We start from the raw sequence: 49,212 nt of genomic DNA on the forward strand, positions 1-49,212 counted from the left end.
GCGCCTGCTGATGCGCACCGAATGGGGCTTTGTGCAGCAGAATCCGCGCGACGGGCTGCGCAGCGGCGTCTCCGCCGGCGCTAACATCGGCGAACCGCTGATGGCCGTCGGCGCGCGTCATTACGGGCAGATCCGCGCGCTCGCCACGCAATGGATGGAGCGCGTCGAACTCGACGCCACGCGTATCGACGAATTTCCAGCCGCGTTTTCGGGCGGCATGCAGCAGCGTCTGCAAATCGCGCGGAACCTCGTCACGGGTCCGCGTCTCGTGTTCATGGACGAGCCCACCGCGGGCCTCGACGTCTCGGTGCAGGCACGGCTGCTCGACCTGCTGCGCACGCTGACCGCGACGCTGCATCTGTCGGTGCTGATCGTCACGCACGATATCGGCGTCGCGCGGCTGCTCGCGCATCGGCTTATGGTGATGCAAGGCGGCGAAGTCGTCGAATCGGGCCTGACCGATCAGGTGCTCGACGATCCGCAGCATCCGTACACGCAAACGCTGGTTTCCTCGGTTCTGCCGGTTTGAGGTCTGCGATGTCATTGATCGAATCCAATGCTCCACGCGCAATCGGGCGTGCCTTCGTCGACAACCCCGCGCTGATGCTGCGCGCGGTCGGTGTCGCGAAAACGTTCACGCTGCACGGCCAGGGCGGCGTGCGGATCGACGCGCTCGATGGCGTGTCGCTCGATGTCGAACGGGGTGAATGCGTCGTGCTCGTCGGCCCGTCGGGAGCTGGCAAGAGCACACTGTTGCGTTGCCTGTACGGCAACTATCTCGCGAGTGCCGGCACGATCGCGTTGCGCGACGACGCGCGCGCCCGCGATCGCGCTGTCGCTCCCGCGCATCCCATGCTTGATCCCGCGCTTGATCCCGCGCTTGATCCCGCAGTCGATCCCGACAGGCAGCACATCGCAATCACCGGCGCGCAGGCGTACGACGTGCTGTATTTGCGTCGCAACGTAGTAGGCTACGTGAGCCAGTTTCTGCGCGTGATTCCGCGCGTGACGACCCTGGCGCTCGTGGCGGAGCCGCTCGTCTCGCGTGGCGTGGCCGAAGCCGAAGCGCGCGAGCGCGCGGCCGCGCTGCTTGCACGGTTGAATGTGCCGGAACGGCTATGGTCGCTCGCACCGGCCACGTTCTCGGGCGGCGAACAGCAGCGCGTGAATATCGCGCGCGGCCTGATCGCCGAGCATCCGGTGCTGCTGCTCGACGAACCGACCGCTTCGCTCGATGCGGAAAACCGCGACGTGGTCGCCGATCTCGTCATCGAAGCGCGCGAGCGCGGCGCGGCGATCGTCGGCATTTTCCACGACGAAGACACGCGCGCGAAAGTCGCGACGCGCCGGCTCGAGTTGCGGCCACCACTACGTCACACGACTGCAATACACTGACATCCAACACCCATACGGAGCTTTCCGATGTTGATCAGGAACGCCCGCGTCGTCACGCGGGATGAAGAATTCACTGGCGTCGTGTGGATCGAGAACGACGTGATCCGCGATATTTCGCGCGGCACGACTTCCGCGCGCGAGTCGGAGGACTGGGAAGGCGATTACCTGCTGCCCGGCCTGATCGAACTGCATACCGACAATCTCGAGAAGCATCTGGCGCCGCGTCCCGGCGTCTACTGGAACACCGACGCCGCATTCGTGATTCACGATGCGCAGGTCGCCGCCGCCGGCATCACGACCGTATTCGACGCGCTCGCGATCGGCTCGCGCGCGCACAACGGGCCACGCGAGCGCGGCATCCAGACGCGCTGCGCGCAAGCGCTGCAGCGCTTCACCGAGCGCAAACTGCTGCGCGCCGACCACTTCCTGCATTTGCGCTGCGAAGTCGCGACCGGCGACGTCGTCGAAGTGTTCGACGAGTTGTGCGGGCACCCGATGCTGCGGCTCGCGTCGGTGATGGATCACACGCCGGGGCAGCGCCAGTGGCACGACCGCGCCGCGTGGCGCAAATTCCAGGAGCGCCACGGCAAGCTGACCGACGAGGAAGCGGAGCGCACGCTGATGGAACTCGCCGAGGAACAGCAGCGCTTTGCCGATGCGCACCGTCTTGCGATCATCGACCGCTGCAAGAAGCTGCAGGTGCCGGTCGCGAGCCACGACGACACGCTCGTCGAGCACGTCGAACAGGCTGCCGCCGAAGGCATCGTCCTCGCCGAATTCCCGACCACGCGCATCGCGGCCGAAGCCTCGCACCGTCACGGCATCGCGACCATCATGGGCGCGCCGAACGTCGTGCGCGGCGGCTCGCACTCGGGCAACGTGTCGGCGCTCGAACTCGCGAAAGCCGGTCTGCTCGATATCCTGTCGTCGGACTACGTGCCGTCGAGCCTTTTGACGGCCGCATTCGAACTCGTCGACAAGGCCGGCTGGACGCTGCCGCGCGCGATGTCCACCGTGTCGGCCGAACCGGCGCGCACGGCCGGCCTGCACGATCGCGGCTCGATCGCACCGGGTCTGCGCGCCGACTTCGTGCGCGTCACGATGATGGACGCATTGCCGGTGCCGCGCGCCACCTGGCGCGCAGGCGTGCGCGTCGTCTAAACGGCTCGCGTCCGCCCGCAAGCGGGCCCTACAGCACCGGCCATCCGGCACTGCCGCCGGCAACCGTCGTGCGGCAGTGCAGCGAACGCGCCGGCCGCGCGCCGCTATCACAACATGCGGCTTACGGGACCAACCGGCGTTACCGCATAACTGTCGATTTCCTTTCGCCGGCGCCCGCCTGCAAATGCGCGTCAGAGCTTGATCTGCCGCGCCATCCGGGGTTCTACCAGGTCCCCAATATTTTTGGACTGGTAAGCTTGGCGCGCGCTGCTGGCGGCCCGCCGGCGGCCGAAACCACCAGGCCCGGCCGCCTATCCGCGGCGGGTCATGTCGCATAGCACAATCCGCATAGCGACTTATCAGAACCACTCGGGAGTAAATCAGTGAAAAAACTGCTCGCGGCCTTGACGGTTGCCCTGCTTGCCACCGTTTCGATCGGCGCACACGCCAAAGACTGGACGACGATCCGTTTCGGCGTCGACGCCAGCTACCCCCCGTTCGAATCGAAGGGCTCCGACGGTAAGCTGGTCGGTTTCGACATCGACCTCGGCAACGAAATCTGCGCGCGCCTCAAGGCGAAGTGCGTATGGGTCGAGAACGACTTCGACGGCATGATCCCGGCACTGAAGGCGAAGAAGTTCGACGGCGTGCTGTCGTCGATGTCGATGACGCCGCAACGCGCCGAACAGATCGCGTTCTCGTCGAAGCTGTTCAACACGCCGACGCGCCTCGTCGCGAAGAAAGGCTCGAACATCCAGCCGACTCCCGAATCGCTCGCCGGCAAATCGGTCGGCGTCGAGCAGGGCACGATCCAGGAAACGTACGCGAAGACCTACTGGGAGCCGAAGGGCGCGAAGGTCGTCGCTTACCAGAATCAGGACCAAGTCTACGCCGATCTGATCTCGGGCCGCCTCGACGCAGCGCTGCAAGACGCCGTGCAAGCGGACATCGGCTTCCTGAAAACGCCGCGCGGCGCGGGCTTCCAGTTCGTCGGCAAGGACCTCGAAGACAAGAAGATCCTCGGTGAAGGCGCCGGCATCGGCATGCGCAAGGAAGACACCGATCTGAAGGCGAAGGTCGACAAGGCAATCGCCGAAATCATCAAGGACGGCACCTACAAGAAGCTCGAGAAGAAGTATTTCGACTTCGACGTCTACGGCGGTTAAAACACGCCGGCGGCGCGGTTCGCCGCGCCGCACTCGCAAGGCTCCGCCGTACAAACGGGCTCCGCATGGAGCCCGTTTTCGTTCGAGACGGGCATAATAGCCCGCAATCAACCGATAACGCGGCCTCTACGCTTTGCCGCCTCTCTCTCATGCAAACGCAAATTCATCCGCTGTTGTCCCCGTCGCTTGGCACCGCTCGCAACGTGACGAGCTTCCACTACGGCCCCGGCGGCGGAAAGAAGGTGTATATCCAGTCGTCGCTGCATGCCGACGAACTGCCCGGCATGCTCGTTTCGTGGGCCTTGCGCCGCAAGCTCGAGGCGCTCGAAGCGGCCGGCAAGCTGCGCGGCGAAGTGATCGTCGTGCCGGTCGCCAATCCGATCGGTTTGAACCAGCATATGCTCGGGCTGCTCGCGGGCCGCTTCGAATCGAATTCCGCGCAGAACTTCAACCGCAATTTCTATAACCTCGCGGCACTCGTCGAACCGGTTATCGAAGGACGTCTGACCGGCGATATCGAACACAATCGCTCGGCGATCCGCGCGGCCATGCACGAAGCCTTGCAGGCGCAAAAGCCGCGCACCGAGCTCGAATCGCATCGCCTCGCACTGCAACTGATGTCGTTCGACGCCGATATCGTGCTCGATCTGCATTGCGATTGGGAAGCGGCGCTGCATCTGTACACGAACCCGGACCTGTGGCCCGACGTCGAACCGCTGTCGCGCTATCTCGACGCCAAGGCATCGCTGCTCGCGCTCGATTCGGTCGGCAATCCGTTCGACGAGATTCACAGCTTCTGCTGGTCCGATTTGCGCGCGCGCTTCGGCGACCGCTTCCCGATTCCGAACGGCTCGATCTCCGTTACGGTCGAACTGCGCAGCCAGCGCGACGTGTCGTACGAGTTCGCGGAGAAAGACGCACAAGCGATCATCGAGTACCTCACGCATCGCGGCGTGATCGACGGTACCGCTGCGCCGATGCCCGCGCTCGAATTCGCGGCCACGCCGCTCGCGGGCACCGAGCCGGTCGTGTCTCCGGTCAGCGGCGTCGTCGTGTTTCGCGCGGAGGTCGGCAAGTGGGTCGACGCGGGCAAGGAGATTGCCGATATCGTCGATCCGCTGACCGATAAAGTCGTCACGCTGAAGTGCACGGTCGCGGGCGTCCTGTACGCGCGGCACGTATCGCGATTTGCGACCGCCGGCATGGAAGTCGCGCGCGTGGCGGGGGCGAAAGCGATCCGCTCGGGATCGTTGTTATCCGCCTAGCCTCGTCTCGTCTCGCTTCACGGCCGGTTATTCACGGCCGCATGCTTCGCCTGGGCGCATTCGTGCCATCCGCGGTACGTGCCAGCAAAATCGCCCGCTTTCGAGCGGGCGATCTGTCTTGTGCGGCACCGATTTACACGCGAAGCAGCATTGCTTTCATTTAACCGACGTTCATAAACAGCTTGTATGCATAACTATAAGAAACGAGCAAAAATTCCCGCGATCCCGTCCCGAAAATGTAGTTTTTGCACTACATCCCGTGCGTTTTTCGCAATTGTCATATTCAGTTGTATGTAATCCGTTTAAATTTCCGGTCGACGAAAGACCTGCCGAAGAGCATGGCGACAGTCGCTGGCAATTTTCTAAAAACGGAGAAATCTTTGAACAAGAAAGTACTGACCACGGCGCTCCTCGCAACTTTTGCGGGCGCTGCGCACGCGCAAAGCAGCGTGACGCTCTACGGGATTATCGATGCAGGTATCAGCTACGTGAATCACAGCGGCGCGAATTCGCAGAAGCTGTTCAAGTATGACGACGGCGTCGCACAAGGCAGCCGTTGGGGCATGCGCGGTGCGGAAGACCTCGGCGGCGGCCTGAAGGCGATCTTCGTGCTCGAAGGCGGTTTCAATAGCGGCAACGGCACGTCCAGCCAGGGCGGCGCACTGTTCGGCCGTCAGGCATTCGTCGGTCTGTCGAAGGACGGCATCGGCTCGTTGACGTTCGGTCGTCAATACTCGTTGTCGACCGACGTTCTCGGCGGCGCGTACTCGAATGGCGGCAACACCGTCAGCGGCAACTACGCGTACCACATGAACGACGTCGACCAGTTGACGTCGAGCCGTATCAACAACTCGGTGAAGTTCAGCAGCGCGAACTTCTACGGCCTCACGTTCGGCGCGTTGTACGGCTTCTCGAACCAGGCTGGCGCATTCGGCGGCGCACCGACGGTCGGCACGACGACTGGCTCGTCGCGCACGTACAGCTTCGGCGCGAACTACGCATACGGTCCGTTCAGCGTCGGCGCTGCCTACACGGACATCAAGTTCCCGGCTCTGTCCACGCCGGCATTCAACGTTGCCCTCGCGAACTTCAACCCGGGTACGGGTGCGTCGGGTGGCGCGGCGATCCGCGATCTGCGCACGTTCGGCGTCGGCGGCCGCTACACGCTCGGCCCGGTCACGGCATGGGCGTTGTACACGAACACGCTGTTCCAGCCGATCACGCTCGGCTCGTCGCTGTACCAGGCTTACGACGTGGGCGGCAAGTACAACTTCACGCAAGCGCTGTCGGTTGCTGCCGGCTACACGTACTCGAAGGTGGACGGCGCCACGGCAAGCGGCCACTGGAACCAGATCTCGGGTGCCGTCGACTACGCGCTCAGCAAGCGTACCGACGTGTACTTCCTGACGGTGTTCGAGGACGCAAGCGGCCGCGCCGGCAACTCGGAACTGCAATCGCAGATCGGCGACACGAGCTCGTTCTTCGGCAACTCGGGCAACAACTCGCAAAGCCAGCTGGCGTTCCGCGTCGGTCTGCGCCACAAGTTCTAAGCAGCTTGAGCGGTTGGCCTTGCGGCGAGACGCTCGGCCAACCTGCTTCGAGAACAGGCAAGGACGCCCTTCGGGGCGTCTTTTTTTTCGACCGGCGCTATGAACGCGCATGTTGCGTCGACATGCGTCGCCGCACGCGTTCGAACGATGCTCGACGAGGCGCGGCCGGCGCCGCGCGACGCGGTTGTGTCGATGCTGTCGTTACGCGCGTTCCGGGCGTGGTCGCTGCGATCGCGACGCGGGAGCATCGTCGAAAGCGGTACGTTCCTCGCACGCTTCGCGCAGCAGCGAGATAAACGCTTCCTGCACAGCCGTGGAAAGCCAGTCGGCACGCACCGTATAGCCGACGGCCCGGCGTGCCTCGGGCGTATCCAGTTCGAGCGCGACCAGTTCGCTGCCCGGATAGGCTTCGCCGATCTGCGAGCGCGCGAGCAACGTGATGCAGTCGCTTTCGACGAGCATTGCCATCATCATCGCGAGCGAACTCGTTTCGACGACGATCGACGGCTTCGACTGCAGCCGTGCAAAGATCGAGTCGATCGTCGTGCGGCGCGGCACGTTGCGCTGCGGCACGACCCAGTCGTAACCGGTCAGATCCTGCGTTTTTATGGTTTTCTTGCTCGCGAGACGATGCCCTTTGCGCACCGCGATAATGAACGGATCGGCAAACAGTTCGGTTTCCTGCACAGCGCCCGTGAGCCGCGGCTCGCGCAGCGCGCCGATGATGATGTCGAGCGTGCCGTTGCGCAGTTCGCGTAGCAGCCGCGCGTGCGAACCCTCGTCGACGGTCAGGCGCGCGGCCGGATAGCGCTCGCGCAACCGTTGAATCGCGCGCGCCACGAGGCGCGGCGGCAGCATCGGCAAGACGCCGATCGCGACCTTGCCGCTCAGCTGACCGCGCGCATACGCAAGATCTTCGCGCGCCTGCGCGATCTCGTACAAAGCCAGGCTCAGGCAACGCGCGAACTCGACCCCCGCCGCGTTCGCCGACACGCTATGCACGCGCCGGCGATACAGCGCTACGCCGACCGTCTGCTCGATCTGCCGTGCCGCGCGATGCACGGCCGGTTGTGAAATGCGCAACTGCTGCGCGGCCTCCGCGGCCGACCCTGCATTGGCAATCGCGATATGGCAGCGCACCTGCGAATCGGTCAGGTGGCGGCAAATGGTTCTTGCGTCGTTTTTGCCATTCGCCGCCGACGCCGGCTGGCCAGTCAGACTCGCCACCGCGCGCTCGATCTGATCGAGCATGCGCCGCACGCGCCGTTGCACGATCGCGCCTTCCGCCGTCAGTTCGCTGCCGCCGAAACCGCGCTCGAACAGGCGGCCGCCGAAACTCGCTTCGAGCTTGCTGATCGCCAGACTGACCGCCGGCTGCGTGCGGCCCGACTGCAGCGCCGCCTGGCCGATTCCGCCTGCCTCGCACACGGCGTCGAACAGGAACAGACGCCGCAGGCGCGCGAGGTCGTCGTCGACCTCCGTGCCTTGATCGAATCCGCTCGAAAGCCCGTTCATCGACGTTCGCTCAATTGAAGTCCCGCTGCTTGAAATCTGCCCATTTCAACGCGCTCGTCTGCTTTGCAACACGTTCGTGAAAACCCCTAGCTTAACTGAAATTTATGCCTCGCGGCGCAGTTCATATTGAGGGATACGGCCGCTTCCCGCTTACAGTAACGACCATTCGATCAACGAATTCCTTGTCAGGAGCCCTTCCATGTCTGTCGTCATCGACACGCACACGCATGCAATTTCCCCGGATAAACAGCGTTATCCTGTTGCGCCGGTCGGCGGCCATCAGTCGGAATGGTCGGTGAAGCGCCCGGTCAGTTTCGAAGCGTTGCTAGCGTCGATGGATGAAGCCGGCATCGACCGCGCGGTCGTCGTGCAAGCGTCGACGGTGTATGGCAACGACAATAGTTATGTCGTCGAAGCGGTGCGCAGCCACCGTGACCGCTTCGCAGGCGTGTTTTCGGTCGACGTGCTCGCGAGCGACGCCGTCACGCAGATGCAGCGCTGGCTCGATGCCGGCCTCTGCGGTCTGCGCCTTTTCACGACCGGCAGCACGATGCCGGGCCAGGCAGGCTGGCTCGACGACGAGCGCTCGTTTCCCGTGTGGGAGTACGCGCAGCAACACGAGGTATCGATCTGCCTGCAGATGACGGCACAAGGCATACCCGCGCTGCTGAACATGCTGACGCGCTTCCCCGGAATTCGCGTGCTGCTCGATCACCTCGCGCGTCCCGAACTGGCCGGTGGGCCGCCCTACGAAGCCGCCGCGCCGCTGTTCAGCCTCGCGCCGCACCGCGGCGTCTATCTGAAGCTGACCAACCGCACGATTGCCGAAGCAGCGCGCGGCGCATCGACACCGGCCGCGTTCTTTCCGCGCGTGCTCGAGGCGTTCGGCGCAGATCGCATTGCATGGGGCTCGAATTTCCCGGCCGCCGAAGGCGCGCTGCCGCAACTGCTTGCCGATGCGCGCGAAAGCCTGGCGATGCTGCCGGCCGATGCGCGCGCGGCAATCTTCGGCGGCACCGCGCTCGCGATCTATCCGGCGCTTTCCGCGTGATTGTTTTCATAGCAGGTCTTCCTTCCAGGAAACGCGACCCCGAACGCATCAGGAATACTGAACTGTGAACACCGCTACGCAACCGCTTCGCCTGAAGACGGCTCTCAAGACGTACGCCCATACGCGCGCGCTGAAGGCACATGAACTGACGGACCCCGCGGTCGAACTCGCATTCGACGATGTCGAACCGATTCATCGCGCGTTTGCGCCGATGGCGCGCCGCCAGGCGTATGACGTCAGCGAACTCGCGATCGCGACCTACCTGCAGGCCAAAGCTTATGGAAAGCCGGTGGTGCTGTTGCCTGTGGTGGTCGCCGCGCGCTTCCAGCAGGGCTGCATTATCTATAATGCACGGCGCGGCAGAATCGATACCGGCAACCTCGCGGGCAAAAAGGTCGGCGTGCGCGCATGGACGCAAACCACGGGCATGTGGGTGCGCGCGATCCTTGCGCAGACGTACGGCGTGCCGCTCGAACAGATCGAGTGGGTCACGATCGAAGGCTCGCATCTCGAGGAGTACCGGGACCCGTCTTTCGTGCGCCGTGCCGAACCGGGCAAGCAACTGCTGCCGATGCTGCGCGACGGCGAACTCGATGCCGCGATTCTCGGCAACGATCTGCCCGATGAACCGGGGTTCGAGCCCGTGATTGCAAACGCGCCCGCCGCCGATCGCGCGTGGTACGCGCTCCATCGTTATGTCCCGATCAATCACGTCGTTGTCGTGACGAAGGCACTGGCCGATGCCCATCCGCAAGCGGTGCGCGCGGTGTACGACCTGCTGTGTCGCGGCAAGGCATCGGCCGCAGCGGAAAACGCGGGCAAACCGGACCGGCTGCTGCTCGGCTACGACGCGCTGCGCGCGCCGCTTGCCGAAACGATCGCGTTTTGCGAAGCGCAACAACTGTTGCCGCGAAAGCTCACCGTCGATGAGATTTTCGCCGACAGCATCGGCATTCTGGGCGACGCCGCGCGCTGATGCGACAGTCACCGGCCAACGAGCGGCCATTAGCGCCATTAGCGGCCATTAACAGCCATTTTCGAGCGATCCGAAGTCGCCGCCGATCTACGAAGGAGACGTCATGAGCCTGCCCGGCAAGGCCAACGCCACGAAACCGCGAAAGCGTGTGCCGTTCTATCGCGACCTGTCCCTGCAGGTGCTGGCCGGCATGGCACTCGGCATCGGCACGGGCTACTTCTTCCCGAAGTTCGGCATTAATCTGCAGCCCGTCGGCGACGCGTTCATTCGCGTCATCCAGATGCTGATCGGGCCGATCATCTTCTGCACCGTCTGCAGCGGCATCGCCGGCGTGAACGACTTCAAGAAGGTGGGCCGCGTCGCGATCAAGGCGCTCTTCTATTTCGAAGTGGTGACGTCGATCGCGCTTGTATTAGGGCTCGTCGTCGTCAATGTGCTGAAGCCCGGCGTCGGCATGAACGTCGACATGCATAGCGTGCATTCGGCCGCTGTCGATGCCTACATCGCGAAGGCGCATCACGTCGTGACGACGAGCGAATTCCTGCTGAACGTGATTCCGCATACGGCCATCAGCGCGTTCGCGGGCGGCGACGTACTGCAGGTGCTGTTTTTCTCGGTGCTGTTTGCGTTCGGCCTCGCTGCGATCGGCGAGCGCGCGAAGCCGGCAATGAATCTGATCGACGCGGTGTCCGGCTCGTTGTTCTGGATTATCGGCCTCACGATGAAAGTCGCGCCGCTTGCCGCGTTCGGCGCGATCGCGTTCACAGTCAGCAAATTCGGCTTTGGAACGCTGCTGTCGCTCGGCAAGCTCGTGCTCGAGTTCTATCTGACCTGCGCGCTGTTCATTGCGCTCGTGCTGTGGCCCATCGCGAAGGCAAACGGATTCAGCCTGCCGCGCCTGATGCGCTATATCGGCGCCGAACTGCTGCTCGTGATCGGCACGAGTTCTTCCGAAACAGTCTTTCCTCAACTGATCGACAAGCTCGAACGGCTCGGCTGCGAAAAATCGGTCGTCGGACTCGTGTTGCCGACGGCCTATACGTTCAATCACGATGGCACCTGCCTGTACTTCGCCGCGGCCGCCGTGTTCCTCGCTCAGGCGACCAACACGCCGATGGGCTGGCACGAACAACTGGTGCTGCTCGCCGTGCTGCTGCTCACGTCGAAAGGCGCGGCCGGTGTGTCGGGCGCAGCGATCGCGGTGCTCGCGGCGACGCTTGCGGCATCGAACACGATTCCCGTTGAGTCGATCGCGCTGCTGCTCGGCATTCACAAGGCACTGTCGAGCGCCTTCGTATTCACGAATATCGTCGGCAATAGCGTAGCGACGATCGTCGTGGCGAACTGGGAGAAGGCCCTGAACCGCACGGCACTGCACAATGAACTGAAAACCGGCTACAAGCCGGCGGACACCCCGCCTCGCCACATCGAGCGCACGGGCAACAGGAGCGCCGCGAACTAGCGGCACACCGCAGCAAGTCATCTTCGACGGCCGGACGCGTTACCCGTCAACTCGCGATTCGCCGTCGACACACCCCGGAACGCCAGTCAGCCGGAGTGAAACTACGAAGTTTATTTAGTCATACGAATAGTGTGGCTGCGCGTTGCGCGCGCATAGAACACAAACGAAATGGGACCGGAGACACGCTGTGAAGAGAAGATTTTTGCAATCCATGGGATTCGGGCTGTCGGCAACAGCCGCCGTCATCGCCGCGCATCCTGCGTGCGCGCAGTCGAGCGTGCAGCTGTACGGCACCGTGGACGGCGGCATCCGTCACGAAACGAACGCGGCGAAAGGCGGCGGTTCCGTGACGACGATGGATTCGAACGGCTACTACAGCTCGAACAAGCTCGATTTCCGCGCAAAGGAAGATCTGGGCGACGGCTGGAATGCACACTTCCTGCTCGAAAGCGGCTTCAACCTCGGCAACGGCAAGTTCGACAACACCACCGGCACGGAATTCAACCGGCAGGCTTTTGTCGGCGTCGGCAACCTGAAATACGGCACGCTCGATCTCGGCCGCCAGTACACGATCGCGCACGACATCATCAGCATCTTCGATCCGTACCACTTTCACTTCACGCCGATCATTCCGTTGACGAAGGCGTCGGACGGCACGCGCAACAATAACGACGTGAAATACAAGAACACGTTCGGCCCGCTGCTATTCGAAGCCGACAATTCGTTCGGCGGCGTGGCGGGCGACTTCAGCAGCGGTGCGACACGGGCGGTCGGACTCAGCTATGCGCTGGGGCCGTTGGCCGTCGGCGGCGTGTATGGACACCGCAACGTGGCGTCCGGCACGAATTTCGTGGGCGACAGTTACTACATGCTCGGCGCCGGTTATGCGATCGGGCCCGTGCGCGTGTCGGGGGGCTTTATGTCCGAAGACCTGCAGAATCCGGCCGCGCGGCACCAGACAACCAACAACGGCTTCGGCGGCCTCTCGTGGAATGTCACGCCCTATCTGGTCTTCCGCGGCGCCTATTACCAGACCACCGTGTCCAACGACAAGGCGGGCCGCGCCGGACTGTCGGTGCTGACGCTCGCTTATCTGCTATCGAAGCGCACAACGCTGTACGGCGAATTCGACCACACGTCGTACCGCAACGCGGTGGTCAGCACGCTGAATCCGGCCGGCACATCGAGCCAGACGGCTTTCACCGTCGGTATCGATCATCTGTTCTAGCACGCCGCCTTCGCGCACGGGCAATGTGTCGCATTGCAGGTGCAACCAAAGACGGGCGACACACCACGCGCCGCGCACATGGATTCAGTCGCCTCTGCACGTTTTAAAGCAATCGTTCTAAAATGACGCGTGCGGCCCCGGCGACGGGTCGCGGGCGGGGCCGAACGTTGCAGCCTTTGCTGTTCGGCAGTACGGTTGCGCCATGTGCAAGCATGGTCCGTTACTCCTCCCGAATCACGTCGCCGTGTGCATGGCGCCCGACCCGCTCGTCGGCGCGCCGGCCTCATCCATTACAGGAAACCGGCATGAAGATTGTGGTTTTTGGCACGGGCGGCGTCGGCGGCTACTTCGGCGCGCGGCTCGCCCAGTCAGGTTGCGACGTCACGTTCGTTGCGCGAGGACGCCACTACGCAGCGATCAAGGCGCATGGTTTGCGCATCGAGAGCCCGCTCGGCAATTTCGCACTCGAGGCGCCCCGAATCGTCGAAGACATCAGTACGGTCCAACAGGCCGACCTTGTCGTCGTCGCGGTGAAACTGTGGGATACCGACGAGGCCGCCCGATCGCTTGCCCCGCTCGTCTCGCGCGGCGCGGCCGTGGTGTCGTTCCAGAACGGCGTGCAGAAGGACGAAACGCTCGGCAAACATCTGCCGCGCGAGTCGATCATCGGCGGCGTCTGCTACATCGCATCGGTGATCTCGTCGCCGGGCGTCATCACGCACAGCGGCACGATGCAGAAACTCGTATTCGGCGAATATGACGGCAGCCGCTCGGCACGCGTGCAGGCGTTTCATGCGGCATGCGAGAAAGCGGGCATCACCGCCGAGATAGCCGACGATATCGAGCGGCTGATCTGGGAGAAGTATGTGTTTCTCGTCGGACTGTCGGGCGCGACCGCCACGATCCGGCGGCCCATCGGCGCCATTCGCACTCACGCCCGAACGCGCGCATTCCTGTTCGACGTGATGCACGAGGTGGTCGCGGTAGGCCGTGCGAAAGGGGTGCGGCTGCCCGCCGACTTTGCCGGAAACCGGCTCGCGTTCTGTGACACGCTGCCCGAAGGCATGACGTCGTCGATGCATCACGACCTCGAGAACGGTAATCGCCTCGAATTGCCGTGGCTGAGCGGCGGCGTGGCGTCGATGGGCGAAGCGCTCAATGTGCCGACGCCGAGAAACCGGACCATCGCCGACATTCTCGAACTGAGCGCCGACGGCCGCGTGTCCGGCTGAGGCCGGCCCGCGCCCCACCCATTCGTGCAGGAGACTTCGCGATGACGACATCCCCGCTGACCATCCGTTCGCTTGCCGCCACTGCGGTATCGGTGCCGATGCGACGTGCGTTCGGAACAAGCGCGCAGACTTTCAACGCCGCTCCGCTGTTGCTGGTCACGCTCGAAACCAGCGAAGGCATCGCGGGCCACGGCTATGCATTCTGCTATCTGGATTCAGTGGCACGAGCGATGTCGGCGATGGTCGCGGACCTGAGCGCGTTCCTCGCCGGGCAGCCGGTCAGTCCGCTCGACATCGGCAAGGCCCTTTCGCGCTACTTCAAGCTGACGGGCCTGTACGGACCGCTGTGTATGCTCGCCTCGGCAATCGATACGGCCGCGTGGGACGCGCTCGCGCTCGCCGCGAACATGCCGCTCGCGACGCTGCTCGGCGGGTCGCCGCGGGCCGTGCGTGCGTACAACAGCAACGGCCTCGGACTCGTCGAGCCGCCGCGCGCGGCCGACGAAGCAGAATCCTTGCTCGCCGGTGGTTTCCGCGCGGTCAAGATGCGGCTTGGACGCGCTTCTTTCGCAGACGACCTGGCCGCGGTTCGCGCCGTGCGCAAGCGTCTGCCCGACGACGTCGCGTTGATGACCGATTTCAACCAGGCCTTGAGCATCGCACAAGCGCTCGAATACTGTCCGATGCTCGATGGCGAAGGCGTCTACTGGATCGAAGAGCCGATCCGGCACGACAGCTATGAGCATCTCGCGCAAATTGCCGCGCGCATCGATACGCCCGTCCAGTTCGGCGAGAATTTCGTGTCGGTGCAACCGGTGTTCGAGGCAGCGAAGGCAGAGGCGAGCGACTATCTGATGTTCGATCTCGACCGCATTGGCGGCGTGTCGGGATGGCGCCTCGCGTCGGGCATCGCGGCGTCGGCCGGGCGCGAAGTCTCTTCGCACCTGTTTCCCGAAGTCAGCGCGCATCTGCTTGCCGCGACACCGACCGCACACTGGCTCGAATACGTCGATTGGGCCGACGCCGTGCTGGAAGAGCCGCTGCGTATCGAAGACGGATTCGCGATGTTGACGGACAGGCCAGGCAACGGTCTGTCATGGAACGATGCGGCTGTCGAAGCCTATCGAATTGCCTGACGCGTCCGATGCGTTCAATCCGTGTAACGAGTTCGAGCAATGCCACGTCCACGCGAATTTGATGAAGACACCGTACTCGACGCCGCGATCGCGCAATTCTGGTCGCGTGGCTACGAATCGACCTCGGTACGCGAACTCGCGGACACGATGGGCATCACAGGCGCGAGTCTGTACAACGCGTTCGGCGACAAACGTGCGTTATACGATCGGGCTCTCGAACGCTATGTCGAGCGCGGATTCCGCGATCGCGTGCAACGGTTCGAAACAACGCTTTCCCCTCGCGACGCGATCGTTGCTTTTTTCCGGGAGATCGTCGATCTCTCGGTCAACGACAAGCAGCGCCGCGGCTGTCTGATCGTCAATTCCGTGCTGGAACTGGCGCCGCACGACACGGCTTTTCAGGACGCACTCGAATGCGTTCTGAAAGAGATGGAGCGCTTCTTTCTGCGCTGCGTGAGCGCCGGTCAGGCCGACGGCACGATTCCGGATCACACGGCTCCAGCGGATCTTGCGAGAACGCTGCTCGCGGTGCTGATGGGGCTGCGCGTGCTCGCGCGCGTGCGCCCACAGCGCAGTTTGCTGGAAGGCGCCGCGCGTCCGGCATTGGAACTGATCGGCGCAACGCCGAAGACGCGGGCGTCGTCGGCGTTGCGCCGTCCGGCCCGAAAAACGTCGCGCCTTCCATAGCGGGGCCGCGGCTCTTCTTCAAGCCGGATAGCGTCGCCCCTCGAACCCGCCTGCCACATCCTTCTTTGGGCCGCCGCGATCGTGCGCGGCCGGATTCGCTCGCCGCCGCATTGTTTTTTTGCCGCTGCGCTGTCATTTCGGCCCGCGCACGCCGACCTAACGTCAGCACCGTGGCGTTTGCACGCGATCACGCGGCAGTACGAGCGGCGCCGCTCTGCCCTATTCGTGACTGGAGATTTCGATAATGAAACTGCTTTCTCATATCGCCGTGGCGGCGACCTTCGCACTCGCGGTTGCAGCGCCGGCCCACGCGGCCGATTTCCGCGACTTCGACAGCAACGCGTTCGCCGCTGCCCAGGCGGCTGGCGAACCGGTGCTGGTCGACGTGCACGCGTGGTGGTGTCCCGTGTGCGCATCGCAAAGCCACACGATCAAAAAGCTGACCGCCTCGCCGCGCTATGACAAGCTGGTGGTGTTCCGCCTCAATTACGACAAGCAGAAGGACGACTGGAGGCGTCTCGGTGTGACCACCCAGGGCACGCTGATCGCCTATCGCGGACAAACCGAAACCGGCCGGCTCGCATATCAGACCAACGCGGCGAAGATCGAAGCGGTGCTCGACAGCGCGGTGCGTTGACCATGAGCGCTTCGTTCAACCTGCTTCTGCTCGGCTACGCAGCCGGCGCACTGACGATTCTATCGCCGTGCGTGCTGCCGCTCGTGCCGATCGTGCTCGGCAGCGCCGCGCAGCGCGGCCGCTGGGGGCCGCTCGCGCTGGCCGCGGGACTCGTCGCGTCGTTCACGCTGGTGGCGCTGGTGGTCGCGCTGGCCGGCCTGTCGAGCGGCAGTGACATGCTGCGCATCGGTGGCGCCGCGGTGCTCGTGCTCGCCGGCGTGGCAATGCTGTTCAAGCGCGCCAGTGCGGGCCTTGGCCGGTTGCTCGCGCCGCTCACCGCGTGGGCCAGCGACACGCAGCTGCGCGCCGAGCGCTTCGGCACGCTCGGCCAGGCCGCGATCGGCGTGCTGCTCGGCGTCGTCTGGAGTCCGTGCATCGGCCCGACGCTCGGCGCAGCGACCGCGCTCGCCAGCCAGGGTCGCGACGTCGGCTCCGCCACGCTGACGATTTTCTCGTTCGGCGCAGGCATCGCGACGATGCTGCTGGTCGTCGCGCTCGCCGCGCGCACGCTGCTGCCGCGTTGGCGGCAACGGCTCGTGAGCGTCGGGGGCATCGGCAACCGCGTATTCGGTGCGCTGCTGGTCGTGGTCGGGCTGCTGATCGTCACGGGCCTCGATCGTCAATTCGAAGCGCTCGCGGTGGCGGCGTCACCTGACTGGCTGACCGATCTGACCACCCGCTTCTAGCCTCCCACATGCACCGTGCGCATCGCGTCGCCGCACGCACGACGCACGCGAAGCGCCACATACCCGACCTGGACGCACGCATGGCGACCCGAACCGCAGACCGCGCAACCGATCCCGGCATCGCGCGCACCGCAGTACCTGCCTCGACGCGGTGCTTTTCTGCGCGAATCCGGCGCTTGCCGGCCGCGCAAGCCGTGTTGCCAATGGCGCCGCATCTCGACGACGACACCGCTCAAGCGCTGGCCGACGTGCTGCCGCTGCTCGGCTGCGCGGAGGAAGCGGCGACGCTCGCGTTCGGCCGGCTGGCCGATCGCGCGCCGTCGAGCGACGAGCACGGCATCGAAGCCGCCGCGTTGCGCGCGATCGAAGCCGAAGAGCGCGTACACGACGAACTGCTGCAGCGGCTCGGCGCGGCGTTGCCGGCAGCGCCCGGCGGCGCGGCGCAGCGGGCTGCGGCGCGCCGCTTTCATCTGGGACTGGAAACGCGCGAGCGCACCACGCATCTCGCGCGGATCTGCGCGGTCGATGCGGCGGTCTGCACGATCCTGTCGCGCTTGACGGCGCCGCGCGGGGCACTTGCGCAAGACCCGCAGCTGGTGCGGCTGTTGCAAGGCATTCGCCGCGACGAAGCACGCCACGTCGCGGTGACGCGCAAACTGGTCGCCGCGCGCGGTGCCGCGGCGCTCGGGCGCATGCAAGGCGCGGCTGCGCGCCACGCGCTGGCCGGCCTGCTCGTCCCAAGCGGGGCCGCCTTCGAGCGCCTGTGCGTAGACCCGGATGCGTTGCTGCGCGACGTCGCGCATTTGCCGAACGGGTTGTTCTGATGGATGCGCCGTTGCACACCGCCTACTCGGAAGGCAGTATCGCCGTGCTCGGCACCGGCGCCGCGCTGCCGGGCGAAGCGCTCGACAACGCAAGCCTGATCGCGCGCGTCGCCGCGCTCGCGCCGGCACTGGACACGCGTGCGCTGCACGCGCTGATGCGGCGGCTCGCGATCGGCCGCCGGCACGTCAGCCGCCCGTTTCGCGAGCGGGCGGAGGCGCCGTCGGCCGGCGCGCGCAATCCGCAACTGGCCGCGCAGGCGTTGCGCCGCGCGCTCGCGCAGGCACAGCTCGAGCCGCAGCAACTGGGCTATCTGATCGGCCACACCGCCACACCCGCGCAGCCGCTGCCGTCGAACATCGCGCTGGTCGCGGACCTGCTCGGTTATCCGGGCCCGCACGTCGAATTGCGGCAAGCATGCACGGGCTTTGCGAACGCGCTGCTGATCGCGTTCGGCATGCTCGCGCAGCGCGACGCGCGGCCGCTCGCGATCGTCGGCTCGGAAACCGGTTCGCTGTTCTTCGATCCAGTGGCCGCCGTTCACGACCGCGATCAGCGCGTCAATCTCGCGCAGATGGGCGACGGCGCGGCGGCCATCGTGCTTGCGCCGGCGCGAGCGGGCATGCCGCAACTGCGCGCCGCGTGGTTCGGCGCGCTCGGCCTGAACCGTGCACCGGGGCTCGAAATGCGCGCCGGCGGTTCGGACGACGCAGCCGCGCGCTCCTCGCCGCTGACGTTTGCGCACGATTACCGGCGCATCGCCGAGTCCGGCGCATTGCTGTTCGACGCCGGCGCAGCGGCGGCGCGGCTGCGCGGGGTCGCGCTGAAAGACGTCGACTGGATCATTCCGCATCAGGTGAGCGGCAATATCGGCACGCAGCTGGCCGCCCACTTCGAAGTGCCGGCCGAGCGCTTCTTCGTCAACGCCGGCGAGGTCGGCAACACGGGCTCCGCGGCCATCTGGCTGGCGCTTGCCCAGCTTCGCGAACAGGGTCTCGCGGCAGGGTCGCGCGTACTGGCGCTGGGCGCGGAAGCCACCAAGTACATGCATGGCGGCTTTCTGTACGAGCAGGGGTCCTGCGAACATCGCGCTGCGTGATGCGCTTCGCCGGCAGGCGAACGGCGCTACCCAATAAAGAATGCCGGGCTGACCACGCGCGCGCTAGGTCGTGCTCGCCGTGACGCCGGCCGCTTGCCGTGGCCGCGTCGCGCCATCGAGACTAAGCACCGACTGCGCGATCGCCTCTGTCGTAGCGAGCGTGTTGATCGCGCCGGTGCGCAGCGCGCCGAGCACGGCGGTGGTTTTCGTCATCTCGCTGGCGACCGCGATAACGTTGGGGATGCGCACGAGATCCTCGAACGACAGCCCGATCACCCGATCCGCGAACGGCGTGCGGGACGGTTGCCCGGCCAGATCGATAAAGTCGTAGCCCATCATGTCGCCGACCGCGCCCAGTTGCCGCACGGCGACAATCTCTTCGGGCGTGAACCAGCCCATGCGCACCATGTTGCTGTCTTCATTGATGTCGCCGATACCGATCAGCGCGAGTTGAGCGCGCCGCGCGTGATCGAGCGTCTGCTTGACCGTATCGTTTTGCAGCAGCGCCTCGCGCGCGTCCGGATCGACCACCAGCGCCGGTGCGTACAGCGTTTCGCTTTCGCCGCCGAAGCGCGCCGCAAGCCGCCGGCAAATATGGTCGGCATTCATGGTTTCGCCGCCGCGATACGCACCGCCGATCGCGCAAACGAACTGGCAGGACCGACGCGTCGACGAAATCGCATGCTGCGAAATCGAGCTGATGTTGCGCCCCATGCCGACCGCGACGATCATGCCGTCCGACAGGATGCGATCGAGATGGCTCGCAACGAGCCCGGCCAGCAATTCGCGCTGTTTGTCCTGGTCCTTGTGGTTCACCGAGACGATCGCGCGTTCGAGCTTGAAGCGCGTGACGAGCTGCTGCTCGAGTTCGCTCGTATCGCGCGGATGATGCCGTACGCGAATCTCGACAATGCCCTCTTCCTGCGCACGCCGAAGCAAACGCCCGACCTTGGCCCGCGAAATGGAAAATGTCTTGGACAGATCTTCCTGAGTGAGCCCGTCGACGTAGTAGAGGGTGGCGAGGCGTGTCAGTTCGTCGGTTTCCATCAGGCAATCCTCAGAAGTGGAATCGGGCTGCGACGTTGGCAACGATACCGACCGGAACACTCCGCGATTGGCGTTGCCGCTGCATCAGCCCGGGATCCGGTCCCCGCCCGCGGTGCGCTCGTCCTCTTTCGCATGGAGCTCGGTCTCGTATTGCTGGATGCGTTGCACCTTCGGTGCCGAGCGGCCGCCGTCGAATTGCGCGGCGAGAAAAGTATCGACAATGGTTTTCGCCAGTTCCGGACCCACGACGCGTGCGCCGATCGTTACGATCTGCGCGTCGTTGCTGCGGCTCGCGCGCTCGGCCGAATACGTATCGTGACACTGCGCGGCACGGATGCCCGGTACCTTGTTCGCCGAAATGGCCATGCCGATGCCGGTTCCGCACAGCAATACGGCACGCCCGTATTCGCCGGTGACGACGCGCTCGGCCACGGCAAACGCAATGTCGGGATAGATAACAGGCTGCGCATTATAGGTGCCGAAATCCGTCACGTCGACACCTCGCCCGCGCAGGTGCGCCAACAGGATCTCCTTCAGGTCGTAGGCCGCCTCGTCACAGCCGATCGCAATTTTCATTCAGTCACTCCCGGCGCAATTCCGCGCAGACGTGCGCGTTCGTTCGCGGTTTTCAGCATTGTGAAATTGAACATTTGATTAGTCAAGAGCAATTTCTCGACCAGTTTCCGGGTAAAACACACCCATTCTTCTTGAATCTTCAAAGCAAGCGCCGCTGATTCGGCGATTGCGAGTGAATACAAGTGCTCGCATATGAGCAAATGTCACGTTGATTGCGCGCCCGAACACGAGATCGACAAGATCTATTTGATGATCCCGATCTTCTTGCGGTCGATCGTGATGAACACCGCGGCAATCAGCACGACGCCTTTTACGATGTTCTGCAGGTACGGATCGACGCCTGCCATGTTCATGCCGTTCGACAGGATCGTGATGATCAGGACTCCGAGTATCGTGCCCTGAACGCTGCCTAGTCCGCCGGTCAGTGGCGTGCCGCCGACCACCACCGCGGCGATCACATCGAGCTCGAGCCCTTCGCCGAGCTGCGAGGTGGCGGCCATGGCGCGTGCGCTTTGCAGCAGGCCGGCAATGCCGCACAGCAGACCGAGCAGTGTGAACATCGCGATCTTGACCCGGTCGATGCGGATCCCGGTCAGTCGCGCCACGCGCTCGCCGCCGCCCGTCGCCTTGAGCTCTCGCGCGAACACCGTGAAGCGCAACGTCACCCACCCGAGCAGCACCACGGCAACGGCAATCCACACGGCGTTCGGCACGGCCAGGGAGCGGCCCGAATAGAAGTCGAGAAAGCTTTCGCTCTCGATCGAGACCGGGGCGCCGCGCGTGAAATACAGCACGATGCCGCGAAACACCACCATCGTGCCGAGCGTGACGATGAAGGACGGCACCTTCCCTTTGGCGACCACGACTCCATTGACAAAGCCGCACGCGAGCCCGACGAGCAGGGCGGGCACGATGGCGAACACGCCGAGAGCATTCGAACTGGCCGCAGCGGCCAGCGCGGCCAGTGCGACGATCGAGCCGACCGACAGATCGATTGAACCGGCGATCACGACGAAGGTCATGCCAAGCGCAGCGACCGCCAGCACCACGGCCTGCTGCAGCACGATCAGCGCGTTGCCGGGCGTGAGAAAGCGCCGCGAACTGATCGAGAAGGCGATGCACAGCGCGGCCAGCAACAGCACCGGGAACATTCGCCGCAGCACGTCCGGCCGCTCGCGCGAAGCAGAGGTTTCGACACGGGTGCCGGCGTGCTCATGCCGGCCGGGAAGCGGAGATGTAGACGGACGGTCCATGGTCTTCTCAAGTCATGAAGCGGACGATAGTCGTCTCGTCCGCGGTATCGCCGGCGGCGAACGTATGTTCGATGCGGCCGCCGCGCATCACGGCGAGCCGGTCGGAGAGGCCGATCAGTTCGGGCAGGTCGTCGCTGACGAGCAGCACCGCGACGCCCTCGTCCGCCAACGTGCGGATGACCCGGTAGATTTCGATACGCGCGCCGATGTCGACGCCACGCGTCGGGTTGTTGAGCAACAGAAGCCGCGGCGCGACATGCAGGCACTTGGCCAGCACGACCTTCTGCAGATTGCCGCCGCTCAGCGCGCGGCACGCGATGCCCGGATGCGCGGCCTTGATCTTCAGGCGCGCGCCGAGTTCGGACACGTCGCGATGCGCCTGCCGCGTGTCGAACACCCCAAGGCGGCGCGGCGGCCGGGCCATGACGATGTTGTCCAGCACGCTGAAGTCGGCAATCAGGCCTTCGCCGGTGCGATCGCCCGGCAGATACGCGACGCCGGCACGCCACGCCGCATCCGGATGTCTGGGCGCGTAGCGGTTCGCGCCGAGCGCGAGCGTCCCGCGTTGCGGCGCGAGCACGCCCATCGCGAGTTCGAGCACCGCCTCGCCGCCGCCTCCTTTCAGGCCGGCAATGCCGACGATCTCGCCGCTGTGCACGTCGAGGCGCACATCGTCGAGACGGCCGGCCACGCTCACGTCTTGCACGGCCAGCACGATTTCGGCCGGCGGCCGTTGCGCCTTGGGCGGAAACACGTGGCCCGAGATATCGCGGCCGACCATGCGCGCATGGATCTCCGCCGGCGCGATGTCGGCGACGTGCGCGCTGCCGGCGAGGTTGCCGTCCTTCAGGATGGTCAGTCGATCCGCGACTTCCGTTACCTCGCTCAGGTGATGCGACACGAACGCGACCGACAACCCGCGCGTCTTGAGCGCGCGAATCGCCTTGAGCAGCGCGTCGACTTCCCGGTGACCGAGAAATGCGGTCGCTTCGTCGAGAAACAGGATCTGCGGATCGTGCGACAACGCGCGCGCAATCTCGATGCATTTCCATTGCCCGAGATCGAGCCGCTCGATACCGGTCGACACCTGAATTCCCGCGTCGAAGCTGTCGAGCACCTGTTGCGCGGCACGCTCGAGCGCCCTGCGCTGCATGAAGCCGTAACGCGAGAAGCGCGAAAGCCGATCGATGAAGATGTTTTCCGCCACTGTCAAAGACGGATTGATCGTGATTTCCTGGTGCACGAGCGCCACGCCGTGGCGCTCGGCTTCGCGCGTGTCACGAGTGACACGCGGCCCAAGCAAAACGATCACGATGGTAACGGCGAACAGTACGTAAACCGCAGCCGGCTTGTCGATCACATGCGGCACTTGCGCGCAGAAAATGAGGATGCCTAGCGCGTTGACGAAGCCGAGCATGACTGAGCGCGGAATGAAGCGCACGATGCGCGCGAGACCGAGTACGCCGAACGCGACCTGGATCAGTCCACCGAGCAACACTGCGGGGAAAATGTAGCCAGTGCCGTGCGCCTGCACCATCGGACCGACGACGAGCGCGACGGAGCCCGCCGCGGCGGTCACCATCGCAGGACGTCCGCCGAGCAGGGACGTGACAAGCAGCAGCACAACGGATGCGAACAGGGCCGCACGCGGTTCGACTCCTGAAATCAACGCGAAAGAGATGACCTCCGGAATCAGCGCGAGGCTGGTGACGACGCCCGCAAGCACCTCGCGTAGCAGTTCTGCGCGTGATGCGGGTAAGGCGACGCGCCACGATGCGCGCACTGCTTCTATCCTGCTGACAGGAAGTGTCATGACAATACTCTGTTTGTTTGAAACGTAACACGCGCCGTATGTCGACGACGCGTGCGCCGAGCGTGCGCAGCGATCACACGCGTACAACGCATCGAAATCCGATATGGCTCGTCGACGTATCGAGCGTCTGGCCCTGACGTGCGGCAGGCCGATAACGCAGGCAATAACTCGGCGCACACAAATGCGAGCCGCCCTTGACGACATGGCGTACGCTGGGATCGCCAAGCCCCGACGACGGCACGCAGCATGATTTCGTTTCCTCGACGCCCGGCGCGCTGCCGTAACGCGTGGTAGTCCATTCCCACACATTGCCCGCGACATCGTAAAGACCGTAGCCGTTGGCCGGAAACGCCTTTACTGGCGAGGTGCGTTCGTAGCCGTCGAGCGCCGTGTTTTGCCACGGAAACTCGCCTTGCCATGTGTTCGCCATTTGCCGTCCCTCAGGAGCGGGGTCATCGCCCCACGGATACGCGGCACCATCGAGGCCACCGCGCGCAGCGTATTCCCACTCGATTTCACTGGGCAGCGACTTGCCCGCCCACGCTGCATACGCGCTCGCATCCGCATAGGTGACATGCACCACCGGATGATCTGCGAGGCCTTCGAGATCGCTCTGCGGCCCTTGCGGATGACGCCAGTTCGCGCCTGGCACGTACGCCCACCAGTTCCGGTAGTCGCGCAGACCGACCCGGGATGGCGGCTGCGTGAAGACGAGCGAGCCCGGACAAAGCAACGCGGGATCGGCATCGGGATACAACGCCGGATCGGGTTGCCGCTCGGATACGGTGAGATAGCCGGTGGCATCGACGAACGCCTTGAACTGAGCGTTCGTCACAGGATGCGCGTCGATCCGGAAGTCGGGCGCCGTGGCGCGCCGCGACGGACGTTCCTCGCGATAGAAAACATCGGAACCCATCGTGAAGTCCCCGCCGGTAATCAACACCATGCCTTCGATATGACCGGCGTCGATCGATGGCGCGTGCGCCGCCGCCTTCGCCTGAGCGCAGCAGCATACACGTTTTGCGGGTTTCGTGTCCCTCATCGGCGCGCTCATGGCATCAGGAGTTGAAGACCGACTTCGGCACGAATTCCAGTGCGGAGCCCGGCGGGATCAGCTCTTCCTGCTTCACACTCTCGTCGAATTCACGCACGACGCGATGCGCGTGCTGCATGACCCACCACCGCACGTAACGTTGATTCACGGCCTCGCGTTCCTTCGGGTCTTCCTGCAAATGCGTAATGCGCGCGAAGCCGAGCGGCAGCTCGGGATCGTGGAAATGCTGCTGACGCTTGAAGTTGATCTTGAAGTCTTTCCACTTGACCGCATGCAATTCGTCCTTGAGCCACACCATGCACGAGTCCCGGTTCGAGGTCGTCTGCTCGCCAAGGAAGAATCGCGTCTGGTCCTTGCCGTCGATAAGCCGGTCTTTCGGCGGCTCTTCGCCCGCGAAGTTCAGCAGCGTGGTGAACATGTCGGTAACGTGCACCATTTCGTTGCTCTCGACGCCAGCCGGGATGCGACCGGGCCAGCGTGCCAGCATCGGCGTGCGGATGCCGCCTTCCGCGGAGCTGAAGTACGAGCCATCGAAGAAACCGCCCGTGCCGCGGCCCGCGAGGTGATCTTCCGCGCCGTTGTCGCCGCACAGAATGACGATGGTGTCGTTGGCGATGCCGAGACGGTCGAGTTCGTCGAGCAGCACGCCGAAGTCGTGATCGAGCATGAGGAGACAATCGCCCCAGTCCCCGTTGGTGCTCTTGCCGACGAACTCGTCGCGCGGCGACATCGGGAAGTGCATCAGCGAATGATTGAAGTAGAGGAAGAACGGCTCGTCACTCTTCACGCAGCGCTGCATGAAATCGATGCCGCGCTTCTGATACTCGAGATCGCAGGTCTTCTTGGTTTCCATCGTGAGCTGCTCGTCGAGCAGCGGCTTCGTGCCTTTGTCCTTGAAGCCCTCATGCATGTGCGAGTATCCATCGCGCTCGGGAACATAGTGAGGGTCTTCGAGCCACATGCATTCATCGTAGGTGCGCAGCGGGCCATACCATTCGTCGAAGCCGTGATCGGTGGGAAAGCGGCCGTCTTCCGCGCCGATATGCCATTTGCCGAGACACGACGACTTGTAGCCGCCTTTGGCCAGCAGCTCGGCGATGGTGATTTCCCACGTCACGAGGCCGCCGCCGTTGCCGCCTAGCGCGATCGTGTGGTTGCCGGAGCGAATCGGGTAACGCCCCGTCATCAAGGCGGAGCGCGTCGGCGTGCATTGCGGCTCGACCACGTAGTGCGTGAGCTTCATGCCTTCCTTGCAAAAGGTGTCGATGCGCTTCGTATCTGCACCGCGCAGCTTGCCGCCGCCGTAGCAGCCGAGCTCGCCCATGCCAAGATTGTCGACATGGAAGAACAGGATGTTCGGTTTTTTGCTCATTTAATACTCCATTGGATCGAGAGCGTTAATCCCCGCCCTCCTTTAGGGATGCTAACTGGAAATGTCATGTGCTCTTCTGTTTTCCTTCAACGGGCTCAGAGCATCTCTTCTACGCCGTTCGGGCCCATATCGATGCTGAATCCCTCGACACCGCCGCTTTGCAGTTCCGATCCCATCGCCGCCAGCGACTCCTCCCGAATCAGGTTCTTCAGGCGATGAACGAGCTCGGTGAACTCCATCGTGTCAAACATCGCAGCGGTGCGCGGGCGCGGCAGAGGCACACGAATTTCGGCCTTGATCCGGCCGGGACGCGCCGTCATGACGTAGATGCGGTCGGACAGAAAGACCGCTTCTTCGATATCGTGCGTGATGAACAGCACCGACAGACGGAAGCGCTGCCACATGTTCGTCAGAATCTCCTGCATCACGGAGCGCGTTTGCGTATCGAGTGCGCCGAACGGCTCGTCCATTAACAGCACTTGCGGATTCGCCGCGAGAGCCCGCACGATGCCTATGCGTTGCTTCATGCCTCCCGAAAGCTGGTCGGGATAATGGTTTTCGAAAGCCAGTAGGCCCGCAAGCCCGAGCAGCGTGCGCGCGGTGCCTTCGCGCTTGACGCGTGAGACGCCCGCCATCTTGAGGCCGAATTCCACGTTCTCTCGCACACGCAGCCACGGGAATAGTGAATACTGCTGGAACACCACGCCGCGCTCCGCACCCGGTTTTCTGATCGGCACGCCATCCAGCGCGGCGACGCCGCGTGTCGGGTGTGTAAAGCCCGCGACGATGCTCAATAGCGATGACTTGCCGCAACCGGAAGGACCGATCAGCGAGACGAATTCGTGGGGCTCGACGGTAATCGACACATCCTTGAGCGCTTCGGTCTGCTCGTCGCCCGAGCCGAATACGACGCCGATATTGCGGCAGTCGAGGCGTCCTTTATTGGTATTCGTCATTTGCGCGCTCCGTTGACGTAGGCGAGCCATGGCATCGACAACTGGCCAACCAGTCGAATGGCGCCACTGCACAGGAGGCCAAGTGCGCCGATGGTAATCATGCCGAGCACGATCGCGGGATAGTTGACGAGCGAATACGCTTCCCAGGTGTAATAGCCGACGCCGTACTGCCCGGAGATCATTTCGGCTGCGATCAGCGACACCCACGCGACCCCCATGCCCACCGCGAGGCCGGTAAATATGTTCGGTAACACGCCTGGCAGGATCACATGCCAGAAAAGCTGGACCTCGCTCGCGCCAAGGCATCGGCCCGCGCGCATCAACACGCCGTCGAGCGACTCGACACCGTCGACCGTATTGAGCAGGATCGGATAAAACGCCCCGATGAACGTGATGAAGACGATGGAAGACTCGGTGGTCGGCCATAGCATGATCGACATCGGGACCCACGCTATCGCGGGAATGGGGCGCAGCACTTCGATCGCCGGCATCAGCAACTGGTTGACGATGCGATAGCGGCCGATCATCAGGCCCACACCCACGCCCGCAACGACCGCGATGGCGAAGCCCACGAAGATGCGCCGCAAGCTGTTGCCGATGTTCTTTCCAAACGCGTTGGATCCGACGACATGCACGGCTTCACGAAAAACATCGTACGGGGTAGGCACGTTCTGAAAACGGATATAGAACTGCACGTGATAACGCGTGCCGAGATACCAGAGCATGATCAACACGCCGATCGATAGCGCAGCAAATGCTGCCTTGACGCCGAGCGCCTGCGCACTGTCCAGCGTGGGTGCCTTGAAGCGGCGGCTCTTGCGAGATCTGTTTCCAGACGGCGCAGGCTGTCCCGATACGCGATTCTTGAGTTCAAGATCGAGCGAGCGTTCCATCTCATTTCCCTCCGTTACCGATTGCATTCAACGCCTGTGTGAAGCTCACCACCTTGGCGCCCGACTTCTTCGCGCTTGCTTCGGCGTCGCGCTTGAGCAGAAACGGCTCGAGGTCGGGGTTCGTGGCGCCCCCGCCACCGAGTGTGTAGAACGCCTTGTCTGCGAAGACCTTTATGCCAAGCGTCTTGTCCGTCAGATATATGGCGTTGAGCTTCTTGCCTTGTGCGTGGTACTGGTTTACACCTTCAAGCGTGCAGGCCGGGGAACTGAACGGCACGACATCTCCGCCCTCGATCCATATCTGCCCGGCCTGCGACGGGTTGCTGACCGGCGCGTTGCAGACGGCGTCCTTGCCTTGGACCTGATAGTTCGTGAAGCTCGCCAGCTGTGCGGCGTAGTCGCGGCCCGATTCCTTGAACGCTTCTCGTACGAACGAGTCGTCGACCCACTGGTCAATGTCGAGATCCTTGATCATGTTGAGCTGTTTGAGCACCGCATAGTCTTTCTTCAGCGCGGCAATCCAGCGCGGCTTGATGGTCGGATCGAGCGTATCGATGCCACCCGGACCGAGAAAAATGTAGGCCACTTCCTTGTCCACCTTGGTCCATGTCTGAATCTTCTGCGCCGCTTGCTCGGGGTTTTTGCGCACCCAATCGTTCGCATCCATCAAAGCCCTGATGTAAGCGGTGACGATCTCGGGATACTTCTGTCCAAAGTCCTTTCTGACGACAACGCCATGGAACGTCGGCTGGCCCGTTTCCGCGCCTTCGAAAATCTTGCGCGCATAACCGCGATAAGGGAGCAGTTCGGCGAACGGCACGAAGTCAGCGTGCGCATCGACGCGCTTTTCCTGAATGCTCGTACTGCCGACTTCAGGCGACTGGTTCGCGAGCGTGAAATAGTCACCAGGCAAGTTCCGGCTCCGCAACGCAGCGAGCAGCATGCCGTGAGCGGCGGAGCCAAACGGCACGGATACCCGCTTGCCTTTCAGGTCGCTCAGGTCGTAGTAGGGCGAATCCTTGGGCACGACAACGCCGTTCCCGCCGCCTTGCGCGTTATATGCGATCACGGCGACGAGCTCCGTGTCATTCCCCGTCGCGTGTCCGGTCGCACCGTTCACGAGCAGTGGATAGTCGCCCATCATGCCGATCTGCAGGTTGCCGGCGATCATGCCGTTGGTAATCGGCGGCCCCGAGGTCGCGTTCTGCCACGTCACGTTGTAGGTGACGCCCTTGTATTTGCCCGTATGCGGAAGATATTTGTCCAGCAAACCGAGTTGTTTGATGATGATTCCGCCGGTGACGGTATTGGTCGTTGTGTCCTGCGTGCCGATGCCGATGTCAATTGTTTCCGCGTGCGCGGATGTTCCAGACGCCAGCACCGAGCCCATCGCGACGAGTGAAGCACTGCATAGCGCGCGACCTGCCAAGTCTCTGATTCGCATGATGTAATCCTAAAGATTGAACGACATGAAACGGTTCGGTGCAGCTTGTGCCGGAAAGTGACGACCGGGATGCCGGTCGTGCACCCGAACGTGATCCACCCGCAAACTCAAATCTCGGCACGAGGCGTCTGCCTTTCGACGTGCACCTTGAACTGGAAGGCGTCTCCCCGGTAATACAGTTCTTCGTATTCGAGCGGCAATCCTGCGCTCGTATGAATGACGCGCTCGATAAACAGGATCGGCGAGCCTTCTTCCCCGCCGAGCAGGCCGAGCAGCTCCGCCGTGGCAAGCACCGAGCACATCCGCAAATCGGCATGGCCGAGCGCGATCTGACAGTCGTTTTCGAGCACCGAAAACACGTCGCGATTCGCGAGATCGGCGCGTGCGACGCGCATGCCGATCTCGGAGGGCAGATATGACACGTCGAGCGAGATCGGCGCCCGGTTCAGGAACCGCAGACGCTTCAGCTCCGTGACACGCTCGGCGCTCTGGAGACGTTCACGCACATGTTTGGGCGGTACGATGGTTCTTAGCGACAGCACTTTAGAATGCGTTTCGTAGCCCATTTCGCGCATTGCGCTTCCGAAGCCTCGCAGGCTACCGAGATCCTGGAATGCCCGTGGTCGTGACACGAAAGTCCCCTTGCCATGAATGCGAAAGATCAGACCTTCGCTTTGCAAGTTCCCCAATGCCTGCCGAACCGTTATGCGACTCACGTCAAAGGCATGCATCAGTTCGCTCTCGGACGGCATCTGCTGATGCGGACGATATACGCCTTGCAAGATGCGGTTGCGCAGAATATCGGCAATCTGCGCATACATCGGGCTTGGTCCACCGAGATGCTCGGGCGATCCGGCCGCCGGCGTAACACTCGTCCCAGTAAAAGTCGGATCAGCTGTAGGCATGGACGTCGATATAACTCGTCATTACAAGTTGATCCGGATAAGGCAAGAGATATGCCAAGCTTTTTCGCTGCCAAAACCTCGGGATTCACCCGCTTTTCGCGCCACCGCGCGCCCCACTTCCGAACTTGGCTGCGGCACACGGTGCATTCTGCGTGTCGGCATGGTGCACGGCGACGGGCGCTGATTGCCGGCTCAAGCCAGTGAATAAATCCATCCCAACGTATCGAAGCGGATCAGCAAAGAGAGGCCTATCGCCGTTGTCGCGAATGGAGCGATACGCGATGCGACGCGGCGCAGCGCGGCAATCGAGCGGTGCGAGCGCGCAGTCAGGAAGGCGCTTGCGCATAAAATCGCCGTTAGCAGGACGAAGATAAGCGTGGCCAACGAAATCTCCGCCAAGGGCCAGCCGATCAGCAAACTCGAGTAAACCAGCACGTTGTCGACGGCACCGCATGTTGCGACGATCGCGACTGTGAGCGCGCGACCCGCGCCGCCCGCTCGCGGCGTCGTTTCGGGCTCGCTGGCGCGTTTGTCAGGCTTACGGTGTTGCCCGAGCCGGGCAATGCGCGACAAACCGGCGACTAGCGGCACGATGCCCGCCAGGCCGATGCACGGCGCGTCCGGCAACCACGCGGATTGCGCGATCGCAACGGAAAAAGCCATCTGCGCAGCGACGCTGACGAACTGACCCGCCACGATCTCATAGGCGCGATAACGCGCGTCGCCAAAGAAGTTAAGCAGAAGCACGTAACCATCGACATTGGTCGACACATACGCGGCTGCGACAGCAGCGAGCAAGACAGGCAAGGTATTCAATCTTTTCTCCGCTCCGTCGCATCATGGAAGGGACGCCGAAGACGAAGCCGAAGCCGAAGCCGAAGCATACGTCAACACGTTATGACACGATATGATTTCTCGGAAAATGCAAATACGATGCCAAATGGAAAGGAAAGCGGAAAGGAAAGCGGAAAGGTAAGCCGCGATCGCGATTTGCGATAATTGGCGGGCTCCGGGAAAGTGCGTTGCGCAATGCAATGATGCGCCGGCGGCGTCCGGCAAGGCGCGTAACCGGGCGACGCAATGTCGACGCCCGGCGAAGCCTGCATTCAGGCGGTTCGCATCGCGCTGAGACTTGCCTGACGGTATAATCAACGAACCTCACCGCTGCACGGTTGAGATTTCCGTGTCCGCCACTCATCGACCATGCACACCCGCCGCCCCGTATTCGAGTCAAACTCGCCGATTCCTCTCTACCAGCAAATCAAGGACGCGCTACGCGCTGGCATTCTCGACGGCAAATATGCGCCTCACAGCCGCATGCCCTCGGAGAGCGAGTTGCAGGACATGTTCGAAGTCAGCCGCATCACGATCCGGCAGGCGTTGGGCGATCTGCAGAAGGAGGGGCTAATCTTCAAGGTGCACGGCAAAGGTTCCTTCGTTTCTCAACCGAAGACAGTTCAGAACATCACGTCGTTGCAGGGATTTGCCGAATCGATGTCGGGCGACGGTCACGAAATCGTCAACCGTGTGGTGTCGTTCGACTTCGTCGCGGCCAGTGAGGAAGTGGCGTCGCGGCTGGCGCTTGAACCGGGCGCCTTGGTTGCCGAGATTCGTCGGGTGCGGCTCGTCAATCGCGAGCCTACGTCCTACGAAATTACCTTCCTTCCGGAAGCACTGGGAAAAAAGGTCAAGCGCGCCGACCTGGCCACGCGCGACATTTTTCTCATCCTCGAAAACGACTGCGGCATTGCGCTGGGCAGTGCCGATCTGAACATCGACGCCATTCCGGCTTACTCTCCTGTCACGCGCGCGCTCGAGTTGAAGAAGGATGCACCGGTGCTGCGTGTCGAACGGCTCACCTATGACAGCGAGCGGCAGCCGATCGATTTCGAGTATCTGTATTTCAAGGGCGGAACGTTTCAGTACAGATTGCGGGTGGACCGGAAGCGGTCGAAGGCGCCGCGCAAACAGGCGCGCAAAGCTTGTCGCGCATAGCGTCAGGTTCGTCGGCGAGGCTCTTGAACGGTTGTCCCGCGATCGCCGGAGTGCCGTCGGCGCCGGCACTCCGGAGTACCTCGCACCTTAGCGACTTTGCAGCCTGATGTCGCGTGACGACGCGCCGACATATACCGCGCTGCCCGGCACGTACTTCCAGTCGTTATGCGCCGTGTCCCAGACGCTCTGCCCCCGCTCCGTGACTGTCACTTGCATCTGCTTCGCTTCGCCGGGCTTCAGGTACGTCTTTTCCCAGCCCACGAGGCGCCGCGGCGGTTCGCCGTTGTAGTTCACGCCGAGATAGACCTGAGCCGTTTCCGCCCCCGCCACACGGCCGTCGTTACGTACCTTGAACGACGCCGTCAGCGTATGATCCGGACCGCGCTTGACCGACAGATCCGAATAACTGAAGTGCGTGTACGACAGGCCGTAGCCGAACTCGAACATCGGCTGGATGTTCTTCGCGTCATACCAGCGATAGCCCATGTCGAGTTCTTCCGAGTAGATCGGATCGGTAGGAATCGCACCGTTCGAGCCCCACGTCGGCGTGTCCTGGTCGCGAACCGGGAATGTAACAGGCAGCTTGCCCGACGGATTGACCTTGCCGAACAGCACGTTGGCGATCGCCTGTCCGCCGCCCTCGCCCGGGTACCAGGCCTCTACGATCGCGGCCACGTCGTCCTTCCACGGCATCAGCACCGGATTGCCGCTTTCGACGACGACCACTGTATGCGGGTTCGCCTTCGCGACCGCCTCGACCAACTGATCCTGATTGCCCGGGTTCGCAAGACTCAGGCTTTCCAGTTCGCCGAAATCCTCCCCTCCTTCCTGCGTGACGACAACGAGCGCCACATCGGACTGGCGAGCCAGCGCGACGGCCTGATCGATTTCCTGTTGCGTGTAGTTGCGGTATGGCTGCGTCTGATCGGTGTTGCCCGCAAAGCTCACTTTCGCGGCGGGCGCGTGTTGCTGGATCGCCTGGACGATCGGCACGGGAATCGTCAGCCACGGATTGGGCCACCAGCCGCAGCCGGTCTGACGCGGGAACACGAGACCGCCGCATCCGGAAAAGTGACCGGTGACCGGATCTCGCGTATTGCCGGAACCGCCGCCAGTAAGCACGGCCGTATCGGCATGGCCTCCGATGACGGCGATCCGGTTCAGTGCAGGCGCGGCGAGCGGCAACTGGTTGCTGTCGTTCTTCAGTAACACGATCGATTGCTCTTCGGCCGACTGCGCAAACGAACGATACTTCGCGAAATCGATCGTCGCGCCACCCTTGGCCGGATGATCGAACACGCCGACGCGGATCATCACGTACAGCTTGCGCCTGACCATATCGTCGAGACGCTGTTGCGTAATCTGATGCGTCGCGAGCGCTTGCTTGACGAGTTCAGGTGTCAGATACACGGTAGGACCGACGTCCTCTTCCTCATCGAGGCCAGCGTTGATCGACGGCGCCGTGCTTTGCGGCGCACCCCAATCGGACTGAACCTGCCCCTCGAAGCCCCAGTCGTTCTTGAGCACGTCGTTCAGGATATGCGGGTTCTCGCACGCGTAAATTCCGTTCACCCGGTTATAGCTGCACATCACGCTACCCGGACGCCCTTCTTTCGCAGCGATCTCGAACGGCAGCAGATACAGTTCACGCATGGTTCGCTCGTCGGCCTGGCTGTTGCCGCCGTTGCGGCCCGTTTCCTGATCATTGAGCACATAGTGCTTGATGGTCGCGATAACATGACGTTTCTGCGTGCCAACCGTGCGTGCGGCGAGCATGACACCCGCGAGCACGGGGTCTTCGCCGAGGTATTCGAACGCACGGCCGCCGCGCGGGTCACGCGCGAGATCGGTACCGCCGCCCAAACCCATACCGAAACCCTGCTCGCGCAACTGATCGGCAATCACAGCCCCGAACTCGTGCGAGAGATACGGATCCCAGCTCGCAGCCAGGCCGATCGTGGCAGGGAACGTCGTACTAGGCTGAGTCGTGCTTCCCGAACCGGTCGATGAGTCGATCATGTTCAGATCGGGAATACCCAGACGCGGCACTCCCTGAATGTAGCCGGCGCCGCCGCCGGGCACATCGGACATCTGATACTCGGAATGGATGAGCTGGAGCTTTTCATCCAGCGTCATTTTCTTGACGAGCATGTCGGCGCGCGCGTGCGCGCCAAAGTCAACGGCAGCGGCCGTCAACGGCTGCGGCAACGGATAGGGTGAATCCTTGCCTGTAACGGTTGCATGCGCAGATGCGGCGAGCGCAACCATCAGCGCGGCGGCCGGCCAGCGAACGATCCTCATATCTTCCTCCATCAATATATATGGACTGCTTAATAGACGAGCGCGATCACCACCGGTTTGTCGAACGGTGTTGTGGCATCAGGCAGGTGCGAGCATCGCGGCACCGGGTCGCCGCAGACGATCGTGCCGCGGCTCGAAAGGGTCGCGTCACGGATGTCGCCAGTCGTGGCGATGTAGCAAAACTCCAAACATCTTACAAAAACTCTCGCGGGTGCGTACGTGTTTCCACGTCAGTGCTTTCCCCTGTAGCGGCCTCACTGGTGTTACGGCGGCGCATAACGGACAGCACTTTGAAATTTCATTGTTTAGATAACGAAAGAATATTGACGCACAATGCGGTTCGATTGCGCACTATGCTTAGCTGATCACGGCTAGGTATTCCGGCGAATGCCTTACGCGAGAAACTTGCATCGCATGACCGATATCGATTTTTTTGTAGTCAAACTACGGAGTTCAGGCGACGCAAAGGGCCGTCGCACGGGCAGATGCAAATGCAAATGCAACGGCTACAATGCCACGCTCGCTGACGCCATAAAGCGTGAACCCGGCTTACGCCGGGTTCGGTTCCACTGCTGCAGCAGACCTGGTGCGCGCATACGCATACCGACTTAACCGAAGATGGGCAGCGCGCCGAGCAGCGCAAACCCGAGCACCGCACCGGCCACTGCACCGAGTGCCCGCGCCGGATAGGCCCCTACTCTTGGCAACGTGCGAAACACCGCGCCGATGCCGAACATGCCTGTCACCGCGAACACCGCAAACAACACGAACAGGCTGACCCAATACGCGAAAGCAAAAGATTCGACCATGATCGATGTCCTCAAGGAATGAAGTCCTGGATTTGTAAACATTTAAGGATGGTTGTACAACTGATCGAACTGCGACCGATCGTCGACACCTGCGTCGGCACTCGCGCGCTTGCCCGATGCACTGCGGCCCGTCGTCGATGCGCCATATGACGTGTCACCACCGGTTGCCTCCGCATGGCGTGCCGCATACGCGATAGCCTGGTCCGGCGCGGCATCCGGATAGTGCGCATAGCTTTGCGGATACTGACCGGTGCGCGCAGCGGCGAACAGTTCGGCGCGCACATGCGCCCGCGAGACGTGTTCTGCGTCAGCTGCGTGGCCAAAAAGCGGAACTGCGGCAAACGATGCAATGGCGAGAATCCGGCCTAAGCGCTTCATGATGTTCTTGCTCCTGTTGGGTTACCGTTGTCGACGGCATGGGTGAAGATTACGGCCCAACATGCGCCGCGTGAATCGCATCGCGGCTCAGGAAACTGCTCTATCGAATCACGGCGGTTGCCGCCCCGCATACGATGTTCGTGGCGCCTCGCCCCGCGCGCGGTAGTCGATGCAATTGCCGATACGGCGGCTGCTCGCCGCGGCGATCGAGGCGCTGCGCCAGCCAGTCGTACAACATCGTGGTCGGCACCAATGGCTCCTTTATTTTTACAAAGATGGCTCTCTAACCAGGAGCCAAACCTGACTATAGTCGGCGACATCGGTCGCTCGTGCATGCAAGTCGCGCAGCGCACCCAACCGCGTCACGAGGAGTCTTGATGAGTACCGCCAATTCCGAACTGCAACAGCGTAAAGACGCTGCGACGCCACGCGGCGTCGGTGTGATGTGCGACTTTTACGCGGAGCGCGCGCTCAATGCGGAGTTGTGGGATGTAGAGGGCCGCCGCTTCATCGACTTCGCGGCCGGCATCGCGGTGACCAACACGGGCCATCGTCATCCGAAGATCGTCGCGGCGATTCGCGAGCAGCTCGATCGCTTCACGCACACGGCGTATCAGGTCGTGCCGTACCGCTCGTATGTCGAACTCGCCGAAAAGATCAACGCGCGCACGCCTGGGAAGCACGCGAAAAAGACCGCGTTTTTCACGACCGGCGCCGAAGCGGTCGAGAACGCGGTGAAGATCGCCCGCGCCGCCACCGGCCGCCCGGGTGTGATCGCGTTCACGGGCGCTTTTCACGGCCGCACGATGATGGGCATGGCGCTGACCGGCAAGGTCGCACCGTACAAGCTCGGCTTCGGGCCGTTTCCGCCCGATGTCTTTCACGCGCCCTTCCCGACCCCGCTGCACGGCGTCACGACGGCCGATTCGCTGAAGGCGCTCGAGCATCTGTTCAAGGCCGACATCGATCCGCAGCGCGTCGCAGCGATCATTTTCGAGCCCGTGCAGGGCGAAGGCGGCTTCTACCAGGCGCCGGCGGAATTCGTGCGCGGCCTGCGCGCGCTGTGCGATACGCACGGCATGCTGCTGATCGCCGACGAAGTGCAAACCGGCTTTGCGCGCACGGGCAAGCTGTTCGCGATGGAACACTACGACGTCGTGCCCGACCTCATGACGATCGCCAAGAGCCTCGCCGGCGGTGTGCCGCTATCGGGCGTGACGGGCCGCGCCGAAATCATGGACGCGGCGGCGCCGGGCGGGCTCGGCGGCACCTACGCAGGCAACCCGCTCGCCGTCGCGGCCGCGCATGCGGTGCTCGACATCATCGATAGCGAGGCGCTGTGCGACCGCGCGGCTGTGCTCGGCGAACGCCTGAAGACGACACTGAAAGGACTTCGCGCAGCGGTGCCGCAAATCGCCGATGTGCGCGGCCCGGGCGCGATGATCGCGGTCGAGTTCGGCAAGCAAGGCGCCGCCCACGAGCCCGATGCGGCGTTCACGAAGCGCGTGCAGTCGCGCGCGCTCGAGCGCGGCCTGCTGCTGCTCGTATGCGGCGTCCATTCGAACGTGATTCGCTTCCTGTTTCCGCTCACCATCGAGGATCACGTGTTCGACGAAGCCATCGCCATTCTCGAAGACGTCCTGAAGGAAACCGCAAGCGACGTCAAGTGAACCTGCGTATCGCGATGCAATGCAACGCAATGCGCCGCATCGCTTCGCCCCGATCATCCCGAAGAACACCCGCACATCGTGACGACAATTCAGCTCAAAGATGTTCGCTGCCGCAAGCGAAGCGCTACCTCGCAGGCGAATGGCAGGACGCCGACTCGGGTCCGGGTGTCGGTCGGAGGATGTCGGTCAACATCCGCCCTGCGCGCCGCTAACGCACCAGAAGTTCAAACGGCGCCGGGTCTTCCCAGATGAAATTGCCGTCGGGCTGCCGGATCAGTTCGGGAAAATGGCCCGGCACGATACGATCGGCGCGCTCGAGAATGCGCTGGATCGTGCGCGTACCGACGTCGACTTCGTCGAACGCCATGTCGCAGCGTTTGAGAATCGCTTCTTTCGCGTATTTGATCGCGTCGCCGGCAACGATCACGCGGCCGCGGTCCGCGGTTTCGAGTTCGAGGCCGTAGCAGCCCGGCGTATGGCCCGGCGCCGGGAAGAAGTTGACCCCGGCGTCGAGTTGCCCTTCCCCGCTCAGAAACTCGACCTTCGACTTCGACAGTTGCTCGCGGATCCCCCACGGCAAAAGCTGGTCGTGCGGATGCGGGTGGGCCGCATATTCCCATTCGCGTTCGCTGACCACGAAGCGCGCGTGCGCGAACAGGTCGACGTTGTGCGCATGGTCGAAATGCAGATGCGACAGAAACACCGTGCCGATATCGGCCGGCGCGAGACCGCGATCGGAAAGCGCCTTCAGCAGCCCGAGCCGCGATATGTAGCCGCCCGTATCGAACAGGATCAGGCCGTCTTTGCCTCGAATCAGCGTGACATTAGCGATGCCGAGGAAGTCGTTTTTCAGACGCAGGTTGTTTCCCTGCACGAGAATCTCGTAGGTCGGTTTCATCCGGTCTCCGTTCCGGCTGGGCGGGCGCCATGAACGACGCACTCGTGCGATGCGCGCGCCTGAACGCATCGAGCGGCGGCACGATATGGTCGACGGCGAGTGCGACGAAACCTTCGCGGTCACCGCTGCGCAACTGCTCGATCATCGTCGCGTGATGCTCGCGCGAATGCGTGAGCAGTTGCGGGTCGCCGACGCCGTACCAGCGGATGCCGGTTGTCTCGACCCACAGTTTTTCGATCGTTTCGGCGAGGTACTGATTCGGGCAGGTCGCCCAGATGCGCCGGTGAAATGCGTCGTTGAGCACGTTCACCTGCAGCAGATTGCCCGCGTCGAGTTCGCGGCAATATTGGGCGTGGATCGCCTCGATTTCCGCAAGCGCCTCGGGTTGCGCCGGCATGGGAATACGCAAGGCCGCCTCGCGCTGCAGAATCATCCGGACCTCGTAGATCTGCTCGACCTGGGCAAGCGAGAAATCACGCACGATCACGCCGCGATTGGGCCGCCGCGTGACGAGGCCCATTCCCTCGAGTTGCATCAGCGCTGCGCGCAGCACGTGGCGCGACACCCCGAACTGCGCGCTGATCTCCTCTTCGACGAGCCGCTGATGCGGCCGCAGACGGCCAATGATGATGTCCGTCTTGATGCCCTCGACCAGTTGCGCCGCCTGTGTGTCCGTCCGTGTAACCAAGCCCTCTCCCTCGATCCGTTGTCGTCTGGGCGCTGCCGCAGCACGGCGGGCCCGCTTGCAGACATATGCCGCGCATTCTACCGGGCTCCATGGTTGACAGTATTGGCGTTTACCTTGATCACAATTAAATTGACAAAATTGTCGACAAAATCGAGACTCGGTCTCCGTCGCCTTCCGGCACTGCCGGATTGCAAGCCGAACAAACGCAATAAAAAGGACGCGGAGACATGCTTCGAACGGCCGAAACAAACGGCATCCAGACGCGCTATTCGCTGACCGGCCCGGCCGGCGCGCCGGTCGTCGTGCTGAGCCACGGACTGGCGGCGGATCTGTCGATGTGGCAGCCGCAGCTCGACGTGCTGTCGCACTCGTTCCGCGTGCTCGCCTACGACATCCGCGGCCACGGCGGATCGGGTGCGACGCCCGGCGAATACACGCTCGCGCTGCTCGCGCAAGACGTGCTCGCGCTGCTCGATACGCTCGATATCGACAAGGCTCATTACGTCGGCCTCTCGCTCGGCGGCATGATCGGCCAGCAATTCGGCGCCGCGCACGGCGAGCGGCTTGCGAGCCTCACGTTGTGCGCGACGACGAGCGACGCGCCGAAGGCCTCGTGGCAGGCGCGCATTATCGAAGCGCGCGAGACCGGCGTCCCGCCGCTCGTCGAAGCGACGGTCGACCGCTGGGTCACGCCCGCCTTCAGGCAGTCGCAACCCGAACTGATGGCGCAGATGCGCGCGATGGTCCTCGGCACCTCGCTCGACGGCTATCTCGGCTGCGCCGCGGCGATTCGCGATATGACGATCGCCGCAGGGCTCGGCCGCATCGCGGTGCCGACGCTCGTGATTGCCGGCGCAGCGGATACATCGACGCCGTTGGCCGTGCTCGAGCGCATCGCCAGCTCGATTCCGGGCGCCGAGTTGCAGATCGTCCCGGACGCAGCGCATATGCCGACGATGGAGCGCCCCGACCTGTGCAACACGCTGCTCGAATGCTTCCTGCTCGCGCACTCGCGCGGCTAGTCATCGTCTTTAGTAAGGAGTCCAACCATGTCAGGTCGTCTCTCCGGAAAGCGCATCGTCATCACGGGCGCCATCGGCAATATCGGCAAGGAAGCCGTGCGCAGCTTCGTCGCGGAAGGGGCGCGCGTCGTGATCGGCGATATCGATGAAAACGCTGGACGCGCCGTCGTCGCGGAGCTCGGCGGTGCGACGCATTTCGTCAAGGTCGACGTGAGCAGCGAAGCGAGCGTCGCGAATCTGCTTGCGCAAGGCGTCGAATGGCTCGGCGGCCTCGATGTGCTCGCGCAGAACGCGGGCCTGCAGCGCTCGGGGCCGATCGCGGAATTCAGTCAGACCGATTGGGACGCGCTCTTCGCGGTCAATGCGCGCGCCCATTTCTTCGGCGCGAAACACGCCGTTGCGCATCTGAAACGCTCAGGCAAAGGCTCGATCATCAATATGTCGTCGCTGGCCGGCAAGCGCGGCGGTCCCGGTCTTGTCGCCTACTCGGCGTCCAAGGGCGCGGTGATCGCGTTCACGACGGCGCTCGCGATGGAACTCGCGCCCGACGCGATCCGCGTCAATGCGATCTGCCCCGGCTGGGTCGACACCGCATTCAATCAGCCCGCGATCGACTTCATGGGCGGCGAGTCCGCGCAGCAGCAGAAAATCGCCGCGCTGGTGCCGCTCGGCCGTCAGGCGCGCGCCGACGAAATCGCGCCGCTATTCGTCTATCTCGCGTCGGACGAATCGGCCTACGTGACCGCGCAGTCGTTCGGCATCGACGGCGGTGTCTACAATGGCTGACGCGCTCGCACGGTCCGGGCCCGCATCGTCCGCGGGCGGCGCACCGAAAATTCTCGAGATCGGCGGCATCGCGAAGTCGTATGGCGCGACGGTCGCCGTGCGCCGCGTCTCGTTCGACATCGAACCGGGCGAGATCCACGCGCTGCTCGGCGAAAACGGCGCGGGCAAATCGACGATCGTCAAGGTGCTGTCGGGTATCGTCGCGCCGGACACCGGTTCGCTGACGCTCGACGGCCGTCCGTATGCGCCGGCCGATCCGATGGCCGCGCGCGCGGCAGGCGTCTCGACCGCGTTCCAGGAACTGAGCCTGCTGCCGAATCTGAGCGTCGCCGAAAACCTGATGCTGCCGCGCCAGGCGAAAGGCGCGGCGGGCCTCGTGTCGGTCGCGCGAAGCCGCGAACGCGCCGCCGCGATGCTCGCCGCCTACGGCCTCGCGCATATCCATCCCGGCGTGCCGGTGCGCTCGCTGTCGCTGGCCGAAAAGCAGCGCATCGAGATCATGCGCGCGGTCGCGCGCGAGCCACGGCTCCTCGTGCTCGACGAGCCAACCGCGGCGCTCGCCGATCCGCAATGGCTGTTCGACATTCTCGAGCGCCTCACGGCAGCCGGCACCGGCGTGCTGTACATCTCGCACCGGCTCTCCGAGGTGCGCCGCCTGTGCCGCCGCGGCACCGTGCTGCGCAATGGCGAAAGCATCGAGACCGTGTCGCTGGCCGGCATCGAAGACGCCGGCATCTTCCAGATGATGGTGGGCTCGGCGGCACGCGACGCGCACGCGGCGCGCCACGCGCCCAAAGCATCGCAGCCCGAAGCATTCGGCGTGAGGCACCTCGCCGGCGGCACGGTCGAGGACATCTCGCTGAGCGTCGGCAAGGGGGAAATCGTGGGCGTGGCCGCGCTCGAAGGGCAAGGCCAGCGCGATCTGTTCCGGATGCTGGCCGGGCTCGCGCCGGTGCGCAGCGGTGAAATCCGCATCGACGGCAAGCAGGTGCGCCTCGCAAGCCCTGCGGCCGCCGCGCAGGCCGGCATCGGCTTCGTCCCCGAAGAGCGCAAGACCGAAGGCGTGTTTCTCGGCTTGCGCACCGACACCAACATGACACTGCCGGTGCTCGGCCGGCTCGGCCGCTTCGGCATCATCGATCGCGCGCGCGAACAGGCCGCGGTCGACAGCGAAGCGGGCCGTGTCGATCTCGCGAGCCGCTATCTGAAGCTGAAAATCGGCGCGCTCTCGGGCGGCAACCAGCAGAAGGCGCTGATCGGCCGCGTGCTGATGTCGGGCGCGCGCTATCTGGTGCTGTTCGATCCGACGCGCGGCGTCGATGTCGGCACGAAGGCCGTGATCTACGACGTGATCCGCAACTTCGTCGCGCAAGGCGGCGCGGCGCTCGTCTATTCGACCGAACTGGCCGAACTCATTCATCTCGCCGACCGCTGCGTCGTGATCTACGGCGGGCGCGTGGCCGGCGAAGCGGCAGGCGAGCATCTCTCCGAAGCACGGCTGGTCGCGCTCGCGGCCGGACATGGAGCAAAGATCCAATGAACCACAGCCCCTCCTCTGCCGCGCCGTCTGCCCGCACGGGCCAGACGCTGCGCCCGGATCCCTGGTATCGGCGCACGCTCGGCGACGGCACGACCGTCATCATCGTGATCCTCGCGGTGTTGACCGTGATTTTCGCGGCCACGCAATCGGACGCGCTCAGCGCAACGGTGCTGACCGACATTCTCAACAACAGCCTGCCGCTCGCGCTTGCCGCGGCCGGCGGCACGCTCGTCGTGCTGACGCGCGGCTTCGATCTGTCGGTGGCCGGCGTCGTGTCGCTGACCAATGTGCTGGTCGCCGTGCACGGCGGCAGCGGTCCCGCGGGCGCGCTCGAAGGCGCCGCGATCGCGGTCGCCGCGGGTGCCGCGGTCGGCGCGGTCAACGGCTATCTGGTCGCGTACTGGAACCTGCAATCGATCGCGCTGACGCTTGCGTCGATGATCGTCTGCTCGGGCGTGACGCTGCTGATTCTCGATGCGCCGGGCGGCGACGTATCGGACTTCATGACATACACGATGACCGATCGCATCGGCGGCATCGTTCCGGTCGCGCTCGCGATCGCGGTCGCCGTCTACGCGCTGTGGCGCGTGTTGCGGCGGACCGACTGGGGCGTAGGGCTCTATGCGACCGGCGCCGACGAATCGGCCGCGCTGCTCGCTAGCGTGCCGGTCCGGCGCGTGAAGCTCGTCGCATACATGCTCGCGGGCGTCTGCTACGGGCTGGCCGGCTTCATGCTGACCGCGTTGACGTCGACCGGCACGCCGAACGCAGGCGACCCGTATCTGCTGCTCGTGTTCGCGGCCATCGCCCTCGGCGGCACGTCGTTCGCGGGCGGCCGCGGCGGCGTGGCCGGCTCGATGCTCGGCGCCCTCACGCTCACGCTGTTGCAGAAGGTGTTGTTTTCCACCGGCGTGTCGTCGTTCTACACCGGCATTTTCCAGGGCGTGGTGATGATCGCGGCGGTCGTGGTCGCCGTATTTTTCGCACGCGTCGCCACTCGCGCGGAGGCCCACGCATGACACAAACGCCATTGACCGGCGGCCGGCCCGCCGACACGCGCGATGGTCACCGCGCGCCCGGTTTGCTCGCCCGGCTCGATCGCGACGTGCGCACCGCGATCGCGCTGTTCGCAATCTCGTTCGCGCTGATCGTCGCGTCGCGCGCGCTCGGCCCGAATTTCGGCAGCCTCGCGCAGATGAAGGCGATTCTGGTGATCTCGAGCTTCCTGATGGTGGTCGCGTTCGGTCAGCAGATGGTGATTCTGCTTGGCGGCCTCGATCTGAGCATCGCGTCGATGATGACGCTCGGCGGCGTGCTCGCGTTCAAGTGGATCGGCGCATCGGACGCGGCCGTGGTCTGGGGCGTGCCCGCCATTCTGCTGATCACCGCGGCGCTCGGCGCCTTGAGCGGCATCGGCGTTAGCGTCGTGAAGATTCCGCCGTTCATCATGACGCTGGCGATGGGCGTGATCCTCTACGGCGTCACGCTCGGCTTCACGCAAGGCACGCCAACCGGGCAACCGTCGGCCGCGCTGTCGGCACTGTTCGCGAACACGTCCGCGGGCACGCCGATTCTTTATCTGATGGTGGTGGCGGTCGCGGCCGGCTGCTTCCTGCAGATGCGCACCGGCTTCGGCCGCAAGCTTTATGCGCTCGGCACGAATCCGACTGCCGCCTACGTTGCCGCGCTGCCCGTGCACCGGCTGACGATCGCCGCCTATGCGATCAGCGGCGCGAGCGCGGGACTTGCCGGCATCCTGATGCTCGGCTACGTGCGCGGCGTCACGCTGACGCTCGGCCAGAGCTACCTGCTGCCGTCGGTGGCGGCCGTCGTGATCGGCGGCACCTCGATTGTCGGCGGCCGCGGACTGTATCTCGGCGCCGCTGCCGGCGCCATCCTGCTCACCACGCTATCGACCATCGTCGCCTCGCTCGGCATCGCGCAAGGCTGGCGCACGATCGTCTACGGCGTCGTGATCTTCGTTGCGCTCGTGCTGTTGCGCGACGACCTCGCCACGCTCTTCAAGCGCAGTGGCATTGCCTCGAAATCAACACGATCCTGAAGCACCGCCCTGAAGACCGGGACATCCTAAAAGACATACGGAGGAAACATGAAAATCCGCTTCGCCCTTGCGCAATGCGCCGCCGCGCTAACCGTCGCAGCGTTTGCCGGCACCGCCGCACACGCGCAAACGCCGCCGAAAAAGTACAAGGTCTATCTGAGCATGAGCTACAGCGGCAACGGCTATCAGACCGAGACGTCGAACCTGATCAAGGCACTGGCGGCCACGCCTCCGTACGACAAGCTCGTGGAGCTGAAAACGGTGATTTCGGGCACCGACGTGCAGGCCCAGGCGGCCGCGTATCAAAGCATGGTGTCGGCCGGCGCCGACGCGATCATCACGTTCCCGATTTCATCGACGGGCCTGAACCGCGCGATTCACGAAGCGTGCGAAAAGCACGTGCTCGTGTACACCTACAGCGGCACCGTCACCGAGCCGTGCGCGCGCACGGTCAGCTACATCACGGCGGGCTTCGCGCAAAACACGGCGCAGTGGCTCGTCAACAAGCTCGACGGCAACGGCAATGTGTTCATCGATCGCGGCGTGGCGGGCAATTCGGTCGACAAGATGAATTACGACGGCGCCATGAGCGTGTTCAGGAAATATCCGAACATCAAGGTCGTCGCCGAGTACTACGGCATGTGGAATAGCCAGACGACGCAGCAGGAAACCGCCAAGGCACTTGCCGCGCACCCCGATGTCGACGCGATTTTCGGCGAGAACGGTGAAGATGGCATCGTCGCGGCGCTGCTCGCCAGCGGCCAGAAAAAGCTCGTGCCCGTGACGGGCGAGAACACCAATGGCTTCCGGCTTGCACTCGCGAATCCGGACCTGCGCAAGCGCGGGCTCGACGGTATCTCGTCGGGCGATCCGATCAACGTGTCGGGCTATGCGTTCAAGCTCATGATGGAAGAGCTGACCGGCAAGCGCAAAGTGACCGTGCACAATATCGAGTACCCGCTGCCGTGGGTGCCCGCCGACAAGGTGAAGGTCTGCACCCGCGACTCGTTCGTGAACGGCTGCAACGCATTTCCGTCGACGAAGGTGCCCGACTCGTTCAACACCGAAGTGTTCGATCCGGTGCTGACGCCCGAGTTGTCGCTGAATTCGGCGCTGCACGGCACGCCGACGCCGGGTGCGACGATTCAGCCGCTGCCGGCCAATGTCGTGAGGGAGGCGCCGAACGTGCCGGGCGTGAACTGCCAGCACTGCCAGGCGCCCGCGGATCTGTTCAAGCTGACGAAGGTATCGGCAACCGTCAAGCCTTGAGCGTCGCATGAACCATCGTCGGCATGCCGGGCGCGGCTTTACCGGGCCGCGCCCGGCATGCTGCGAATCGCATTGCCTTTTTCCGTTCGTTGTCTGCTGTCCATGGAGGTCGTTTTCGTGAGCATCCCCGTCTGCGCTCCTGCTCGCCCGCTATCGCGCGCGCCGAAAAGACGGCTGCCGGCCGGCACCGTCGACTGTCATTTCCACGTATTCGGTCCCGAGCAGCAATGGCCGTACGCGCCTGATCGCAGCTATACGCCGCCCGACGCGACGCTCGCCGATTACGAAGCGCTCGCGGACAGCTTCGGCATTGCGCGCTCGGTCATCATCCAGCCGAGCCCGTACGGCATGGATAACCGGCGCAGCCTGCAGGCGATCGCGGACAGCCGTCTGCCGATGCGCGCCGTGCTGGTGGTCGAACCCGACGTCGGCGATAACGATCTCGCCGAATTCCATCGGCTCGGCGCGCGCGGCGTGCGCCTCAATCTGCTGTTCGGCGCAGGCCTCGCGCTCGAAACCGCACAAACGCTCGCGCAACGGATTCGCGGGCTCGGCTGGCATCTGCAATTTCTCGCGGACGTGTCGACGCTTGCGGACCTGACGGGATTCGTGGAACGCCTCGGCGTGCCCGCCGTGTTCGACCACCTCGGCCACGTGCCGGCGCACAAGGGCATTCATGATGCGGGCTTCCGGAATCTGCTCGCGCTGGTTCGCGAAGGACTCGCATGGGTCAAGCTGTCGGGCACCTATCGCAGCACCGGACTTCGCGCGACGCCTTATGTCGATACGCGGCCGTTTATCGATGCGCTGATCGAGGCGAACCCGCGCCAGCTGGTATGGGGTACCGACTGGCCGCATCCGGCCCATCCGGTGCCGATGCCCGACGATGCGGACCTCATCGACCAGTTCGACGAATGGGTTGACGACACGGCCGTGCGACAGTCGATTTTCGTCGACAACCCGGAGCGGCTGTACGGCTTCGATCCCTATCGCCCATAACAGAAGTCCAATCGGGCGAGATCGACACGTCGTCAAATGCCAGGTTTGACGAATCGAAGTCCGATTGCAAGATGCGTTCTCGACAAGTGAAGGCATTCTCGCAGAATGAATAAACGTCGCAGGTTATATTGACGCGGCCACGTCAGCAAAAGCACTTCCTTCGTAACCCCCTCGAGAAGGAATTAACGGTGAACTCCGAAACGTTGAAGCCCACGATCGTGCTCGTGCACGGCGCTTTCGAAGACGCGTCCATCTGGAATGGAGTGATTCAGCGGCTGCAGCGGGACGGCTACCCGGTCGTGGCCTTCGCCAATCCGCTGCGGGGCGTGGGAGTCGACGCGGCGTATCTGCGCAGCATGCTGGACACGATCGAGGGATCGGTGATCCTCGTGGCGCACTCCTACGGCGGCGCCGTCATTACCGAGGCTGGCGCAGACGACCCCAAGGTCAAAGGCCTCGTCTATGCGGGGTCCATTTTGCCCGCGGCAGGCGAACCGCCGCGCGTGTTGATCGAACGCTTCCCCGGCAGCTCTTTCCTCACGTCCACCTATCCGGTTCCCTACACGCTGCCCGACGGCACCAGCGGCGCGTATGTCCTTTACCAGGCGGACAAGTTTCACAGCCAGACTGCCGCAGACGTGACAGATGGCGAAGCCGCCCTGATGATCGCTTCTCAGCGTCCGATGGACATGGCCTGTTTGACCGAGGCGCCGAGGTCGGCTGCCTGGACGAGCAAGCCCACCTGGCAAATCATCACGCTTCGCGATCTCGCTATCCCGCCGGCCGAACAGAAGTTCGAAGCCGAGCGGGCGCAATCGACCGTGATCGAGGTCGACGCTTCGCACGCCGTTACCGTCTCGAACCCGGACGTCGTCGCCGAGGTGATCGTACAGGCTGCCCGCGCAACCGCGGATTGACAGCGCCCCGGTCAGACGACGGCGGATCGCGTACTTCCCCTCCACGCGTCAGCGCGATACCGCGGCGAGGCCGGGCTAAACATCGCCCTGGCTTTCGTGCCAGGCCTCCCGATAAGCCGCAGGCACGTTGACCAACTTGTGCGCCCAATCAAAAAGGCTGTACGAGCAATAGTGCGGCATCGCGGCGATATCGAGGGCCTCCTCGATCGATCGGCCCTCGCCGATGGCTTTGCGCACGGTGCGATCGAGCTCGCGCAGATAGAGCAGCGGGAACTCGATATCCGCGGGACGCATCGGGCGACCGTGGCCCGGAATGATGGTGGCATCCTCGGGCAGGAATTCACGCACCCGGGTCAAGGTTGCGATTGTTTCCTTGTGCCGCCCTTCGAGGAGCCAGGGTAGCGCAGGAGACGGTGCCTGAATCATGTTGCCGACCCACAGCACTTTGGCATCGGGCGCCCATACGACGAGATCGCCGGGCGTTTGCGCGAAGCCGAAGTGACGCACTTCGACCACGCGACCGCCGAGATCGACGCTGAGCATTTCGGGCACGGCGATGTCCGCGGTCCGCGCCTGCACGCGCTCGATGCCCTTCCCCTTGCCCATCAGGCCGATCATGAAGCGGCGATCCTCCTCGAAACTGTCCGTCATGTAGCGCTGGGTCGCCGGATGCTGAATCACAACGGTGCTGTCGGGAAACAGGTAGTTCCCGTAGGCATGGTCGCCGTGATAACTGGTGTTGACGAGAAAACGTATCGGTTTGGCGGTCGCCTCGCGCACCAGTCCGATCAGCTGCGAGGCAAGATCGCCATTTAGCATGGACTCGACGACGAGCACACCGCGCTCCCCAATCACGAAACCGGCGGTGGTGCCGACGTGATCTTTGGCGAGCACATCGTCGGGCATCACCGCGAACACGCCGGGGCCCAGTTCTCTCGAAGTGAGGTTCACTCGCGAAGCATCCCACGGTGGGGCGCTTTCTTTGTCTTTCGTTTCTGTCATACCGTCCCGTCCGCATGGAATTCACCGCTTGCCGACGCCGACTCGCACGAGCTTTGCGAAGACGCTCTTCTGTTCACGTGCAAACTGGCAATGGATACCCGAAGATATCCGTTGCAACAGCTGTTCATGTCACGTTTCGCACTCTCATCGAGCGTGAAAGTGCGGACGGTCGAATTGAACAAGCCACGCCGGCGAGTGTGACCGGGGGACGCGCGCTTCGCCAACCGCGGCGAAGCGCATCGCCGCTTACAGCGAGTAGTACAGTTCGAATTCGACCGGGTGCGTGGTCATACGCACGCGCTGCAGTTCCGCTTCCTTCAGTTCCATGTAAGCGTCGAGCATCGCATCCGTGAACACACCGCCGCGCGTCAGGAATTCACGGTCCTTGTCGAGCGCTTCGAGCGCCTGGTCGAGGCCGGCACACACGGTCGGGATCTTTGCATCCTCTTCCGGCGG

Annotated in this window: 46 protein-coding genes and 2 pseudogenes (1 of these 48 running past the window's edge); 27 read left to right on the forward strand and 21 right to left on the reverse strand. The window is 63.6% G+C overall.

Annotation, left to right across the window (positions count from 1 at the left end; genetic code table 11):
* The 6 genes from phnK to QYH69_RS27755 form a co-directional block, all read left to right on the forward strand.
* Positions 1-529, forward strand: partial view of a phosphonate C-P lyase system protein PhnK gene (gene phnK / locus QYH69_RS27730; RefSeq protein ID WP_308834921.1) — the 3' portion only. 254 nt of this gene lie to the left of the window's left edge; only the last 529 of its 783 coding nucleotides appear in the window; its start codon lies beyond the left edge, outside the window; it ends in the stop codon at positions 527-529.
* A gap of 74 nt (positions 530-603) precedes the next feature.
* A complete protein-coding gene (locus QYH69_RS27735; RefSeq protein ID WP_374992512.1) occupies positions 604-1,395 on the forward strand; it encodes a phosphonate C-P lyase system protein PhnL in 792 nt (263 codons plus the stop codon).
* A gap of 27 nt (positions 1,396-1,422) precedes the next feature.
* The gene (locus tag QYH69_RS27740; RefSeq protein ID WP_308834923.1) at positions 1,423-2,556 is read left to right on the forward strand and encodes an alpha-D-ribose 1-methylphosphonate 5-triphosphate diphosphatase; all 1,134 of its coding nucleotides are present in this window, start codon (positions 1,423-1,425) and stop codon (positions 2,554-2,556) included.
* Positions 2,557-2,939: 383 nt separating this feature from the next.
* Complete coding sequence (locus tag QYH69_RS27745) at positions 2,940-3,722, forward strand: ABC transporter substrate-binding protein (protein ID WP_075161060.1); 783 nt, start codon at positions 2,940-2,942, stop codon at positions 3,720-3,722.
* 149 nt (positions 3,723-3,871) lie between these two features.
* Positions 3,872-4,987 carry a M14 family metallopeptidase gene (locus tag QYH69_RS27750; RefSeq protein ID WP_308834924.1) on the forward strand — a complete coding sequence of 372 codons (1,116 nt, stop codon included), beginning with the start codon at positions 3,872-3,874 and terminating at the stop codon, positions 4,985-4,987.
* A gap of 380 nt (positions 4,988-5,367) precedes the next feature.
* Entirely contained in the window at positions 5,368-6,537 is a 1,170-nt protein-coding gene (locus QYH69_RS27755; protein ID WP_308834925.1) for a porin, read from the forward strand.
* A 201-nt stretch (positions 6,538-6,738) separates the two neighbouring features.
* On the opposite strand, the gene QYH69_RS27760 is transcribed toward QYH69_RS27755, so the two are convergent.
* Positions 6,739-8,052, reverse strand: a complete 1,314-nt coding sequence (locus QYH69_RS27760; RefSeq protein WP_308834926.1) for a LysR family transcriptional regulator — start codon at positions 8,050-8,052, stop codon at positions 6,739-6,741.
* A 199-nt stretch (positions 8,053-8,251) separates the two neighbouring features.
* On the opposite strand from QYH69_RS27760, the gene QYH69_RS27765 reads away from it, so the two are divergent.
* From QYH69_RS27765 to QYH69_RS27815, 11 genes are all read left to right on the forward strand, one after another.
* Positions 8,252-9,103: an amidohydrolase family protein gene (locus QYH69_RS27765; protein ID WP_308834927.1), complete on the forward strand. Its 852-nt coding sequence runs from the start codon at positions 8,252-8,254 to the stop codon at positions 9,101-9,103.
* A 64-nt stretch (positions 9,104-9,167) separates the two neighbouring features.
* Positions 9,168-10,079, forward strand: a complete 912-nt coding sequence (locus QYH69_RS27770; RefSeq protein ID WP_308834928.1) for a hypothetical protein — start codon at positions 9,168-9,170, stop codon at positions 10,077-10,079.
* A 103-nt stretch (positions 10,080-10,182) separates the two neighbouring features.
* Positions 10,183-11,541 carry a C4-dicarboxylate transporter DctA gene (dctA, locus tag QYH69_RS27775; RefSeq protein ID WP_308834929.1) on the forward strand — a complete coding sequence of 453 codons (1,359 nt, stop codon included), beginning with the start codon at positions 10,183-10,185 and terminating at the stop codon, positions 11,539-11,541.
* 187 nt (positions 11,542-11,728) lie between these two features.
* A complete protein-coding gene (locus QYH69_RS27780) occupies positions 11,729-12,769 on the forward strand; it encodes a porin (RefSeq protein WP_308834930.1) in 1,041 nt (346 codons plus the stop codon).
* Positions 12,770-13,074: 305 nt separating this feature from the next.
* A complete protein-coding gene (locus tag QYH69_RS27785) occupies positions 13,075-14,001 on the forward strand; it encodes a ketopantoate reductase family protein (protein ID WP_308834931.1) in 927 nt (308 codons plus the stop codon).
* A gap of 41 nt (positions 14,002-14,042) precedes the next feature.
* Positions 14,043-15,137 (forward strand): enolase C-terminal domain-like protein, encoded by a 1,095-nt coding sequence (locus QYH69_RS27790; protein WP_308834932.1) that lies wholly within the window; start codon positions 14,043-14,045, stop codon positions 15,135-15,137.
* A gap of 39 nt (positions 15,138-15,176) precedes the next feature.
* A complete protein-coding gene (locus tag QYH69_RS27795; RefSeq protein WP_308834933.1) occupies positions 15,177-15,824 on the forward strand; it encodes a TetR/AcrR family transcriptional regulator in 648 nt (215 codons plus the stop codon).
* Positions 15,825-16,068: 244 nt separating this feature from the next.
* A complete protein-coding gene (locus QYH69_RS27800) occupies positions 16,069-16,461 on the forward strand; it encodes a thioredoxin family protein (protein WP_308834934.1) in 393 nt (130 codons plus the stop codon).
* A 2-nt stretch (positions 16,462-16,463) separates the two neighbouring features.
* Entirely contained in the window at positions 16,464-17,186 is a 723-nt protein-coding gene (locus tag QYH69_RS27805; RefSeq protein WP_308834935.1) for a cytochrome c biogenesis CcdA family protein, read from the forward strand.
* 80 nt (positions 17,187-17,266) lie between these two features.
* Positions 17,267-18,010 (forward strand): hypothetical protein, encoded by a 744-nt coding sequence (locus QYH69_RS27810; RefSeq protein ID WP_308834936.1) that lies wholly within the window; start codon positions 17,267-17,269, stop codon positions 18,008-18,010.
* Positions 18,011-18,021: 11 nt separating this feature from the next.
* Positions 18,022-19,107 carry a 3-oxoacyl-[acyl-carrier-protein] synthase III C-terminal domain-containing protein gene (locus QYH69_RS27815; protein WP_308834937.1) on the forward strand — a complete coding sequence of 362 codons (1,086 nt, stop codon included), beginning with the start codon at positions 18,022-18,024 and terminating at the stop codon, positions 19,105-19,107.
* A 63-nt stretch (positions 19,108-19,170) separates the two neighbouring features.
* Here the strand turns inward: QYH69_RS27815 and QYH69_RS27820 are convergent, their stop codons facing one another.
* The 13 genes and pseudogenes from QYH69_RS27820 to QYH69_RS27880 all read right to left on the reverse strand — a co-directional run bounded on the left by QYH69_RS27820 (position 19,171) and on the right by QYH69_RS27880 (position 31,236).
* Complete coding sequence (locus QYH69_RS27820) at positions 19,171-20,154, reverse strand: sugar-binding transcriptional regulator (protein ID WP_308834938.1); 984 nt, start codon at positions 20,152-20,154, stop codon at positions 19,171-19,173.
* Between the two features lie 84 nt (positions 20,155-20,238).
* A complete protein-coding gene (gene rpiB / locus QYH69_RS27825; protein WP_308834939.1) occupies positions 20,239-20,730 on the reverse strand; it encodes a ribose 5-phosphate isomerase B in 492 nt (163 codons plus the stop codon).
* Entirely contained in the window at positions 20,727-20,912 is a 186-nt protein-coding gene (locus QYH69_RS27830; RefSeq protein ID WP_308834940.1) for a hypothetical protein, read from the reverse strand. Before QYH69_RS27830 ends, rpiB begins: the two co-directional genes overlap by 4 nt.
* A 60-nt stretch (positions 20,913-20,972) precedes the next feature.
* Positions 20,973-21,983 (reverse strand): ABC transporter permease, encoded by a 1,011-nt coding sequence (locus tag QYH69_RS27835; protein ID WP_308834941.1) that lies wholly within the window; start codon positions 21,981-21,983, stop codon positions 20,973-20,975.
* A 7-nt stretch (positions 21,984-21,990) separates the two neighbouring features.
* Complete coding sequence (locus tag QYH69_RS27840; RefSeq protein ID WP_308834942.1) at positions 21,991-23,796, reverse strand: ATP-binding cassette domain-containing protein; 1,806 nt, start codon at positions 23,794-23,796, stop codon at positions 21,991-21,993.
* A gap of 73 nt (positions 23,797-23,869) precedes the next feature.
* Positions 23,870-24,838, reverse strand: coding sequence for a formylglycine-generating enzyme family protein (locus QYH69_RS27845; RefSeq protein WP_308834943.1), 969 nt, complete (start codon positions 24,836-24,838; stop codon positions 23,870-23,872).
* Between the two features lie 16 nt (positions 24,839-24,854).
* Positions 24,855-26,222: an arylsulfatase gene (locus QYH69_RS27850; RefSeq protein ID WP_308834944.1), complete on the reverse strand. Its 1,368-nt coding sequence runs from the start codon at positions 26,220-26,222 to the stop codon at positions 24,855-24,857.
* 95 nt (positions 26,223-26,317) lie between these two features.
* Entirely contained in the window at positions 26,318-27,178 is an 861-nt protein-coding gene (locus QYH69_RS27855) for an ABC transporter ATP-binding protein (RefSeq protein ID WP_308834945.1), read from the reverse strand.
* On the reverse strand, positions 27,175-28,071 hold the full coding sequence (locus QYH69_RS27860; RefSeq protein WP_308834946.1) for an ABC transporter permease: 897 nt from the start codon (positions 28,069-28,071) through the stop codon (positions 27,175-27,177). The genes QYH69_RS27855 and QYH69_RS27860 overlap by 4 nt, the downstream gene beginning before the upstream one ends.
* Before the next feature lies 1 nt (position 28,072).
* Positions 28,073-29,515, reverse strand: a complete 1,443-nt coding sequence (locus QYH69_RS27865; protein WP_308834947.1) for an ABC transporter substrate-binding protein — start codon at positions 29,513-29,515, stop codon at positions 28,073-28,075.
* A gap of 107 nt (positions 29,516-29,622) precedes the next feature.
* On the reverse strand, positions 29,623-30,147 hold the full coding sequence (locus QYH69_RS27870; RefSeq protein WP_308834965.1) for a GntR family transcriptional regulator: 525 nt from the start codon (positions 30,145-30,147) through the stop codon (positions 29,623-29,625).
* 9 nt (positions 30,148-30,156) lie between these two features.
* Positions 30,157-30,420 (reverse strand): annotated as a pseudogene (locus QYH69_RS27875) (GntR family transcriptional regulator); the annotation flags it as partial.
* Between the two features lie 192 nt (positions 30,421-30,612).
* Positions 30,613-31,236 carry a cadmium resistance transporter gene (locus tag QYH69_RS27880; protein WP_308834948.1) on the reverse strand — a complete coding sequence of 208 codons (624 nt, stop codon included), beginning with the start codon at positions 31,234-31,236 and terminating at the stop codon, positions 30,613-30,615.
* 387 nt (positions 31,237-31,623) lie between these two features.
* Between QYH69_RS27880 and QYH69_RS27885 the strand changes: the two genes are divergently transcribed.
* The gene (locus QYH69_RS27885; protein ID WP_308834949.1) at positions 31,624-32,415 is read left to right on the forward strand and encodes a GntR family transcriptional regulator; all 792 of its coding nucleotides are present in this window, start codon (positions 31,624-31,626) and stop codon (positions 32,413-32,415) included.
* Positions 32,416-32,502: 87 nt separating this feature from the next.
* Here QYH69_RS27885 and QYH69_RS27890 read toward each other — a convergent pair whose 3' ends face one another.
* The 3 genes from QYH69_RS27890 to QYH69_RS27900 all read right to left on the reverse strand — a co-directional run bounded on the left by QYH69_RS27890 (position 32,503) and on the right by QYH69_RS27900 (position 35,903).
* The gene (locus QYH69_RS27890) at positions 32,503-34,716 is read right to left on the reverse strand and encodes a glycoside hydrolase family 3 C-terminal domain-containing protein (protein WP_308834950.1); all 2,214 of its coding nucleotides are present in this window, start codon (positions 34,714-34,716) and stop codon (positions 32,503-32,505) included.
* 608 nt (positions 34,717-35,324) lie between these two features.
* On the reverse strand, positions 35,325-35,525 hold the full coding sequence (locus tag QYH69_RS27895) for a hypothetical protein (RefSeq protein ID WP_308834951.1): 201 nt from the start codon (positions 35,523-35,525) through the stop codon (positions 35,325-35,327).
* 42 nt (positions 35,526-35,567) lie between these two features.
* Positions 35,568-35,903: a DUF4148 domain-containing protein gene (locus tag QYH69_RS27900; protein ID WP_308834952.1), complete on the reverse strand. Its 336-nt coding sequence runs from the start codon at positions 35,901-35,903 to the stop codon at positions 35,568-35,570.
* A 377-nt stretch (positions 35,904-36,280) separates the two neighbouring features.
* Here QYH69_RS27900 and QYH69_RS27905 point away from each other — a divergent pair, with 377 nt between their 5' ends.
* Positions 36,281-37,573 (forward strand): 4-aminobutyrate--2-oxoglutarate transaminase, encoded by a 1,293-nt coding sequence (locus tag QYH69_RS27905; protein WP_308834953.1) that lies wholly within the window; start codon positions 36,281-36,283, stop codon positions 37,571-37,573.
* A 208-nt stretch (positions 37,574-37,781) separates the two neighbouring features.
* Here the strand turns inward: QYH69_RS27905 and QYH69_RS27910 are convergent, their stop codons facing one another.
* A complete protein-coding gene (locus tag QYH69_RS27910; RefSeq protein ID WP_308834954.1) occupies positions 37,782-38,471 on the reverse strand; it encodes an MBL fold metallo-hydrolase in 690 nt (229 codons plus the stop codon).
* Positions 38,398-39,159: a GntR family transcriptional regulator gene (locus QYH69_RS27915; protein WP_308834955.1), complete on the reverse strand. Its 762-nt coding sequence runs from the start codon at positions 39,157-39,159 to the stop codon at positions 38,398-38,400. Before QYH69_RS27915 ends, QYH69_RS27910 begins: the two co-directional genes overlap by 74 nt.
* 227 nt (positions 39,160-39,386) lie before the next feature.
* Here QYH69_RS27915 and pcaD point away from each other — a divergent pair, with 227 nt between their 5' ends.
* The 8 genes from pcaD to QYH69_RS27955 all read left to right on the forward strand — a co-directional run bounded on the left by pcaD (position 39,387) and on the right by QYH69_RS27955 (position 47,754).
* Positions 39,387-40,181 (forward strand): 3-oxoadipate enol-lactonase, encoded by a 795-nt coding sequence (pcaD, locus tag QYH69_RS27920; protein ID WP_308834956.1) that lies wholly within the window; start codon positions 39,387-39,389, stop codon positions 40,179-40,181.
* Between the two features lie 27 nt (positions 40,182-40,208).
* Positions 40,209-40,967: an SDR family NAD(P)-dependent oxidoreductase gene (locus QYH69_RS27925; protein ID WP_308834957.1), complete on the forward strand. Its 759-nt coding sequence runs from the start codon at positions 40,209-40,211 to the stop codon at positions 40,965-40,967.
* Positions 40,960-42,507: a sugar ABC transporter ATP-binding protein gene (locus QYH69_RS27930; protein WP_308834958.1), complete on the forward strand. Its 1,548-nt coding sequence runs from the start codon at positions 40,960-40,962 to the stop codon at positions 42,505-42,507. The genes QYH69_RS27925 and QYH69_RS27930 overlap by 8 nt, the downstream gene beginning before the upstream one ends.
* On the forward strand, positions 42,504-43,526 hold the full coding sequence (locus QYH69_RS27935) for an ABC transporter permease (protein ID WP_308834959.1): 1,023 nt from the start codon (positions 42,504-42,506) through the stop codon (positions 43,524-43,526). Before QYH69_RS27930 ends, QYH69_RS27935 begins: the two co-directional genes overlap by 4 nt.
* Positions 43,523-44,569, forward strand: a complete 1,047-nt coding sequence (locus QYH69_RS27940; RefSeq protein ID WP_308834960.1) for an ABC transporter permease — start codon at positions 43,523-43,525, stop codon at positions 44,567-44,569. The genes QYH69_RS27935 and QYH69_RS27940 overlap by 4 nt, the downstream gene beginning before the upstream one ends.
* A 48-nt stretch (positions 44,570-44,617) precedes the next feature.
* Positions 44,618-45,838 (forward strand): sugar ABC transporter substrate-binding protein, encoded by a 1,221-nt coding sequence (locus QYH69_RS27945; RefSeq protein ID WP_308834961.1) that lies wholly within the window; start codon positions 44,618-44,620, stop codon positions 45,836-45,838.
* 117 nt (positions 45,839-45,955) lie between these two features.
* On the forward strand, positions 45,956-46,837 hold the full coding sequence (locus QYH69_RS27950; RefSeq protein WP_308834962.1) for an amidohydrolase family protein: 882 nt from the start codon (positions 45,956-45,958) through the stop codon (positions 46,835-46,837).
* 188 nt (positions 46,838-47,025) lie between these two features.
* On the forward strand, positions 47,026-47,754 hold the full coding sequence (locus QYH69_RS27955) for an alpha/beta hydrolase (RefSeq protein ID WP_308834963.1): 729 nt from the start codon (positions 47,026-47,028) through the stop codon (positions 47,752-47,754).
* Between the two features lie 75 nt (positions 47,755-47,829).
* Here QYH69_RS27955 and QYH69_RS27960 read toward each other — a convergent pair whose 3' ends face one another.
* Positions 47,830-48,756 (reverse strand): MBL fold metallo-hydrolase, encoded by a 927-nt coding sequence (locus QYH69_RS27960; RefSeq protein ID WP_308834964.1) that lies wholly within the window; start codon positions 48,754-48,756, stop codon positions 47,830-47,832.
* Positions 48,757-49,002: 246 nt separating this feature from the next.
* A pseudogene (glnA, locus tag QYH69_RS27965) lies at positions 49,003-49,212 on the reverse strand (glutamine synthetase); the annotation flags it as partial.

This window comes from Paraburkholderia sp. SARCC-3016 (assembly GCF_031119615.1).
Lineage (GTDB): Bacteria > Pseudomonadota > Gammaproteobacteria > Burkholderiales > Burkholderiaceae > Paraburkholderia.

Bases quoted from the DNA above. Each gene is read 5' to 3' on its own strand.
- QYH69_RS27735 (WP_374992512.1), top strand. From the start codon at position 604: ATGCTGCGCGCGGTCGGTGTCGCGAAAACGTTCACGCTGCACGGCCAG.
- QYH69_RS27740 (WP_308834923.1), top strand. From the start codon at position 1,423: ATGTTGATCAGGAACGCCCGCGTCGTCACGCGGGATGAAGAATTCACT.
- QYH69_RS27750 (WP_308834924.1), top strand. From the start codon at position 3,872: ATGCAAACGCAAATTCATCCGCTGTTGTCCCCGTCGCTTGGCACCGCT.
- QYH69_RS27760 (WP_308834926.1), bottom strand. From the start codon at position 8,052: ATGAACGGGCTTTCGAGCGGATTCGATCAAGGCACGGAGGTCGACGAC.
- QYH69_RS27765 (WP_308834927.1), top strand. From the start codon at position 8,252: ATGTCTGTCGTCATCGACACGCACACGCATGCAATTTCCCCGGATAAA.
- dctA (WP_308834929.1), top strand. From the start codon at position 10,183: ATGAGCCTGCCCGGCAAGGCCAACGCCACGAAACCGCGAAAGCGTGTG.
- QYH69_RS27785 (WP_308834931.1), top strand. From the start codon at position 13,075: ATGAAGATTGTGGTTTTTGGCACGGGCGGCGTCGGCGGCTACTTCGGC.
- QYH69_RS27790 (WP_308834932.1), top strand. From the start codon at position 14,043: ATGACGACATCCCCGCTGACCATCCGTTCGCTTGCCGCCACTGCGGTA.
- QYH69_RS27795 (WP_308834933.1), top strand. From the start codon at position 15,177: ATGCCACGTCCACGCGAATTTGATGAAGACACCGTACTCGACGCCGCG.
- QYH69_RS27800 (WP_308834934.1), top strand. From the start codon at position 16,069: ATGAAACTGCTTTCTCATATCGCCGTGGCGGCGACCTTCGCACTCGCG.
- QYH69_RS27805 (WP_308834935.1), top strand. From the start codon at position 16,464: ATGAGCGCTTCGTTCAACCTGCTTCTGCTCGGCTACGCAGCCGGCGCA.
- QYH69_RS27810 (WP_308834936.1), top strand. From the start codon at position 17,267: ATGGCGACCCGAACCGCAGACCGCGCAACCGATCCCGGCATCGCGCGC.
- QYH69_RS27820 (WP_308834938.1), bottom strand. From the start codon at position 20,154: ATGGAAACCGACGAACTGACACGCCTCGCCACCCTCTACTACGTCGAC.
- rpiB (WP_308834939.1), bottom strand. From the start codon at position 20,730: ATGAAAATTGCGATCGGCTGTGACGAGGCGGCCTACGACCTGAAGGAG.
- QYH69_RS27835 (WP_308834941.1), bottom strand. From the start codon at position 21,983: ATGGACCGTCCGTCTACATCTCCGCTTCCCGGCCGGCATGAGCACGCC.
- QYH69_RS27840 (WP_308834942.1), bottom strand. From the start codon at position 23,796: ATGACACTTCCTGTCAGCAGGATAGAAGCAGTGCGCGCATCGTGGCGC.
- QYH69_RS27845 (WP_308834943.1), bottom strand. From the start codon at position 24,838: ATGAGGGACACGAAACCCGCAAAACGTGTATGCTGCTGCGCTCAGGCG.
- QYH69_RS27850 (WP_308834944.1), bottom strand. From the start codon at position 26,222: ATGAGCAAAAAACCGAACATCCTGTTCTTCCATGTCGACAATCTTGGC.
- QYH69_RS27855 (WP_308834945.1), bottom strand. From the start codon at position 27,178: ATGACGAATACCAATAAAGGACGCCTCGACTGCCGCAATATCGGCGTC.
- QYH69_RS27860 (WP_308834946.1), bottom strand. From the start codon at position 28,071: ATGGAACGCTCGCTCGATCTTGAACTCAAGAATCGCGTATCGGGACAG.
- QYH69_RS27865 (WP_308834947.1), bottom strand. From the start codon at position 29,515: ATGCGAATCAGAGACTTGGCAGGTCGCGCGCTATGCAGTGCTTCACTC.
- QYH69_RS27885 (WP_308834949.1), top strand. From the start codon at position 31,624: ATGCACACCCGCCGCCCCGTATTCGAGTCAAACTCGCCGATTCCTCTC.
- QYH69_RS27890 (WP_308834950.1), bottom strand. From the start codon at position 34,716: ATGAGGATCGTTCGCTGGCCGGCCGCCGCGCTGATGGTTGCGCTCGCC.
- QYH69_RS27895 (WP_308834951.1), bottom strand. From the start codon at position 35,525: ATGGTCGAATCTTTTGCTTTCGCGTATTGGGTCAGCCTGTTCGTGTTG.
- QYH69_RS27900 (WP_308834952.1), bottom strand. From the start codon at position 35,903: ATGAAGCGCTTAGGCCGGATTCTCGCCATTGCATCGTTTGCCGCAGTT.
- QYH69_RS27905 (WP_308834953.1), top strand. From the start codon at position 36,281: ATGAGTACCGCCAATTCCGAACTGCAACAGCGTAAAGACGCTGCGACG.
- QYH69_RS27910 (WP_308834954.1), bottom strand. From the start codon at position 38,471: ATGAAACCGACCTACGAGATTCTCGTGCAGGGAAACAACCTGCGTCTG.
- pcaD (WP_308834956.1), top strand. From the start codon at position 39,387: ATGCTTCGAACGGCCGAAACAAACGGCATCCAGACGCGCTATTCGCTG.
- QYH69_RS27925 (WP_308834957.1), top strand. From the start codon at position 40,209: ATGTCAGGTCGTCTCTCCGGAAAGCGCATCGTCATCACGGGCGCCATC.
- QYH69_RS27930 (WP_308834958.1), top strand. From the start codon at position 40,960: ATGGCTGACGCGCTCGCACGGTCCGGGCCCGCATCGTCCGCGGGCGGC.
- QYH69_RS27935 (WP_308834959.1), top strand. From the start codon at position 42,504: ATGAACCACAGCCCCTCCTCTGCCGCGCCGTCTGCCCGCACGGGCCAG.
- QYH69_RS27940 (WP_308834960.1), top strand. From the start codon at position 43,523: ATGACACAAACGCCATTGACCGGCGGCCGGCCCGCCGACACGCGCGAT.
- QYH69_RS27945 (WP_308834961.1), top strand. From the start codon at position 44,618: ATGAAAATCCGCTTCGCCCTTGCGCAATGCGCCGCCGCGCTAACCGTC.
- QYH69_RS27960 (WP_308834964.1), bottom strand. From the start codon at position 48,756: ATGACAGAAACGAAAGACAAAGAAAGCGCCCCACCGTGGGATGCTTCG.